At 67.2% G+C, this 56,167-nt stretch carries 51 protein-coding genes (1 of these 51 cut by a window edge); 27 read left to right on the top strand and 24 right to left on the bottom strand.

All coding sequences use genetic code 11. The features are described 5' to 3' along the window. The 6 genes from BLQ58_RS22025 to hemA all read right to left on the bottom strand — a co-directional run. Positions 1-131 carry the 5' end (the start) of a UbiX family flavin prenyltransferase gene (locus BLQ58_RS22025; RefSeq protein WP_029050704.1) on the bottom strand. The gene continues 484 nt to the left of window position 1, outside the view, so the window shows 131 of its 615 coding nt (coding positions 1-131); it begins with the start codon at positions 129-131; its stop codon lies beyond the left edge, outside the window. A 17-nt stretch (positions 132-148) separates the two neighbouring features. Beyond that, positions 149-460, bottom strand: coding sequence for a Grx4 family monothiol glutaredoxin (gene grxD / locus BLQ58_RS22020; protein ID WP_029050703.1), 312 nt, complete (start codon positions 458-460; stop codon positions 149-151). Between the two features lie 107 nt (positions 461-567). Further along, on the bottom strand, positions 568-1,440 hold the full coding sequence (gene prmC / locus BLQ58_RS22015) for a peptide chain release factor N(5)-glutamine methyltransferase (RefSeq protein ID WP_029050702.1): 873 nt from the start codon (positions 1,438-1,440) through the stop codon (positions 568-570). A 145-nt stretch (positions 1,441-1,585) separates the two neighbouring features. After that, the gene (locus BLQ58_RS22010) at positions 1,586-1,915 is read right to left on the bottom strand and encodes a hypothetical protein (protein WP_029050701.1); all 330 of its coding nucleotides are present in this window, start codon (positions 1,913-1,915) and stop codon (positions 1,586-1,588) included. A gap of 193 nt (positions 1,916-2,108) precedes the next feature. Next, positions 2,109-3,191 (bottom strand): peptide chain release factor 1, encoded by a 1,083-nt coding sequence (gene prfA / locus BLQ58_RS22005; protein ID WP_029050700.1) that lies wholly within the window; start codon positions 3,189-3,191, stop codon positions 2,109-2,111. 109 nt (positions 3,192-3,300) lie between these two features. Next, entirely contained in the window at positions 3,301-4,605 is a 1,305-nt protein-coding gene (gene hemA, locus BLQ58_RS22000; protein ID WP_029050699.1) for a glutamyl-tRNA reductase, read from the bottom strand. A 157-nt stretch (positions 4,606-4,762) separates the two neighbouring features. Between hemA and BLQ58_RS21995 the strand changes: the two genes are divergently transcribed. Then, positions 4,763-5,005: a hypothetical protein gene (locus tag BLQ58_RS21995; RefSeq protein WP_029050698.1), complete on the top strand. Its 243-nt coding sequence runs from the start codon at positions 4,763-4,765 to the stop codon at positions 5,003-5,005. A gap of 52 nt (positions 5,006-5,057) precedes the next feature. Here the strand turns inward: BLQ58_RS21995 and BLQ58_RS21990 are convergent, their stop codons facing one another. After that, positions 5,058-5,825, bottom strand: coding sequence for a 5'-methylthioadenosine/adenosylhomocysteine nucleosidase (locus BLQ58_RS21990; RefSeq protein ID WP_029050697.1), 768 nt, complete (start codon positions 5,823-5,825; stop codon positions 5,058-5,060). Positions 5,826-6,081: 256 nt separating this feature from the next. Between BLQ58_RS21990 and BLQ58_RS21985 the strand changes: the two genes are divergently transcribed. The 4 genes from BLQ58_RS21985 to BLQ58_RS21970 all read left to right on the top strand — a co-directional run bounded on the left by BLQ58_RS21985 (position 6,082) and on the right by BLQ58_RS21970 (position 10,962). After that, a complete protein-coding gene (locus BLQ58_RS21985) occupies positions 6,082-8,208 on the top strand; it encodes a TonB-dependent siderophore receptor (protein WP_029050696.1) in 2,127 nt (708 codons plus the stop codon). Between the two features lie 92 nt (positions 8,209-8,300). Then, entirely contained in the window at positions 8,301-9,314 is a 1,014-nt protein-coding gene (locus BLQ58_RS21980; RefSeq protein WP_029050695.1) for a DUF2157 domain-containing protein, read from the top strand. After that, positions 9,311-10,465, top strand: a complete 1,155-nt coding sequence (locus BLQ58_RS21975) for a DUF4401 domain-containing protein (RefSeq protein WP_254776060.1) — start codon at positions 9,311-9,313, stop codon at positions 10,463-10,465. The genes BLQ58_RS21980 and BLQ58_RS21975 overlap by 4 nt, the downstream gene beginning before the upstream one ends. Then, complete coding sequence (locus tag BLQ58_RS21970) at positions 10,462-10,962, top strand: GDYXXLXY domain-containing protein (protein WP_029050693.1); 501 nt, start codon at positions 10,462-10,464, stop codon at positions 10,960-10,962. Before BLQ58_RS21975 ends, BLQ58_RS21970 begins: the two co-directional genes overlap by 4 nt. Positions 10,963-11,060: 98 nt before the next feature. Here BLQ58_RS21970 and ychF read toward each other — a convergent pair whose 3' ends face one another. Continuing rightward, positions 11,061-12,152 carry a redox-regulated ATPase YchF gene (gene ychF / locus BLQ58_RS21965; RefSeq protein WP_029050692.1) on the bottom strand — a complete coding sequence of 364 codons (1,092 nt, stop codon included), beginning with the start codon at positions 12,150-12,152 and terminating at the stop codon, positions 11,061-11,063. 474 nt (positions 12,153-12,626) lie between these two features. Here ychF and BLQ58_RS21960 point away from each other — a divergent pair, with 474 nt between their 5' ends. From BLQ58_RS21960 to BLQ58_RS21935, 6 genes are all read left to right on the top strand, one after another. Continuing rightward, on the top strand, positions 12,627-14,624 hold the full coding sequence (locus BLQ58_RS21960) for an acyltransferase family protein (RefSeq protein WP_029050691.1): 1,998 nt from the start codon (positions 12,627-12,629) through the stop codon (positions 14,622-14,624). Positions 14,625-14,718: 94 nt separating this feature from the next. Next, complete coding sequence (locus tag BLQ58_RS21955) at positions 14,719-16,026, top strand: UbiH/UbiF family hydroxylase (RefSeq protein WP_049815788.1); 1,308 nt, start codon at positions 14,719-14,721, stop codon at positions 16,024-16,026. A gap of 154 nt (positions 16,027-16,180) precedes the next feature. Next, positions 16,181-16,939, top strand: coding sequence for a DsbC family protein (locus tag BLQ58_RS21950; protein WP_029050689.1), 759 nt, complete (start codon positions 16,181-16,183; stop codon positions 16,937-16,939). 123 nt (positions 16,940-17,062) lie between these two features. Then, entirely contained in the window at positions 17,063-18,067 is a 1,005-nt protein-coding gene (locus BLQ58_RS21945) for an acrylyl-CoA reductase (NADPH) (RefSeq protein WP_029050688.1), read from the top strand. 64 nt (positions 18,068-18,131) lie between these two features. Further along, positions 18,132-19,946 (top strand): M61 family metallopeptidase, encoded by a 1,815-nt coding sequence (locus BLQ58_RS21940; RefSeq protein WP_029050687.1) that lies wholly within the window; start codon positions 18,132-18,134, stop codon positions 19,944-19,946. Between the two features lie 97 nt (positions 19,947-20,043). Further along, entirely contained in the window at positions 20,044-22,446 is a 2,403-nt protein-coding gene (locus BLQ58_RS21935; RefSeq protein ID WP_029050686.1) for an FUSC family protein, read from the top strand. A gap of 196 nt (positions 22,447-22,642) precedes the next feature. Here the strand turns inward: BLQ58_RS21935 and BLQ58_RS21930 are convergent, their stop codons facing one another. Further along, complete coding sequence (locus BLQ58_RS21930; RefSeq protein ID WP_029050685.1) at positions 22,643-23,974, bottom strand: ABC transporter ATP-binding protein; 1,332 nt, start codon at positions 23,972-23,974, stop codon at positions 22,643-22,645. Positions 23,975-24,010: 36 nt separating this feature from the next. Then, complete coding sequence (locus BLQ58_RS21925; protein WP_029050684.1) at positions 24,011-25,756, bottom strand: ABC transporter permease; 1,746 nt, start codon at positions 25,754-25,756, stop codon at positions 24,011-24,013. Positions 25,757-25,912: 156 nt separating this feature from the next. Between BLQ58_RS21925 and BLQ58_RS21920 the strand changes: the two genes are divergently transcribed. Further along, entirely contained in the window at positions 25,913-26,200 is a 288-nt protein-coding gene (locus BLQ58_RS21920) for an acylphosphatase (RefSeq protein ID WP_029050683.1), read from the top strand. Here BLQ58_RS21920 and BLQ58_RS21915 read toward each other — a convergent pair. The 8 genes from BLQ58_RS21915 to rpe all read right to left on the bottom strand — a co-directional run bounded on the left by BLQ58_RS21915 (position 26,197) and on the right by rpe (position 33,586). Continuing rightward, complete coding sequence (locus BLQ58_RS21915; RefSeq protein ID WP_029050682.1) at positions 26,197-26,958, bottom strand: uracil-DNA glycosylase; 762 nt, start codon at positions 26,956-26,958, stop codon at positions 26,197-26,199. The two genes, BLQ58_RS21920 and BLQ58_RS21915, sit on opposite strands and share 4 nt — an antisense overlap. Next, positions 26,948-27,592, bottom strand: a complete 645-nt coding sequence (locus BLQ58_RS21910) for a CYTH domain-containing protein (RefSeq protein ID WP_029050681.1) — start codon at positions 27,590-27,592, stop codon at positions 26,948-26,950. Before BLQ58_RS21910 ends, BLQ58_RS21915 begins: the two co-directional genes overlap by 11 nt. 57 nt (positions 27,593-27,649) lie before the next feature. Continuing rightward, positions 27,650-28,453, bottom strand: coding sequence for an indole-3-glycerol phosphate synthase TrpC (gene trpC / locus BLQ58_RS21905; RefSeq protein ID WP_029050680.1), 804 nt, complete (start codon positions 28,451-28,453; stop codon positions 27,650-27,652). A 6-nt stretch (positions 28,454-28,459) separates the two neighbouring features. Further along, positions 28,460-29,488 (bottom strand): anthranilate phosphoribosyltransferase, encoded by a 1,029-nt coding sequence (gene trpD, locus BLQ58_RS21900; protein WP_049815791.1) that lies wholly within the window; start codon positions 29,486-29,488, stop codon positions 28,460-28,462. A gap of 65 nt (positions 29,489-29,553) precedes the next feature. Further along, positions 29,554-30,123 carry an aminodeoxychorismate/anthranilate synthase component II gene (locus BLQ58_RS21895; RefSeq protein ID WP_029050678.1) on the bottom strand — a complete coding sequence of 190 codons (570 nt, stop codon included), beginning with the start codon at positions 30,121-30,123 and terminating at the stop codon, positions 29,554-29,556. A gap of 18 nt (positions 30,124-30,141) precedes the next feature. Continuing rightward, positions 30,142-31,665 (bottom strand): anthranilate synthase component I, encoded by a 1,524-nt coding sequence (gene trpE, locus BLQ58_RS21890; protein WP_029050677.1) that lies wholly within the window; start codon positions 31,663-31,665, stop codon positions 30,142-30,144. A gap of 461 nt (positions 31,666-32,126) precedes the next feature. After that, the gene (gene gph, locus BLQ58_RS21885) at positions 32,127-32,870 is read right to left on the bottom strand and encodes a phosphoglycolate phosphatase (RefSeq protein ID WP_029050676.1); all 744 of its coding nucleotides are present in this window, start codon (positions 32,868-32,870) and stop codon (positions 32,127-32,129) included. 14 nt (positions 32,871-32,884) lie between these two features. Beyond that, on the bottom strand, positions 32,885-33,586 hold the full coding sequence (gene rpe, locus BLQ58_RS21880; protein ID WP_029050706.1) for a ribulose-phosphate 3-epimerase: 702 nt from the start codon (positions 33,584-33,586) through the stop codon (positions 32,885-32,887). 204 nt (positions 33,587-33,790) lie between these two features. Here rpe and apaG point away from each other — a divergent pair, with 204 nt between their 5' ends. Next, positions 33,791-34,165, top strand: coding sequence for a Co2+/Mg2+ efflux protein ApaG (apaG, locus tag BLQ58_RS21875; protein ID WP_049815787.1), 375 nt, complete (start codon positions 33,791-33,793; stop codon positions 34,163-34,165). 46 nt (positions 34,166-34,211) lie between these two features. Here apaG and BLQ58_RS21870 read toward each other — a convergent pair whose 3' ends face one another. Further along, a complete protein-coding gene (locus tag BLQ58_RS21870) occupies positions 34,212-34,409 on the bottom strand; it encodes a hypothetical protein (protein ID WP_029050675.1) in 198 nt (65 codons plus the stop codon). Positions 34,410-34,472: 63 nt separating this feature from the next. Here BLQ58_RS21870 and BLQ58_RS21865 point away from each other — a divergent pair, with 63 nt between their 5' ends. The 12 genes from BLQ58_RS21865 (at position 34,473) to BLQ58_RS21810 (ending at position 47,002) form a co-directional block, all read left to right on the top strand. Then, a complete protein-coding gene (locus BLQ58_RS21865; protein WP_029050674.1) occupies positions 34,473-35,600 on the top strand; it encodes a murein transglycosylase A in 1,128 nt (375 codons plus the stop codon). A gap of 416 nt (positions 35,601-36,016) precedes the next feature. Next, positions 36,017-37,666 (top strand): nitrite reductase, encoded by a 1,650-nt coding sequence (locus tag BLQ58_RS21860; protein ID WP_029050673.1) that lies wholly within the window; start codon positions 36,017-36,019, stop codon positions 37,664-37,666. Positions 37,667-37,730: 64 nt separating this feature from the next. Beyond that, a complete protein-coding gene (locus BLQ58_RS21855) occupies positions 37,731-38,036 on the top strand; it encodes a c-type cytochrome (RefSeq protein ID WP_029050672.1) in 306 nt (101 codons plus the stop codon). Positions 38,037-38,143: 107 nt separating this feature from the next. Beyond that, positions 38,144-38,473, top strand: a complete 330-nt coding sequence (locus BLQ58_RS21850) for a c-type cytochrome (protein WP_029050671.1) — start codon at positions 38,144-38,146, stop codon at positions 38,471-38,473. Further along, positions 38,395-39,660, top strand: coding sequence for a cytochrome D1 domain-containing protein (locus BLQ58_RS21845; protein WP_092602044.1), 1,266 nt, complete (start codon positions 38,395-38,397; stop codon positions 39,658-39,660). The genes BLQ58_RS21850 and BLQ58_RS21845 overlap by 79 nt, the downstream gene beginning before the upstream one ends. A gap of 15 nt (positions 39,661-39,675) precedes the next feature. Then, positions 39,676-40,659, top strand: a complete 984-nt coding sequence (locus BLQ58_RS21840) for a siroheme decarboxylase subunit beta (RefSeq protein WP_029050669.1) — start codon at positions 39,676-39,678, stop codon at positions 40,657-40,659. After that, entirely contained in the window at positions 40,656-41,156 is a 501-nt protein-coding gene (locus BLQ58_RS21835) for an Lrp/AsnC family transcriptional regulator (RefSeq protein ID WP_092602042.1), read from the top strand. The genes BLQ58_RS21840 and BLQ58_RS21835 overlap by 4 nt, the downstream gene beginning before the upstream one ends. 5 nt (positions 41,157-41,161) lie before the next feature. Continuing rightward, the gene (locus BLQ58_RS21830) at positions 41,162-41,695 is read left to right on the top strand and encodes a siroheme decarboxylase subunit beta (RefSeq protein ID WP_049815786.1); all 534 of its coding nucleotides are present in this window, start codon (positions 41,162-41,164) and stop codon (positions 41,693-41,695) included. 2 nt (positions 41,696-41,697) lie between these two features. After that, complete coding sequence (nirJ, locus tag BLQ58_RS21825) at positions 41,698-42,861, top strand: heme d1 biosynthesis radical SAM protein NirJ (RefSeq protein ID WP_029050666.1); 1,164 nt, start codon at positions 41,698-41,700, stop codon at positions 42,859-42,861. Beyond that, positions 42,858-44,357 (top strand): nitrite reductase, encoded by a 1,500-nt coding sequence (locus tag BLQ58_RS21820; protein ID WP_029050665.1) that lies wholly within the window; start codon positions 42,858-42,860, stop codon positions 44,355-44,357. Before nirJ ends, BLQ58_RS21820 begins: the two co-directional genes overlap by 4 nt. Positions 44,358-44,370: 13 nt before the next feature. Then, complete coding sequence (gene cobA / locus BLQ58_RS21815; RefSeq protein WP_092602040.1) at positions 44,371-45,255, top strand: uroporphyrinogen-III C-methyltransferase; 885 nt, start codon at positions 44,371-44,373, stop codon at positions 45,253-45,255. A 124-nt stretch (positions 45,256-45,379) separates the two neighbouring features. Further along, positions 45,380-47,002, top strand: coding sequence for an ABC-F family ATP-binding cassette domain-containing protein (locus BLQ58_RS21810; protein WP_029050664.1), 1,623 nt, complete (start codon positions 45,380-45,382; stop codon positions 47,000-47,002). An 85-nt stretch (positions 47,003-47,087) separates the two neighbouring features. On the opposite strand, the gene BLQ58_RS21805 is transcribed toward BLQ58_RS21810, so the two are convergent. Continuing rightward, the gene (locus tag BLQ58_RS21805; RefSeq protein WP_029050663.1) at positions 47,088-49,367 is read right to left on the bottom strand and encodes a nitric-oxide reductase large subunit; all 2,280 of its coding nucleotides are present in this window, start codon (positions 49,365-49,367) and stop codon (positions 47,088-47,090) included. Between the two features lie 70 nt (positions 49,368-49,437). Continuing rightward, the gene (gene ytfE, locus BLQ58_RS21800) at positions 49,438-50,127 is read right to left on the bottom strand and encodes an iron-sulfur cluster repair protein YtfE (protein ID WP_029050662.1); all 690 of its coding nucleotides are present in this window, start codon (positions 50,125-50,127) and stop codon (positions 49,438-49,440) included. 151 nt (positions 50,128-50,278) lie between these two features. Here ytfE and norR point away from each other — a divergent pair, with 151 nt between their 5' ends. Then, entirely contained in the window at positions 50,279-51,856 is a 1,578-nt protein-coding gene (gene norR, locus BLQ58_RS21795) for a nitric oxide reductase transcriptional regulator NorR (protein ID WP_029050661.1), read from the top strand. 34 nt (positions 51,857-51,890) lie between these two features. Here norR and paaK read toward each other — a convergent pair whose 3' ends face one another. The 3 genes from paaK to paaG all read right to left on the bottom strand — a co-directional run bounded on the left by paaK (position 51,891) and on the right by paaG (position 54,599). Next, positions 51,891-53,195, bottom strand: a complete 1,305-nt coding sequence (gene paaK / locus BLQ58_RS21790) for a phenylacetate--CoA ligase PaaK (protein ID WP_029050660.1) — start codon at positions 53,193-53,195, stop codon at positions 51,891-51,893. Positions 53,196-53,258: 63 nt separating this feature from the next. Further along, the gene (paaI, locus tag BLQ58_RS21785) at positions 53,259-53,699 is read right to left on the bottom strand and encodes a hydroxyphenylacetyl-CoA thioesterase PaaI (protein WP_029050659.1); all 441 of its coding nucleotides are present in this window, start codon (positions 53,697-53,699) and stop codon (positions 53,259-53,261) included. A 30-nt stretch (positions 53,700-53,729) separates the two neighbouring features. Next, entirely contained in the window at positions 53,730-54,599 is an 870-nt protein-coding gene (gene paaG / locus BLQ58_RS21780; RefSeq protein WP_092602038.1) for a 2-(1,2-epoxy-1,2-dihydrophenyl)acetyl-CoA isomerase PaaG, read from the bottom strand. Positions 54,600-54,832: 233 nt separating this feature from the next. On the opposite strand from paaG, the gene BLQ58_RS21775 reads away from it, so the two are divergent. Further along, positions 54,833-55,609: an enoyl-CoA hydratase gene (locus tag BLQ58_RS21775; RefSeq protein WP_029050657.1), complete on the top strand. Its 777-nt coding sequence runs from the start codon at positions 54,833-54,835 to the stop codon at positions 55,607-55,609. Positions 55,610-56,167: the final 558 nt, after the last annotated feature.

The following is a 56,167-nucleotide window of genomic DNA, read 5'->3' as shown; positions in this document are numbered from 1 at the left end:
ATCAGCAGGTGGGTTTCCACGCCGCTCACATCGCGCAGCACCTGTAGCAGCCGGACACCGTAGACGGCGCCCGTGGCACCCGTGATGGCGACGATCAGCCGTTGCGGCACGCCGCCCTGATTCACAGGCATGGCAGTTCCAGACAGGCTCAGGCCTTCAGCAGCGATTGCAGTTCGCCGTTCTGGTACATCTCCATCATGATGTCCGAGCCGCCGACGAACTCGCCGTTCACGTACAGCTGCGGAATGGTCGGCCAGCTGGCGTATTCCTTGATGCCCTGACGGATGGCCTCGTCTTCGAGCACGTTGACCGTGGTCGGCGCGTCAACGCCGCAGGCCTTCAGGATCTGGATCGCGCGGCCCGAGAAACCGCACATCGGAAACTGGGCGGTGCCCTTCATGAACAGCACGACGGGGCTGCCCTTCACGATCTGGTCGATCTTCTGTTGTACGTCACTCATGATGAAAACGGTCCGGTTGCATGGGGGATCAGCGGATTTTACCGGAATCGGGCTTCGGCATCAGGTAGGGGTATCAGCCAGTCGCACGCCTGGGCCGGACCCAGGCGTCAGCCCGGCAGCCGGCCGCCGCTACAGCGTTCGTTGCCGCCCAGGTCGCGTGCCGTGAACACCTCGGCAAAACCCGCGCTGGTCAGCAGGTGGCGGGTGGCGTAGCCCTGGTCGTAGCCGTGCTCCATCAGTAGCCAGCCCTGCGGCACCAGCCGCTGCGGGGCGCCGGCGACGATGGCCCGCAGGTCGGCCAGGCCGTCCTCGTGATCGGTCAGCGCGTCGATCGGCTCGAAGCGCAGGTCGCCTTCGGCCAGGTGCGGATCGCCCGCCGCGATATAGGGCGGATTGCTGACGATGAGGTGAAACCGCAGCCCGGGCGGCAGCGCGTGATACCAGTCAGACACCAGGAACCGGATATTGTCCGCCTGCAGCGCACGGGCGTTGTCCTGCGCCACCATCAGCGCGCCGGGCGAAATGTCGGTGGCCCAGACCTCGGCGTCGGGCCGCTCGCGGGCGATGGTGATGGCCAGGATGCCGGAGCCGGTGCCCATGTCCAGCACGCGCGGCGTGTGGACGCCGGCCAGACGGGCCAGCGATGCCTCTGCCGCCACTTCGGTGTCGGGGCGTGGAATCAGCACATCGGGCGTGACGCGGAACGTGCGGCCGAAGAATTCGCGTTCGCCCAGCAGGTACGCCATCGGTTCCCCGGTCAGCCGCCGCGCCAGCAACGTGGAAAATGCATCACGTTGTGCATCATTGAGATGGTCCTGGTCGCGGGTGATCAGCTGGGTGCGCGTGAGCCCGGTGACGTGGGACAGCAGCATGCGCGCCTCCAGCGCCGGCAGGCCGGCCATGGCGGCAAGCGTCTGCGCTTCGCGCAGGGTGGGCGTGGATGGCAGGGGCGGAAAATCGCCCGGAGGGTTCGAGGACATCGGCGGTGCGTCTGGACAATCGGCGGCCGGTTCGCAAAAAACCCCGTCGGACGTGGGCCTGACGGGGTTTTCGCGTGGCTCTGCTTTCAGGCGTCTAGTGTAAGCCCATTCGGGGCCGGCTTCCGTGCGCGCCTGCGTAGGGCTATTACTTGTTGACGGCGTCCTTGGCCTTGTCGGCGGTGGTGTTGACGGCGTCCTTGGTGGCTTCCTTGGCGTGGGCCATGGCATTGCCGGCGTCTTCGCGGGCCTTGTCGGCAGCGGCCGAGACATCCGAGGCCACGCCGCTGGCGGCGGCCTTGGCGGCGTCGGCGGCATTCGCAGCGGCCGCGGCGGCATCGCTGGCAGCGGCCTTGGCCGATTCCGCGGCGCTTTGCATGGCGCTGTCAGCGTTGGTTTGCGGAGCCTCTTCCTTCTTGCCGCAGGCGGCAACGGAAATGGCGGCGGTAAGCATCAGCACGGCGAGCAGTTTGTTCATGATTTCGTCCTTGTGTGTCTGTTGGAGGAGTGACATCCAGCCAGACTTCGATGCCCCCAAATGCGCCGGTGTCTCACAAAGTGACGTATTGGGGTGGTCTGGTCGAAATCGATTATAGACAGCGCCTTTTTACAAGCCAGTGCTGTTTCAAGCATTTACCTAGGTTACAAACTTCGGTGGCGCCTGGTCCCCGTCAGGCATCCTCGCCCAGCGCCGCCAGCTGGTCGGCCTGATGCTCGGCGGCCAGCGATCCGAGCAGTTCGTCGAGGTCGCCGTCCATGATCATGTCGATCTTGTACAGCGTCAGGTTGATGCGATGATCCGTCACCCGGCCCTGCGGGAAGTTGTACGTGCGGATGCGGTCGCTGCGGTCGCCGGAGCCGATCAGGTTGCGCCGCGTGCTGGCTTCCTTGGCCTGGGCCGCGCGCAACTGGCCGTCCTTGATCCGCGCGGCCAGCACCTTCATGGCTTTTTCCTTGTTGCGGTGCTGGCTGCGGTCGTCCTGGCACTCCACCACGATGCCGGTGGGCAGGTGGGTCAGGCGCACGGCGGAGTCGGTCTTGTTCACGTGCTGGCCGCCCGCGCCCGACGCGCGGAACGTATCGACACGCAGGTCTGACGGATTGATCTCGACCTCGCCCACCTCGTCGGCCTCGGGCATCACGGCCACGGTGCAGGCCGACGTATGGATGCGGCCCTGCGCCTCGGTGGCCGGCACGCGCTGCACGCGATGGCCGCCCGACTCGAACTTGAGCTTCGAGAACGCGGCGTCGCCGGCAATGCGCACGATCACTTCCTTGTAGCCGCCGAGGTCCGATGCGGATTCGCTCATGATTTCCACCTGCCAGCGCCGGCGTTCCGCATAGCGCGTGTACATGCGCAGCAGGTCGGCCGCGAACAGCGCGCTTTCCTCGCCGCCGGTGCCGGCGCGGATTTCGAGCAGCAGGTTGCGGTCGTCGTTGGGGTCCCTGGGCAGCAGCAGCGTCTGCAGCGATTTCTCCAGGCCGTCGAGCCGTTCGCGCGCGGCGGCGATCTCGTCGGCGGCAAAGTCCTTCATCTCGGGATCGTCCAGCAGCGCCTGCGCGGTGGCCAGGTCGTCCTGCGCCTGGCGATACTGCGCGTACTGCTCGGCCACCGGCGACAGTTCGGCATGTTCGCGCGACAGCTTGCGGTACTGGTCCATGTCCGCCGTGGCCGTTTCGCTGGCGAGCAGGGCGTTGACTTCGTCGAGTCGCTCGGCCAGCTGGTCGAGCTTGTGGAGCATGCTGGGTTTCATCGGTAGCGGAATCGGGAGGCTGGGGGACGCGGTGGCGTGGCCACGGCGCGGATCGGCGGGCGGATACCCGGTGGCGCCGGCGGACGCCGGCGCGGCATGGACAACGCGGCTAGCGTTCCGAGTGACTGCTGTGGCGGAACAGGCCCGGCACCAGGCGCAGCAGCGCCTCGCGGTCTTCGCCCTGGGTGTGGTTCAGCGCGTGCGTGGGGCCGTGCAGGAACTTGCGGGTCAGCGCGCCGGACAGGGCTTCGAGCACGGCGGCCGGATCGTCGCCACGCGCCAGCATGCGGCGGGCACGCTCCATTTCGGCCTGGCGGATGGCTTCGCCGCTGGCCTGCAGGTCGCGGATCACGGGCACCACGCTGCGCGTTTCGAGCCAGTGCATGAAGTTCTGCACGCGCGATTCGATGATGGCCTCGGCCTGGGCCACGGCGGCCTGGCGCATCGCGTTGCCCTCGCGCACGACGGCGCCAAGGTCGTCGACGGTATAGAGGAACACGTCGTTCAGGCGCGCCACTTCGGGTTCGACGTCGCGCGGTACGGCCAGGTCGACCATCATGATCGGGCGGTGCTTGCGCCGCTTGACCGCGCGCTCCACCGCACCCAGGCCGATGATCGGCAGCGAGCTTGCGGTGCACGACACGACGATGTCGAACTCGTGCAGGCGCTCGCCCAGGTCCTGCAGGCGGATGGCCTGCGTGGTCAGGCCCTGCTCGGCCAACTGCTCGGCCAGCTTCTCGCCGCGTTCCACGGTGCGGTTGGCCACCACCACCTGGCGCGGCTTCTGCGCGGCGAAGTGCGTGGCGCACAGTTCGATCATCTCGCCGGCGCCGATGAACAGCACGCGCTGCGTCGACACACTTTCGAAAATCCGCTGGGCCAGACGCACGGCGGCCGCGGCCATCGATACGGAGTGCGCGCCGATCTCGGTCTGGCCGCGCACTTCCTTGGCCACCGCGAACGTGCGCTGGAACAGCTGGTTCAGGTAGGTGCCCAGCGCGCCGGCTTCGCCAGCGGTACGCACCGCGTCCTTGAGCTGCCCCAGAATCTGGGTTTCGCCCAGCACCATCGAGTCGAGCCCGCTGGCCACGCGGAAGGCGTGGCGCACGGCTTCGGACTGGGGCAGGGCGTACAAATGCGGCGCCAGATCCCCTGCGGGCACGTTGTGATGCTGGGCCAGCCAGCGCAGCGTGTGCTCGAAACCTTCCTGACCCGGCTGCAGCACATCGGTGGCGCAGTAGATCTCGGTACGGTTGCAGGTGGAAAGAATGGCGGCCTCGGTGCCGTTGCGCCCAGCCAGGTGGGTGCGCAGCGCGCCGAGTGCGGGTTTGATCTGCTCAAGCGGAAACGCCACACGCTCGCGGAGCGAGACGGGTGCCGTGGTGTGATTGATACCGATCGCGAGCAGTTGCATTTGTGGGGTTGGGTTGCCGTCCGGAACGGTGCCGGAAGCGGTGGTCATTATACCGCCCCGTTACAAAGTTGCAGGGAACCCCGAGCGGCGCCGCCGACCTGCAGTATCGTTACGACACATCCACTTTTGCTGTGGATCAAAAGACACGGGAGTTGTTATGTTCGGACTGGCAGTGGTGGGCGCAGTGGTGGGTTTCGGCGGACGGCTTTTGCACCCGGCCGGCCGCGTCGTCACCGTGCCGACCGCGCTATTGCTGGGCGTGCTGGGCGCGCTCGCCGCGTTCTATGGCGGGCGCGCAGCGCATCTGTTTACCGACGGGCAGATATTCGGATGGGCCGCCGCCATCGCCGGCGCGGCGCTGCTCGTGGCTGTGTGGGGCGTGGCGCGGCCCCGCCGGTAATTTCAGAACGAACAAAATGGTCGGGAACCGGCGCCCAGGCCGATATGCCTGATCAGCCTCTTGCGTCCAGAAAGCGACGCAGGATGGCGCTGGAGTAATGGCGGGCCACGTCGCGCAAAAACGACGAAAAATCTACATGTGCCGTATCGTCCGCTCGGTCGGACACGGTGCGCATCAAGGCGTAGGGCACGCCATATTCGTGGCAGATCTGCGCCAGCGCGGCGCCCTCCATTTCCACCGCCTGCAGTCCGGGCAGGGCCTGTCGCAAATCGGCAACGGCCGCCGGCGCGTTGATGAACTGGTCGCCGCTGGCAATCATGCCGACGTGCAGGCGCGGCTGATCGACGCCGAAGCGGGCCAGCACGCCATCAGGCACCTCGGTGGCCAGATCGTCGCGCAGGAAGTCTTCCGCCGCGCCGCGCAACGCAGCGGTGAGTACGGGGTCGGCCGGGAATTCGGCCCGGTCCAGCAGGGGCACCTCGTGGCGCGGAAACAGCGGGCGCGCATCCATGTCGTGCTGGACGGTGCGGTCGGCCACCACGATGTCGCCCACCCGTACGTCAGTGCCCACTCCGCCTGCGAGGCCCGTAAAAACGATCTCGTCGACGCCAAATTCCCGGATAAGTGTCACCGTGGTAGCCGCTGCCGCCACCTTGCCGACACGCGCCAGCACCAGGACCACGGGCTGGCTATGCAGCGTGCCGCGGTAGTAATCGCGCATGCCGATGGTTTGCATGGTGGCGCGGGCGTCTTCATGGCGCATGGCGGCGATCAGGCCGTCTACTTCGTGATGCAGGGCGGCGAGGATGCCGAGAGTCATGGTGGGGTGTCGGACTGGATCGAAAACGGCGCCAGCTTACCGGCGACGGGATCGATGCGGAAGCCGGGCCAAGTGTGGACAGCGTGCGACATTCGAACATGACAATAGTGTTCGATTGTGTGCTTTGCAATACATGGCGTTACAATCCGTTGCGATTAATGCGATTCATTCGCATTCGTATTTTCGATAAGCAACGAGAGAGAAATCCATGTCAGTCCGCGCCCGGGGCCGCGTTTGCCGCTCGCACGTCCTTCAGATGACCACCCTTGCCCTGAGCATGCAGGCCGCCAGCCTCGCCATCGCCCAGGAACAGGTGCCCGCCGCCGAACCGGCCCATCACAGCCTGCCCGTGGTGACGGTCAGCGGCAGCAGCGGCGTGGAGTCGCCCACGGGCCCGGTGCAGGGCTTCGTGGCCAAGCGCGCCGTGACGGCCACCAAGACCGATACGCCGATCGTCGAGACGCCGCAGTCGATCACGGTCATCACGCGGGATCGCATGGAGTTGCAGGGTGCGCAGTCGGTGGCGCAGGCGGTGGGCTATACGGCCGGCGTCACCACGGCCGGCTTCGCCAACGACAACCGTACCGATACGATCAAGATTCGCGGCACCGATTCCACCCAATACCTGGACGGCCTGCTGAACGCGGTCGGCTTCTATAACAACACCCGCCCCGATCCCTACGCGCTGGAGCGCATTGAAGTGCTGAAGGGGCCGTCGGGCATGCTGTACGGCCAGGGCGCCGTGGGCGGCGTCGTGAACCTGGTGTCGAAGCGGCCGCAGGCGGAGGCGGCGCGCGAGATCGGCGTGAGCTTCGGCAACTACAACCGCAAGCAGATCCAGGCCGACTTTACCGGCCCGATCGATGCCGATGGCAAGTGGCTGTACCGCTTCGTGGCGATGGCGCGCGACAGCGATGCGTCGGTGGACTACGTGAAGGACAACAGGTATTTCATCGCGCCGTCGCTGACGTACCGGCCGAACGCCGACACCGAATTCACGCTGCTGGCCAACTTCCAGAAGGACGACAGCGGCACGATGATCGGCTTCTTCCCGTGGCGCGGCACCCTGATTGAGAACCCGGCCGGCCAGATTCCGCAGAACTTCTTCGTCAGCGAACCGGGATTCGACAAGTACACGGCCGAGCAGCACGCCGTGGGCTACCAGTTCTCGCACCGTTTCAACGACACCTTCACGGTGCGCCAGAACCTGCGTTACTCGCACAGCACGGTGGACTACCGCAGCATCTACACCACCGGCTTCACCGGCGCCACGCACGGCTGGGTGCCGGGCAGCGACACCATGCTGCGCCGCGTGCTCTACCTGAACCAGCCCACGCTGAACCAGTTCGCCGTGGATACCCAGGGCCAGGCGAAGTTCCGCACCGGCCCGGTTGGCCACACGTTCCTGGCCGGAATGGACTACCAGAACAGCGAGAGCACGGGCCGCACCAATGCCAACGGATCGGCCGCGCCGATCAACGTGTTCAACCCGGTCTACGGCAACTACGTGGCGCCGACGGCGTTCCGTGACCTGCCGCCGGCCAAGCAGATCCAGACCGGCGTGTACCTGCAGGACCAGATCGAATGGGACAAGTGGCTGCTGATGGTGGGGCTGCGCTACGACTGGTCGCGCGCGGCGCAGGACAACACGCCGTCGGCCTCGCGTGACGACAACGAACTGACCAAGCGATTCGGCCTGATGTACCGGTCCGACTTCGGGCTGAACCCGTATGTCAGCTATGCCGAGTCGTTCCAGGGGCAGGCCGGTTTCAATGTCGACGGCACGGCATTCAAGCCGCTGCGCGGCAAGCAGTGGGAGGCCGGTATCAAGTACCAGCCGCCGGGCAGGAACATGACGCTGACGGCGGCCGTGTTCGACATGCGCGAGGAAAACCGCAAGGTGGCCGGCGTGGTCAACGGCATGGCGGGCACGGTGCAGATCGGCGAGGCCCGCACGCGCGGCGCCGAACTGGAGGCGCTGGTGTCGCTCGGCCGGCTGGACCTGATCGCCGCCTACACGTTCCTGAACGCCAGGACGCTCGAAGGCACGGCGGCCGAGCAGGGGCAGCGGCTTGCCAGCGTGCCGGCCAACACGGCGTCGCTGTGGGCCAACTATCGCTTCAGCCTGTTCGATATCCCGGGCTTCCTGGCCGGCGCCGGCGCGCGGTACAACGGTCCGAGCACGGACGGCACGGGCAACAACCGGGTGGGCGGCTTCACGGTGTTCGACGCCGTGGTGGCCTACGATCGCGGCCCGGTGCGCGTATCGCTGAACATGAACAACGTGTTCGGCAAGCAGTACGTCTATAGCTGTATCGCGCGCGGCGACTGCTTCTTCGGCACGCAACGTTCGATCATCGGCAACGTGACCTACCGCTTCTGACGCGTCCGGTTCCGGGCCGGCGCGCCCCGGGAGACTTCGGCGTGCCGGTTTGCTAGCATGCAGCCCATGCCGACTCTTCGGGGGATCGCCGGTTGGAAACTTTCACGTCTCGCCGCACCATCCAGCAGGCGCTGGCCGACTGGCGCGCCCAGGGCCGCCTTGGCGCCGCCGACCTGCTGGCTGCCTGGGCGCCCACGCTGCCCCGCCGTGCCCACTGGCATGACTGGCTGGACCGCGCGCTGCTGATCCTCGGCACGGCGCTGCTGTGCGCCGGTGTCATCGTCTTCTTCGCCTTCAACTGGGCGTCACTTCATAAATTCTCCAAATTCGGACTGCTAGCCGGGCTGCTGACGCTGCTGGCCGGGTATGCCGCGTGGCGTCCCGGTGGCGACATGGCGGGCCGGGCCGCGCTGGGCGGTGCGCAGATGGTGTCCGGTGTGCTGATGGCCGTGATCGGGCAGACCTACCAGACCGGCGCCGATGCCTGGCAGCTGTTCGCGCTGTGGACGCTGCTGGCCGTGCCCTGGGCGCTGGCGGCCCGTGCGGCGCCGCACTGGTGGATCGTGCTGGTCATCGGCAACGTGGCGCTGCTGCGGTTCTGCAGCGTGAGGCTGGGCATCGGCGGCATGTTCGAACTGCTGTTCTCGGCCCGGTTCGCACGCGAGACGATGATGTTCCTGCTTGGGACGTCGATCCTCCAACTGGCGGTCTGGTACGTGCTGGCGCGCCGGGCGGGGCGCTGGGGCTTCGTGGGCGCTACCGGCCCCAGGCTGCTGGGCCTGCTGGCCTGCGGCTATGCGGGATGGGTGGGATTGATGAGCGTGCTGACCGGCCAAGTGAATGCCACGGGCCTTCTGGTCAGCGCGGTGGCGCTGGCGGGCCTGATGGCCTGGTTCCGCTGGCGCGCATTCGACATCGTCGTGCTGAGCCTGGCGTGCCTGACCGGCATCGGCGTGATCGTCTCCGCGGTGGGCCGCTGGCTCGCCGATTTCCACGGCGATTTCGGCGCCTTCCTGCTACTGGCGCTGCTGACCATCGGCCTGGCCGTGGCAGCCGCCACGTGGCTGCTGCGCGCCTGGCGCGAGACATCGGGGAGCCAGGCATGAGCCAGCATCCGATCGACCGGATGGATCCGACCGAACAGACCGAACGCGGGCTCTGGAACCAGCTGGCCGCGCGCGGCACGGTGCGGGGCGACTATTCGCCGACCTTGCGCACGCCATGGCCGATCCGCCTGCTGATGGGCGGCGCGGGCTGGCTGGGGGCGCTGTTCTTCCAGATGTTCCTGATCGGCACCGTGTTTGCCACCACGCGCGGCAATGGCCCGGCCATGGCCGTCACTGGCCTGGTGATGATCGGCATCGCCGTCGCGCTGTACCGCGTGACCGGCCGCGAAAGCGGCCGCATTGCGCTCGGGCAGTTTGCGCTGGCCCTGAGCCTGGGCGGCCAGGGCATGGTCATCGCCGGCGTGGGCGAGGCGCTGGGCTTCCGGCGATTCCTGGAAACCGCGCCGTTCTGGCTGGGCGTAGCCCTGTTTGAAGCGGTGCTGTTCGTGCTGGTGCCCGATCGCCTGCACCGCCTTCTGGCGATGCTCGCCCTGTGGCTGGCGCTGGGCATTGCCGCATGCGTGGCGCTGGGCGACCTGATCGCGCCGCGCTGGACCGCCATTCCAATGGCGCTCGGGCCGATGACGGCGCTGGCATTTGCCGCGCTGCTGGCCTTCGTCATGCACGAGGACCGGCTCGCGGCGGCGGGGCGCCTGCAGATGGCCGAGCCTGCCGCCGATGCCACGTTGCTGATGGCGCTGCTGGGCGCGCTGGTGGTGACCGGCTTCGCGCATCCGGCCGACCTGATCTTCGGCGTCGACACGCCCTGGCGCGCGCAGGGCGGATGGCTGGCCGGCGCGCTGCTTGGGGCGGCGCTGGTGGCCATGACGCTGCTGGAGAGCCGGCGGCTGGCGTGCAGCACGCCGGTTGGCGTGGCGATGGTGGCGGTGGCCGTCGCGTTCAGCGTCTTGATGGTGTACGCCCCGGCCGTGACGGCCGGCGCGCTGGCACTGGCCATGGCGCTGCGGCGCGGTTCGCTGCCGTGGCTCGGGCTGGCCATCGCCACGGTGCTGATCGGCTTTGTCTGGTACTACAGCACGCTGCAGTGGACGCTGCTGGCCAAGTCCGCCACGCTGGTCGCCGCCGGCGCGCTGCTGCTGGCCGCCCGCGCCGCGCTGGCGCGTATCGCCCACACGGAGGCCGTGGCATGAAACGCTGGATCATCGTGGGATGGCTGCTGACGGTTGGCGTCGCCCTGGCGGGCATCGCCGGCAAGGAGCGGCTGCTGGCACGCGGCGATGTGGTGTACCTGCGGCTGGCGCCGGTGGACCCCCGCTCGCTGATGCAAGGCGACTACATGGCGCTGAATTTTTCGATCGCCAACGCGGTGCGCGTGGCGCATGGCACGACGCCGACCCGGCTGGCACGCGAGGAAGTCATCGTGATCCGTCGCGACGCGCGCAACGAAGGCCATTTCGTCCGCCTGCACAAGGGCGAGCCGCTGGCCGCCGACGAGCGCCTGCTGCGTGTGCAGAACGTGCCGGCGCGGTGGGGCGGCACCGGCGTGCAGGTGTCGACGGACGCGTGGTTCTTCCAGGAAGGCCAGGCGGAGCGCTATGCCCAGGCGAAGTTCGGAGAATTCCGAGTCGATGCCGATGGGCAGGCCTTGCTCGTGGGGATGCGGGACGAGGCGCTGCGCGGCATGTAGCCGCGCACCGGCCGCTGCAATGAAAAATCGCCCGCAACCATTACGGCTGCGGGCGATTTTCGTGGGTTCGGGCAGGGGAGACGGCTCCCCGGCGCGGCTTAGACGTTGAACAGGAAGTTCATCACGTCGCCGTCCTGCACCACGTATTCCTTGCCTTCGGCGCGCATCTTGCCGGCTTCCTTGGCGCCCGTTTCGCCCTTGTACTGGATGTAGTCGGCGTAGGCGATGGTCTGGGCGCGAATGAAGCCGCGTTCGAAGTCGGTGTGGATCACGCCGGCGGCCTTCGGGGCGGTGTCACCCACGTGGATCGTCCAGGCGCGCACTTCCTTCACGCCAGCCGTGAAGTACGTCTGCAGGCCCAGCAGCGTGAAGCCGGCGCGGATCACGCGGTCCAGGCCCGGTTCTTCCATGCCCAGGTCGGTCAGGAATTCGGCCTTGTCGGCGTCGTCCAGGTCGGCGATCTCGGCCTCGATGGCGGCGCAGACGGCCACCACCGGCGAGCCGGTGGCCTTGGCGTATTCGCGCACGGCGTCCAGGTGCGGGTTGTTCTCGAAGCCGTCTTCACGCACGTTGGCCACGTACATGGTGGGCTTGGCGGTGATCAGGCAGAACGGGCGCAGGGCATCCCACTCCTCCGGCGACAGGTCCAGCGTGCGCACGGCCTTGGCCTGGTCCAGCACGGCCTGCGATTTTTCCAGCACGGCCACCAGGCGCTGCGCTTCCTTGTCGCCAGCGCGGGCCGGCTTGATATAGCGCGCCAGGGCCTTCTCGACGGTGGCCAGGTCGGCCAGCGCCAGTTCAGTGTTGATGACTTCGATGTCCGACAGCGGATCGACCTTGCCAGCCACGTGGATCACGTTGTCGTCCTCGAAGCAGCGCACCACGTGCGTGATGGCGTCGGTTTCGCGGATGTTGGCCAGGAACTGGTTGCCCAGGCCTTCACCCTTGGACGCGCCGGCCACCAGGCCAGCGATATCGACGAACTCGACGGTCGCCGGCAGGATGCGCTCGGGCTTGACGATTTCCGCCAGCTTGGCCAGCCGCGGATCCGGCACTTCCACCACGCCCACGTTGGGTTCGATGGTGCAGAACGGATAGTTCTCGGCGGCGATGCCGGCCTTGGTCAGGGCATTGAACAGCGTGGACTTGCCGACGTTGGGCAGGCCGACGATGCCGCATTTGAGGCTCATGGGAAACCTTTAACAATCAATGGGTTGCAGTGCGTCTGACGCGCGGCGGGCGGGCGGTCGGACAAGCGACCTGCGATGCCGGGGCAGAGTGGGTCAGGCGGGACAGGACCAGTGGATCGGGGCGTTGCTCAACGATCCGTGCCGGATACGGCCGCCGGAAAAACCGCCATTGTAACCCTGCGGGACGCCGCGCTGGCACGGCGCGAAGCCGCGCGCCGGGGGCGTCCGTCGGGCGCGGTTGCGTTCCCTTCACTTGCCGGGGTGCCCGGGCCGAGCGCGCCACGGCCGCCGCCGGCCGATTCCGCGATTTTGTTCGCTATCCCTCATAACTCGCGCCATTTCGCGCGATTCCGAAAGATGGCTCCGCATAAAATTCGTCCCTTGTCGTGCGCGATACCGCACGCGGCCGCTGTGGAGGTTTCTGTGGGTTCGTCAGCGATGTCTTGATGCAGTGGATCCAGAAGGGTACGAACTATGTCGAGAGATTATCGAAGGGAACTGGATGGACTGAGGGCCCTGGCGGTATTGGCCGTCATCGTGAATCATCTGGAACGGCAGTGGATGCCGGGCGGTTATCTCGGCGTAGACATTTTCTTCGTCATATCCGGGTATGTGATCACGGCATCGCTGTTTTTCCGCAGCGATCGCGGATTAGGCGACCTGCTGCTGAATTTCTACGCGCGGCGCATCAAGAGACTGGCTCCGGCGCTGATTGTTTTTGTCGGCGTCACGGCGATTGCGATCGCGTTATTCGACCCCCGCCCATGGGGGCACCTGAAAACCGGCGCGGCGGCGCTGTTTGGCCTGTCCAATATCTACCTGATCGTGCAGGCGGCTGATTATTTCAGCGATTCGACGCAACTGAATGTCTTTGTCCATACCTGGTCGCTCGGCGTCGAGGAACAGTTTTACGCGGTGTTCCCGTTCATGGTGTGGCTGCTCGGTTTCCGGCGGCTCAATGCAGGCAGGCAGGGCCGGTTTTACTGGGTGCTTGGCCTGTCTGCCGTGGCATCGCTGGCGGCATTTGTCTGGCTGGGCACAAGCAAGCCGATCGTCTCCTACTATTCGATGCCGACGCGCTTCTGGGAACTTGCGGCAGGCGCCCTGGCTTTCGGCTGGCTGAATCGACGCGACACTGACGGATCGGCCGGGACCAGTGCCTGGATTGCCGCCCTGGCGCTCGCATCCATGCTGGCAGTCCTGTTTGTGCCGGAGACGTATCACACGCTGTCGACGATCGCGGTGGTGGCAGCCACCGTCGCCTTTATCGTGGCGGTTCGGCGTGATACGGCGGTGTATCGCCTGTTGACGCTCAAGCCGGTGATCTATATCGGGCTGATTTCGTACTCGCTGTATTTGTGGCATTGGGGCGTGATTGCGGTGAGCCGGTGGACGGTCGGCGTGCATTGGTGGACCGTGCCGTTTCTGCTGGTGGCCATGTTCGGCCTGGCGGCGCTCTCGTATCACTGCATCGAGCGCCCGCTCCGGGCTGCGAACTGGTCCGCCAGGCCGTCGATCACCATCGGCTATGGGCTGGCCACGTCGGCCTGCTTGTGCCTCGCGCTGGTGCTGGTCCTGAATCCGATGAGCGGGCGACTGTATGCCGGCCGCCTGCCGGCGATGGCCGCGGTTGGCACGTCAACGCTCACCGACGCCTATTCGCTGCAGGGCACCGATTCGGTGTGGATGGGCGATCCCTGCGTGCTGTCGGATAACGATCAGGTGGGCAAGGTCATTCCGCGCAGGGCCTGTACCCTGGGTAATTTTGAAAATGCCCGGAAGCATGTCCTGGTGATCGGAAACTCGATGTCGACCGCATTTGTCCAGTCTTTCGACGATCTGGTGCTGCGGGACGGCTACTCGGTCACCCTGGTGTCGTCATGGGGTGCCTCGCCAGTCCGCGAAATCGCCAATCGTGGTGCGTGGAACCGGGCGAACGACGATTATTGGGCGCGCGTCGTCCCGGAATCGATTCAGGGGCTTCGGCCGGGCGACTGGGTATTCATGATCAATGACGTGGCCGAATTGTCCCCGAAGGTGGCAACCCCGGAGAGTATCGAGAGGCTGCAGACATTGGCGAACGGCCTGGAAGCCTTTTCGGATAATCTGGCCAGCAGGAATATCCGTCTGGCCGTCCTTCACGGCAATCCATTTGCCAGGGATGCAAACTGCGAGCCGGTATCGGCCGTCAAGCAATGGTTTTCGCCCTTCGACAGCGTTTGCAAGTTCTATACGAAGGACGACACATTGCGACGGCGCGAGAATCTGGACAAGGTGTTGCGCGGACTGGAATCGCGGAAAAAAATCAAGGTCGTGGACCTGATCGATATCTTTTGCCCGGGCACCGTCTGCAATTACAGCGCGGCAAATGGGCAGATCCTGTATCGGGATGTCTGGTCGCATCCGTCAGTCGAAGGCGCAAGGCTTTCCAGCGCGGCCATACGCAAGGTATTCGTGGCCGACATGCACTAGGCGGCGGACGGTGACGGCGGGCGGGAGCCGGCCGGCGGTGCGGCCCGTCGTCGCGCGGCCAATGCCGCACCCGTCACGTCGCTATAATCCAGCCATGTCCGGACCTGCCGTGCCGGCGCCTAGCGCCGCCGCCCAATCGATGTCATCGAATCCTTCTTCCCGCTTCCAGATCGCCGTGGTCGGCGGTGGCATTGTCGGCAAGGCCTGTGCGCTGCTGCTGGCGCAACAGGGCATGCAAGTGGTGCTGGTGGCGCCGCGCCCCGCTGGCGATACCGCGCGCACCGGCGACGATGACTGGGATAGCCGCATCTACGCGTTCTCGGCCAGTTCGCAGGCGCTGCTGGAGCGGCTGCGGGTCTGGGAGGCGCTGGACCCGGCGCGCGTGCAGCCGGTGCGCGACATGCGCATCTATGGCGACGAAAGCGCCTGCGAGACCAATCCCTCGCCGCATGGCGACCTCCATTTCTCGGCCTACGCTGCCGCCGTGCCGCAACTGGCCTGGATCGTCGAATCGGGCCACGTCGAGCGGGTGCTCGATACCGCGCTGCGCTTCCAGCATCAGGTGAAATGGTTCGACGACACGGCCGAGCAGCTGGAGCGCGACATCGACGGTGTGACGCTCACGCTGGCCAGCGGCGAGCGCGTGCGCGCCAACTGCCTGGTGGGCGCCGACGGCGCGCGGTCGTGGGTGCGCCAGCAATGCCATATCGGCACCACGCAGCGGCGCTACCGCCAGCTGGGCGTGGTCGCCAACTTCCGCTGCGAACTGCCGCATCAGGAAACCGCCTGGCAGTGGTTCCTGGGCTGCCCCGAAAAACTGATGGCCGACGAGGAATCGGCCAATGGCGAGATCCTGGCCATGCTGCCGCTGCCGGGCAACCGGGTGTCGATGGTGTGGTCGGCCGACGAGGCCCATGCGCGCGACCTGCTGGCCCTGTCGCCCGAAGCCCTGGCCGCCACCGTGGCCCAGGTGGCCAGCGGCGCCGTGGGCGCCCGCTTCGGCACGCTGCGCTGCATTACGCCGGCGCAGGGTTTTCCGCTGGTGCTGCAGCGGGCAGATCACTTCGTCCAGCCGCACGTGGCGCTGGTGGGCGATGCGGCCCACGTGGTGCATCCGCTGGCGGGGCAGGGCATGAACCTGGGCCTGCGCGACGTGGTGGAACTTGGGCGGGTGATGGCCGACAAAGAGTCGTTCCGTCATGAAGGCGACCTGCGCCTGCTGCGCCGCTACGAGCGGGCCCGCGCCACTGACCTGCTGTCGCTGACAGCGGCCACTGACGGTCTGCACCGGCTGTTTTCGCTGCCCGGCACGCCAGCCCGGGTGGTGCGGAACCTGGGCATCCGTGCGGTGGGCAGCCAGGGGCTGCTCAAGCGGTTCCTGATCGGCCGCGCACTCGGGTAGTCCGGCCGGCGCCGATCACGCGGATACCCCGAGCTTCCCGGAAAGCGCGACAATCTCGCCATCGGCGCCGAATGCGGCCAATCCCGCTTTCGGCGATTTACCGATGACATGCAAAGCCGGCACACTGACCGGCATATCGTTACCTGGAGTCAATATGTTGCAACTGTTCCGCCGCCGATCCGCACGCGTTGCCGCGATCGCCGCCCTTGCCAGCGGCGTGGCCGCAGCGGGCTATGCCCTTCACGCGCTGGCCGCGGACGAACCGGGCACGGACAAGATCAAGCAGTCGATCCAGAAGATGCTGGGCGGCCGTGCCGAGGTGAAGAGCGTGACCCGCGCGCCCGTGCCGGGCCTGTACGAGGTCAACGTCGGCGGCCAGCTGGTCTACACGGACTCCACCGGCCGCTACATCCTCAACGGCGAGCTGATCGACACCAAGACCAATACCAACCTGACCGAAGAGCGCCTGGCCGAGATCAACAAGATCAAGTGGTCGGACCTGCCGCTGACCCGCGCCATCAAGTGGACCAAGGGCGACGGCAGCCGCGCCGTGGCGGTGTTCTCCGACCCCAACTGCGGGTACTGCAAGAAGATCGAGCAGACCTTCCAGCAGATGGACAACATTACCGTCTACACCTTCCTGTACCCGGTGCTGTCGCCGGATTCGTCGGTCAAGGCCAAGCAGGTCTGGTGCGCGGCGGACCGCACCAAGGTATGGCGCGACTGGATGCTGAACCACGTGGCGCTGGTGGGTAACGGCAGCTGCAAGACGCCGATCGACGACAACCTGGCGCTGGGCCAGAGCCTGAATATCTCGGGCACGCCGGCGGTGTTCTTTACCGACGGCACGCGTATCCCGGGCGCGGCGGATGCCGCCACGCTCGAACGCAAGCTCGCAAGCCTCAAGAAATAACGACGACGCCGGACCCCAGCCGGCTGTCAGGAACGGCCGGCACTGTCCGGCCGTTTTTCATTTCCGGACACCCCTTTCCGGACGCCCCTATTGTCCATCCACAAGAAAACGGGAGACGCCATCATGACGTTCCAGGCTTTGCTGCTGACCCAGGCCGACGACAAATCCACGCAGGCGCAGATCGCCCAGCTTGACGAAAGCCAGTTGCCCGAGGACGGCAACGTGCTCGTGGCCGTCGATTATTCGACGATCAACTTCAAGGACGGCCTGGCGATCACGGGCCGCTCGCCCGTGGTGCGTAAATGGCCGATGGTGGCCGGCATCGACGGCGCGGGCACGGTGCTGGATTCCACCGATCCGCGCTGGAAGACCGGCGACCGCGTGGTGCTGAACGGCTACGGCGTGGGCGAGACGCACTGGGGCTGCCTGGCGCAGCGCGCGCGGCTCAAGGGCGAATGGCTCGTGAAGCTGCCGGACGCCTTCACCACGCGCCAGGCCATGGCCATCGGCACGGCTGGCTATACGGCCATGCTGTCGGTGCTGGCGCTGGAGCGCGGCGGCGTGAACGGCCCGGTGCGGCCCGGCGATGGCGACGTGCTGGTGACCGGCGCCTCGGGCGGCGTGGGGTCGGTGGCGATCGCCATCCTGTCCAGGCTCGGGTATCGCGTGACGGCCTCGACCGGCAAGTCGTCGGAAGCCGACTTCCTGCGCGCGCTGGGTGCCGCCGACGTGATCGACCGCGCCGAACTGGGCGTGCCCGGCAAGCCGCTGCAGAAGGAACGCTGGGCAGCGGTGGTGGATTCGGTGGGCTCCCACACGCTGGTCAACGCCTGCGCACAGGTGCGCTACGGCGGCGTGGTCACGGCGTGCGGGCTGGCGCAGGGCATGGATTTTCCGGCGTCGGTGGCGCCGTTCATCCTGCGCGGCGTGACGCTGGCCGGCATCGACAGCGTGATGGCGCCGATGCCGCTGCGCGAGACGGCGTGGAAGCGGCTGGCGCAAGACCTGGCGCCCGACCGGCTGCAGGCCATCACACGCGAGATCCGGCTGGGCGAGGCCATCGAGGCGGGCCGCAAGATCATGGAAGGCGGCATGCGCGGGCGCGTGGTCGTCGATGTGAACGGCTGACGCGCGGGGCTCGTAGATATCGCACGTCCCGGATGGTCCGGGGCGTGACGCTACAATCGTGACCATGACGCCGATCCGCTACGCCATCGCCCCGCTTCAACCGGAAGCCCACCTGTTCGCCGTGACCGTGACGGTGGACGTTCCCGACCCGGCCGGCCAGGTCTTCACGCTGCCCGCGTGGATTCCGGGCAGCTACATGATCAGGGATTTCGCACGCAACATCGTCCGCATCCGCGCCGACGCGGGCCGCGTGCGCGTGCCGCTGACCAAGCTCGACAAGCAGACCTGGCAGGCCGCGCCGGTGTCGGCCCAGGCCGGTCCGCTGACGCTGAGCTACGAGGTCTACGCGTGGGACCTGTCGGTGCGCAGTGCGCACCTGGACACGACCCACGGCTTCTACAACGGCAGCTCGGTATTCCTGCGCGTGGTGGGGCAGGACGCGCATCCGTGCACGGTCGACATCCATCCGCCCGCCGGCGAGGCCTATGCCGACTGGCGCGTGGCCACGTCGCTGCCCGAGGCCCGCGGCCCGGGCGGTGCCCGCCGCTACGGGTTTGGCCGCTACCAGGCGGCCGACTACGACGATCTGATCGACCATCCCGTGGAGATGGGAACGTTTGCGCTGGGCACCTTCCGCGCCTGCGGCGCGCAGCACGACGTGGTGTTCACGGGCCGCGTGCCGCAGCTGGACATGACGCGCATCTGCCGCGACCTGAAGCAGATCTGCGAGGCGCAGATCAGGCTGTTCGAGCCGCGTTCGGCCCGCGCGCCGTTCCTGGACAGCAATCGCCGCTACGTCTTCATGACGATGGTCACCACCGACGGCTACGGCGGCCTGGAGCACCGTGCCAGCACGGCGCTGATGTGCGCGCGCAACGACCTTCCCGTGCGCGGCAACAGCGAGACCAGCGAGGGGTATCGCACCTTCCTGGGCCTGTGCAGCCACGAGTACTTCCACACCTGGAACGTCAAGCGCATCAAGCCGGCGGCATATGTGCCGTACGATCTGACGCAGGAAACGTACACGCCGCTGCTGTGGCTGTTCGAGGGCTTCACCAGCTACTACGACGACCTGATCCTGGTGCGCACCGGGCTGGTCTCCGAGCAGCAGTACGTGGACATGCTGGCCAAGACCTGGAACGGCGTGCTGCGCGGCAACGGCCGCACCAAGCAGAGCGTGGCCGAAAGCGCCTTCGATGCCTGGACGAAATACTATCGCCAGGACGAGAACGCACCGAATGCCATCGTCAGCTACTACACCAAGGGGTCGCTGGTGGCGCTGGCGCTGGACCTGACCATCCGCGAAAAGACGCGTGGCCGCCGGTCGCTGGACGACATCATGCGCGCGCTGTGGCAACGCTATGGCCGCGACTTCTACGCGCCGGGCGCCACCCGGCGCGGCGTGACCGAAGCCGAGGTGCATGCGCTGTTCGACGACGTGACCGGCCTGCGCCTGGGCAAGCTGCTGCGTGCGCTGACCGAAGGTACCGACGAGATCGGCCTGCCGGCGCTGTTCCGCGACTTCGGCATCGTGGCCGAGCCCCAGAAGCCGAACGGCAGTGCTGCGCTGGGCATCAAGACCCGTACCGATGACGGCTGGGTGCGCGTGAGCCAGGTGCTCGATGGCGGCGCGGGCCAGCGGGCCGGCGTGTCGGCGGGCGACCTGATCGCGGCCGTGGACGGCCTGCGCGTGGCGCCGGGCCAGCTCGACAAGCTGCTGTCGCGCTACCGCCCGGGCGACCGGGCCGAGCTGCACGTGTTCCGGCGCGACGAACTGCAGGTGCTGCCGGTGACGCTGGCGCGCGAACCGGCCGCGCAGTACAAGGTCAAGCTGGAACCGGGCAAGCATGCGGGGCGAGCGCGCTGGCTGGGCCAGTAACCTGCCTGTCACGGCGCCGTGGCCATCATGGTGACGGCGCCCGCTCCCCGCCTGCCCCCGATTGATCCGTTTCTGCCCGGCTTCTAGCCTCCGCCCCATGGAATACGCGCACGACCCCCGCACGTTCCTGTTTTCGCATTACATCTACCGTGGCCTGCGGTCGGCCACGGGCGTGATCGGCCTGACACTGATCGCGATGCAGTTCATGGACCTGCCCAGCGCCATGGTGGTGTCGGTGGGTGCGCTCTGTACGAGCCTGATGGACTTGCCCAGCCCGCTGTCGCACAAGTTCAACGAGATGCTGGCCAGCGTGCTGCTGTGCACCGCCGTGACCGCGCTGGTGGCGCTGGCCACGCCGTTTCCGCGCGTGATGCCGTTCGTGCTGGTGCTGGTGACGTTCCTGGCCGGCATGATGACGGTCTACGGCAACAAGACCATGCCGCTGCAGTTCTCGATGCTGTTCGTCATGACGCTGACGGTCAACGAGGAATTCGTGGTGCGCAAGGCGCTGGAACACTCTGCGCTGTTCGGCGCCGGCGCGCTGGGCTACCTGCTGTATGCGATGACCGTCAGCTGGATCATGGAGCGCCGCACGCGCCAGCAGATTCTGGCCGAATCGCTATACGAGATGGCCGGGTACCTTGAGATCAAGGCAGCCTTCTACGACGCCGGCACCGACTACGACGAGCAGTTCAACCAGCTGGTGCGTCAGCAGATCGTGGTGGCCGAGCGCCAGCAGGCAGCCCGCGACATGGTGCTGCGCGGCAACAAGACGCCGCATGACGGGCTGCTGGTGCAGGTGCACCTGCGCATGCTCGACCTCTACGAGTACCTGCTGTCGACCAATACCGATTACGCGCTGCTGCGCCAGACCTTCGGCGGCACGCCGGTGCTGGACGGGCTGCGCCGGCTGGTGCTGGGGCTGTGCAAGGATCTGGAGGAAATCGCCTACGACGTCACGCGCGGCCGGCCGTCGTACAGCGCGTTCGACTATCGTCCCGACCTGCGCAAGGTGGAAGAGGAGATCGACCAGCTGCGCCATCACCATGTATCCCCGGCCGCGATGAACGCGCTGCGCGACACACTGGAAATGATTCGCGGCGCCATCACGCTCCTTGGCCAGCTGCACGAGGCATCGCGCACACCGGTCGAGCCGGCCCAGGTGCTGCCGGGCTCGGACATGACGCCGTTCCTGACACGGCAGAAATACGAATTCGGCGTGGTGCGCGACAACCTGCACTGGCGCTCGCCCGCCTTCCGCTTTGCGCTGCGCATCACGATGGCGGTGGCGGTGGGGCTGTGGCTGGGCGACCGGCTGCCGTATGCGTCGCACAGCTACTGGATCCTGCTGACCATCGTCGTGATCCTGAAGCCGAACTTCAGCATGACCAAGCAGCGATACAACGACCGCCTGATCGGCACGCTGATCGGCTGCATCGTCAGCGTGGGCATCCTGCGCTGGGTGCACGAGCCGCTGCTGCTGATCGGCATCCTGTACCTGGCGCTGGTGGCCAGCGCCGCGTTCGTGCAGATCAAATATCGCTATACGGCCATTGCCGCGTGCATCCAGGTGCTTATCCAGATCAACCTGCTGATCCCCGGCAGCCAGACCGTGGTGGGCGAGCGGCTGGTGGATACGGTGATCGGGGGCATCATCGCGTCGATTTTCAGCTTTGTACTTCCTAGCTGGGAATACCGGGCGATTCCGAAACTGGTCGAGAACGTGCTGCAGGCCAACCGCCGCTATATCGCGGCCACGCGCGACCTGCTGACGCGCAAGGCCAAGGATGACTTTGCCTATCGCGTGCAGCGCAAGCAGTTCATGGACAACCTGTCGGCGCTGATCGGATCGTTCCAGCGCATGCTTGACGAGCCGCGCAGCCGGCATCGCGCCGTGGACAACCTGAGCCGCTTCATCGTGCAGAACTACCTGGTGGCGGCGCACGTGGCGGCGGCGCGCATTCAGGTGCGGCAGCACTATGGCGAGCTGGATGTCCCGGCGGCGGAAGCCGCGATCGAGCAGGCTACCGATGCCGCGCTGCGGTCCCTGACGCTGGCCAGCGAACGGCTGGCAGGCGAGGAACGGCACGGCCCGCGCGGTGCCGGCTTTATCCGTACGCCGGCCGAAACGGCAGTGGCGGGGGTGGGGCTGGTGCATGAAACCGCGCCGTCACCGGCCAGGGCCGGGGCGGGGTCGCCCGCGCTGGCGCAAGAGGCTTCGGACGACGAAGCCAGCGAGCGGCGCGCCCGCATCGCCGATTCGGCCGACCGACGCAAGGCCGATGTCCTCACCCAGGCGGCCGCGGCCGGAGAGATCGGCGCCAACGAGCCGCTGCAGAAGACGCAGGACCAGCATGCCGCCACATCGGCCAGCGCATCGGGCCGCGCCGCGAATGCGCTGCTGGAACGTCGCCTGCGCGCGCTGCGGGAGGATGCGGCCAAGATCGCGCTGCGGACCGGCGCGATTGGCCGGGCGATCCGCGTGCCGCTGAAGACTTGAGGCGTTCGGCTGCCGCGACGGTTTTCTCCCCGAAGATTCACGCCGCGGCGGTTTTCTGCCCTCTCCCGCGCGCGGGAGAGGGGCGGGGAGAGGGCAGGCGCATGGAGTACAAACCCGGCTCGGCAAGTGCGACACGCTTGCCCTTTCCCCCCAACTCCTCTCCCGCAGGCGGGAGGGCGAGCGCAACCCACATCCCTCACCCCTGCGCTGCAGCGCCGCCGTTCTCCTCTTCCGGCAGCGTCAGCATCCCGCTGTTGAACGAATAGCCATACACCTCGCCGTAGCGGCCCCAGTCGATGGCGATCCTGAGCACGCGCTCGGCTTCCTCGGGCTTCAGGTAGGCCTCCATCGCGCGCAGGATCGCTTCTTCGCCAACTTCGCCGTTCTCGCTCTGCTCCAGTTCGCGCCGGATGTGCGCGGCCAGCGCCACATGGGCCAGCAGCTGCTTGCCGAACAGCACCTTGCGCTCGGGCGGCTCGGTCTCGTAGTAGCTGCGGCCCAGCGCCGTGGCCGTGATGTCGCCGCGCTCGATCGTGACCAGGCCCAGCAGCTGCATGGCTTCGCAGGCGGGCAGCAGGTCATCGTCGGTCAGGCCGGCTTCCTCGGCCAGGTGCGGCAGGTCGGCGCGGCCGAAGAACGGCGACTCGTGCAGCAGGTCGAGCACGGCTTCCATCTGGCTGATATCGGCGTCGGGCAGGCGATAGCCGATCGGCGCGGCGGCCTGGGCCGGCACGCGCGGCCCAAGTGCGGCGGGCGACGTCATCAGCGTGTAGACCTCGTCGACCAGCGCGCGCACCTGGGCGTCGTCGCGGTTGCGGGGGCGCGGGAACGGCACCGGCACCTCGGCGCGCACCCGGCCCGGATCGCTGGACAGGATCACGATGCGGTCGGCCATCATCACCGCTTCCTCGATGTTGTGCGACACGATCAGGATGCTCCTGATATTGGCGCGGCCCGATTCCCAGAGGGCGAGCATCTCGTCGCGCAGCGTCTCGCCGGTCAGTACATCCAGTGCGGAGAACGCCTCGTCCATCAGCAGCAGGTCGGGCTCGGTCACCAGCGCACGGGCGATACCCACGCGCTGGCGCATGCCGCCCGACAGCTCGCGCGGCAGCGCGCTGTTGAAGCCCGACAGCCCGATCATGTCGATGGCCGCCTCGGCGCGGCGCGTGCGCTCGGCGCGGGCCACGCCCTGCGCTTCGAGCCCCAGTTCCACGTTCTGCTGCACCGTCAGCCACGGGAACAGCGCGAATGACTGGAACACCATCGCGATGCCTTCGGCCGTGCCGGCCAGCCGCCGGCCACGAAAATGCACCTCGCCGCGATCGGCCCCGACCAGGCCGGCCATGATGCGCAGCAACGTTGACTTGCCCGAGCCCGACTTGCCAAGCATGGCCACGATCTCGCCTTCGCGCAGGGTCAGGTTCACGCCTTCGAGCACGGCGCGGTCGGTGTGGTCTGCGGTGCGAAACATCTTGCCCACGCCGCGCAGGTCGATCACCGGATGGGCGTTGTCTTGCAGTGCCATCGTAAATTCCTTAGTTCCGGGCTTGCATGCCGGGTGTCAGAGCCGGGTGCGGGCCTGCGCGAGGTCGTAGAGCCGGTTCCACAGGAGCCGGTTGAAGCCCACCACGAACAGCGCCATCACGCCGATGCCCAGCGCAATGCGCGGAAAGTCGCCGCGCGCGGTCATTTCGGCGATGTAGCTGCCCAGGCCCGTGGCCACCAGCGTGCGGTCGCCCCACGTCACGTATTCGGACACGATGCTCGCATTCCACGACCCGCCCGCCGCCGTCACCAGCCCGGTCAGCAGGCTCGGGAACACGGCCGGCACCAGAAAGCGCCGCCACATCAGCCAGCCCTTGAGTCCGAAGTTGCGCGCCGCCAGCCGCAGTTCGGTGGGAATGCCCGACGCGCCGGCCACCACATTGAAGAGGATGTACCACTGTGTGCCGAAGATCATCAGCGGGCTGAGCCAGATCTCGGGGTTCAGGCCGAACCTGGCGATGGCCATCACGGCCAGCGGGAACATCAGGTTGGCCGGAAAGGCCGCCAGAAACTGGGCGATCGGCTGGGCGATCCGCGCCAGCGACGGATTCAGGCCGATGCGGATGCCCACCGGCACCCAGACCAGTGCGGCCAGCGCAATCAGCACGATCACGCGCGCCATCGTCAGCGTGCCCAGCCACAGCACATGCGCGGCCTCGGCCCAGCCCACCTCGCTGTGCACGAAGTGAAACACGCGATACAGCGCGGCCAGGGCGATGGCGATGATGATGGCGTCGCGCAGGCGGTCCAGCCATGGCGCCCAGCGCACCGGCGCGGCGGGCAGCGCCACCACGTTGCGATGGCGAGCGCTCCAGGCCAGCGTGCGGCCAGCCAGCGCGGCGGTGCGCTTCAGCACCGCATGCACCCAGGCCGACCGGCGCAGCAGATTGAGCAGCCACGACTGCGGCACGGTGTCCTGCGCCAGCGTCTCGAAGCGGAAGCGGTCAGCCCAGGCCACCAGCGGGCGGAACAGGAACTGGTCGTAGAGCACGATGCCCACCAGCATCGCCACGATCGCCCAGCCGATGGCGGCCAGGTCCTGCTGCTGGATGGCCAGCGCGATATACGAGCCGATGCCCGGCAGGCGGATGTCGTGGCCGGACACGGCAATGGCCTCGGACGCCACCACGAAGAACCAGCCGCCCGACATCGACATCATCATGTTCCACAGCAGGCCCGGCATGGCGTAGGGCACTTCAAGCCGCCAGAACCGCTGCCATGGCGACAGCCGGAACATGGCCGCCGCTTCGAGCAGGTCGCCGGGAATCGTGCGGAACGACTGGTACAGGCTGAACGCCATGTTCCAGGCCTGCGAGGTAAAGATCGCGAAGATGGCCGCGCATTCCACGCCGGCCAGGTTGCCGGGGAACAGCGCGATAAATCCGGTGACGGTGATCGACAGGAAGCCGAGGACGGGGATCGACTGGAGGATGTCCAGGGCGGGCACCATCACCTTTTCGGCGGTGCGACTGCGCGAGGCCAGCGCGGCAAACGCGAACGAGAACACCAGCGACGCGCCCAGCGCGGCCAGCATGCGGATGCTGGTGCGCATCAGGTAGTAGGGCAGCCATGCCACGTCCAGATGGATGGCCAGCGACTCGCCCGGCTGGTAGGGCACGTCCATCTGGCGCGCGGCATACGCCACGATGACGATGGCGGCCAGGATGATCGGCAGCAGCGCGAAGTCGAAGCGGTTCGGCGGGGCGGTCAGCAGCGGCCCGACGTAGCCGGGCGCTTGGTTGTTGTTGGGCGTTGGTGGCATGGCGCGGCCTCGGTCGTGTGTCGTGCGCCATGCCCGCTCCCCCAGCTCCTCTCCGGCGAGGCGGGAGAGAGGCTGGGGGAGAGGGCGAAGGCATCGTATGCTGACGTCCTAACGCCCAACCGGGCTAGGTAGTTTACCTAGGGGATGAAACGAATCATGACAGCATCGACGGAAACCTGGCAGCTCGTCGCCCACGGCCGCGTCCAGGGCGTGGGCTACCGCGGCAACTGCGCGGACCGGGCAAGGGCGCTCGGGCTGGGCGGATGGGTGCGCAATCGCATGGATGGCACGGTGGAAGTCATCGCCACAGGCCCGCGGGAGCACCTGGAAGCACTGCGGTCATGGATGGAGCAGGGCCCGCCGGCCGCACAGGTGTCCCGCGTGGACGTGAAGGCGGCGCCGCACGAAACCTTCGATGGTTTCGAATGGCGCCCGACCGCCTAGGTTTTCTGCCAGTCGATCCCGGGCCGGCCGTGGCGTTCGAGCCAGTCGTTGGCCTGTTTGAAGTGCCCGCAGCCCAGGAACCCGCGATGCGCCGATAGCGGCGACGGGTGTGGCGCTTCCAGCACGCAGTGGGTCTGGCCTTCCAGCAGCGCGCGTTTGGCCTGGGCATGGCTGCCCCACAGCATGAACACGAGGTTGGGCCGCGACATGGCCAGCGCGTGGATCAGGCAGTCGGTCACGGCTTCCCAGCCGCGCCTGGCGTGGCTGGCCGCGTTGGCCTGCTCCACGGTCAGCACCGTATTCAGCAGCAGCACGCCCTGGCGCGCCCAGCCTTCGAGATTGCCAGAGGCGCGCACCGGCTCGCCACCATATTCGGCGGCGATTTCCTTGAAGATATTGCGCAGGCTCGGCGGCACCTTGATGCCATCGGGCACCGAGAACGCCAGGCCGTGCGCCTGCGGCATCTCCACGCCGCCGACCGTGCCGGTGCCGTGATACGGGTCCTGGCCCAGGATGACGACCTGCACCGCGTCGGGCGGCGTCAGGTGCAGCGCGTGGAATACGGCGTGCGGAAAGACCGGCTTGCCGGCGGCGCGCTCGCCATCGACGAATTCGCACAGCGATGCCCATTCGGCATTGCCCAGGCACGGCGCCAGCAGCTTGCGCCACGCGGCGGGCAGGGCATCGACCTGATCTTGCAGGCAGTCGACGGTCGGGGCGGGTTTTGAAGTTTCGGTGACGAAGAGGTCAGCTTGCATCGGGCGCGTCGGTAAGTCGGTAGCCGCGAGCGGCCTTGCTGAGATCCATGGGGACAAGCGGTGCCACGTGGCCCAGTCGCTGGCTGAAGGCGTGCAGCACGGCTTCGGCGCGGGCTTCGTCCTTGTCGGACTGCGCGCCTTTTTTCGGCAGCCATTCGAGTTCCAGTTCCTGGATGGGCTCGGTCCGGGCGATGCCGGGCGCGCTGATGGTGCCGGTATCGATGGCGGCCTCGATGCGCTCGCCATCCTGCTCGACGATCCACGTGCGGCGCACGAAATCGGTCCGGAAGACCGGCGCCAGCCGGTCGGCCAGCGGCGCCACCACGGCGCGGGCGGGGGCCTCGAAGCGGTCCGGTTCGATGGCTTCGCCGCCGATCTCGGTTTCCCACTCGTGGCGCGCGGCCAGGCCGCCACCGCTTTTGCCGGCGGTCTTCAGCGTCTGCAGCCACTGGCTGTCCTTCCGGCGCAGCCGCAGCGCGGCGCGCGCACGGGCAAGCTCGCGCGTGGGCGTGTCCAGATAGACGTTCAGCATCGTCACTTCGCCACGCGCCTCGCCATGGGCGTCGAGCCACGCCGCCACGGCCGCCAGCGCGGCATCGGGCAGGGCCAGCTTCAGTTCGATCTCCTTTGCCATCGCCGTGCTCCGTCGTGGGTCGGTCAGTCGTGGATCGGTTGCCGGACGAATCGTCGTTCAGCCAAACAGCCGCGCCAGTTCCACACCCGGTTCGGGCGCGCGCATGAATGCTTCGCCCACCAGGAAGGCGTGGACGTTGGCGTCGCGCATGCGCTGGACGTCGGCGGGGCCCAGGATGCCCGATTCGGTCACCACCAGACGGTTGTCCGGCATGTGCGGCAGCAGGGCCAGCGTGTTGTCCAGCGACACCTCGAACGTGCGCAGGTTGCGGTTGTTCACGCCCATCAGCGGCGTCCGGAGCTTCAGCGCAGCGTCCAGTTCGTCTTCGCCATGCACTTCCACCAGCACGTCCATGCCCAGTTCCAGCGCGCAGGCTTCCAGCTCGGCCATCAGGCCGTGGTCGAGCGCGGCCACGATCAGCAGGATGCAGTCGGCGCCCCAGGTGCGCGCTTCGTAGACCTGATACAGGTCCATCATGAAGTCCTTGCGCAGGGCCGGCAGGTCGCAGGCGGCGCGGGCGCGCTTCAGGTAATCGGCGTGGCCCTGGAAGAAGTTCACGTCGGTCAGCACGGACAGGCAGGCTGCGCCGTGCGTGGCGTAGCTCTCCGCGATGGCTTCGGGCACGAAGTTCTCGCGCAGCACGCCCTTGGACGGCGACGCCTTCTTGACCTCGGCGATCACCGCGGCGTGGCCGGCGGCAATCTTCTCGCGCAGCGCGCGCTCGAAACCGCGCGGCGCCAGGCCGGGCTCGCCGCGCAGGCTCTCGGCCTCGGCGCGCAGGCTCGGCAGGTCGCGCTTCTTGCGCGCCGCGTTGACTTCGTCGGCCTTCACGGCCAGGATCTTTTCGAGAATGTCGGACATGGCGATTTACTTAAATTGCTGTGTGGCGCGCACGAACTGGTCGAGCTTCTCGCGGGCGGCGCCGCTGGCGATGGCTTCGCGCGCACGCTGGATGCCGTCTTCGATCGAACTGGCCACATTGGCTGCGTAGAGCGCGGTGCCGGCGTTGAGCGAGACGATCTCGCGCGGCGTGCCCGGTACGTTGCCCAGTGCTTCGAGTAGCATTTCCTTTGATTCGGTGGCATCGGCCACCTTGAGGCCCCGATTGGAGATCATCGACAGGCCGAAGTCTTCCGGATGGATCTCGTACTCGCGCACTTCGCCATCCTTCAGTTCGCCCACCAGCGTGGCGGCGCCCAGCGACACCTCGTCCATGCCGTCCTTGCCGTAGACCACGATGGCGTGTTGGGCGCCCAGGCGCTGCATCACGCGCACCTGGATACCGACCAGGTCAGGGTGGAACACGCCCATCAGGATGTTCGGCGCGTCGGCCGGATTGGTCAGCGGGCCCAGAATGTTGAAGATCGTGCGCACGCCCATTTCCTTGCGGATCGGCGCCACGTTCTTCATGGCCGGGTGGTGGGTGGGTGCGAACATGAAGCCGATGCCGGTCTGCTCGATGCACTGCCCCACCTGCCCGGGCGTGAGCATGATGTTCACGCCGAGCGCCTCCAGCACGTCGGCGCTGCCCGATTTGGACGAAACGCCACGGTTGCCGTGCTTGGCGATCTTCGCGCCAGCGGCGGCGGCCACGAACATCGACGCCGTGGAGATATTGAACGTATGCGACCCATCGCCGCCGGTGCCGACGATGTCGACGAAGTTCTGGCGGTCCTTCACATCCACGTGGTTGGCAAACTCGCGCATCACCTGCGCGGCGGCCGAGATTTCGCCGATGGTTTCCTTCTTCACGCGCAGGCCGGTCAGGATGGCGGCGGCCATCACGGGGCTGATCTGGCCCTGCATGATCTGCCGCATCAGGTGCAGCATTTCGTCATGAAAGATCTCGCGGTGCTCGATGCAGCGCGTCAGCGCTTCCTGTGGCGTGATGGACATGGCGGGCTGTTCAATATTGTGGGCGGCTGGATGGTCGGAGGAGTAGGCGGTGTAGTCAGTGCGCCTCATCGTGGCGCCTTGATGAAGTTGGCCAGCAGCGCATGGCCGTGCTCGGACAGGATCGACTCGGGGTGGAACTGCACGCCTTCCACGTTCAGCGTCTTGTGGCGCACGCCCATGATCTCGCCGTCCGGCGTCCAGGCCGTGACTTCCAGGCAATCGGGCAGCGTCTCGCGCTCGATGGCCAGCGAATGATAGCGCGTCACGTCGAAGTGCTTCGGCAGACCCGCGAACACGCCTTCCTGCGTGGTTTCGATCGTGCTGACCTTGCCGTGCATCACCTGCTTGGCGCGGATCACCTTGCCGCCGAATGCCTCGCCGATGGCCTGGTGGCCCAGGCACACGCCAAGCAGCGGAACCTTGCCGGCAAAGTGCCTGAGCACCTCGACCGAGATGCCGGCCTCGTGCGGGCTGCAGGGGCCCGGCGACACGCAGATGTGGTCCGGCTTCAGAGCCTCGATCTCCTCGATCGAGATTTCGTCGTTGCGATAGGTCCGCACGTCGGCGCCCAGTTCGCCAAAGTACTGCACGAGGTTGTAGGTGAACGAATCGTAGTTGTCGATCATCAGCAGCATGTCATCTCTCCCGGGGGCTCAGAGGTCGGCGTCCAGGCCGTCCTGGACCTGTTCGGCGGCACGGATCACGGCGCGCGCCTTCGCCTCGGTTTCCCTCCATTCGGCCTCGGGGTCCGAGTCCGCCACGATGCCGGCCGCGGCCTGCACGTAGAGATTGCCGTCCTTGATCACGCCGGTGCGGATGGCGATGGCCAGGTCCATCTCGCCGCCGAACGACAGGTAGCCCACGGCGCCGCCGTAGATGCCGCGCTTGCGCGGTTCCAGTTCGTCGATGATTTCCATCGCGCGCACCTTGGGCGCGCCCGACAGCGTGCCGGCCGGGAAGGTGGCACGCAGTACGTCCAGGTTGCTCATGCCCTCGCGCAGCGTGCCTTCCACCGAGCTGACGATGTGCTGCACGTGCGAGTACTTCTCGATCACCATCTTGTCGGTGACCTTGACCGAGCCGGTCTCGGCGATGCGGCCGATGTCGTTGCGCGCCAGGTCGATCAGCATCACGTGCTCGGCGATCTCCTTGGGATCGTTGAGCAGTTCCGTGGCCAGCTGGGCGTCGCGGTCGGGGGTGCTGCCGCGCGGACGCGTGCCGGCCAGCGGGCGGATCGTGACGATGCGCGCGGTCTCGGTGTCGCCGTTCTGGGGCGTGCCGACCTTGCGGGTTTCCTGGCGCACCAGGATTTCGGGCGACGCGCCCACCACCTGGAAATCGCCAAAGTTGTAGAAATACATGTACGGCGACGGATTCAGCGAGCGCAGCGCGCGGTACAGCGACAGCGGCGAGTCGCGGTACGGCTTCACCAGGCGCTGGCCCACCTGCACCTGCATCATGTCGCCGGCCATGATGTATTCCTTGGCCTTGTGCACGGCCGTCAGGTAGTCGGCCTTGGCGAATTCACGATAGACCTCGGTCTGCACCGACGGGCTGGTCACCGGCACATCCACCGGCTGGCGCAGCTTCATGCGCAGTTCGCGCAGACGCTGGCGGGCGCGGGAATAGGCTTCCGGCGTGGTCGGGTCGGCGTAGACGATCAGGTAGAGCTTGCCGGACAGGTTGTCGATCACGGCCAGTTCTTCGCACAGCAGCAGCTGGATATCGGGCAGGCCCAGGTCGTCGGGCATCTGCTTGTCGGCCAGCTTCTTTTCGATATAGCGCACGGCGTCGTAGCCGAAGTAGCCGGCCAGGCCGCCGCAGAAGCGGGGCAGGCCCGGGCGCAGCGCCACCTTGAAGCGGCTTTCGAACGCGGCGATGAAGTCCAGCGGGTTGCCCTCGTGCGTTTCCACGACCTTGCCGTCGGTCACCACCTCGGCGCGCTGGCCATAGGCGCGGATCAGCGTGCGCGCGTGCAGGCCGATGAACGAGTAGCGGCCGAAACGCTCGCCGCCCACTACCGATTCCAGCAGGAAGGTATTCACGCCGCGCGTCTGGGACTGCGCCAGCTTCAGGTACAGCGAGAGCGGGGTTTCCAGGTCGGCCAGCGCCTCGGCAATGATCGGGATGCGGTTGTAGCCCTGGTCGGCCAGCGATTTGAATTCCAGTTCGGTCATGTCGATCCTCTACTTGCGGCGCCGGCCAGTATGGTCGGGTCGGGCGGCACCGTGATGTCGTCTGCGGGATGGGAGGGCAACAAGCTGCATCAACCCGCCTCCCCGGGGGGCGGACCGTGGCGCACACGCGAATCGATGCGCTGCACACGGCCAGGGGCGGCGCGTGGCGCGTTCTCGAGGCTAACCGTAGCACAGGCGCAAGCAGGAGCAACCGGAACTACGGCGCTGGCGGAAGGATCTGCCGGGGAGGCCGGTCGTCAGGACATCTGGACCGGTCCGGCGGAGCCTGGGTGGGAGGAATCCGCAGACCGCGGAAGTCCGGGCGACCCAGGCCCGTCAGGAAACTCGCGAACGCACTTTACGCCTGTTCAGAGGCGCGCCAGCGACGCCAGGGCCAGGCCTGCCGATCACTGCCAGAAAAGATGCGTTTGCGGTTGAGGAACATTGATGGTGTTCGGGGATTAACCGTGATGGTTTGACCGGTGTGCAGCAAGGATCGCTGCCACGCGGGCAATGTCGGCGACTATACCATCGGCGTCAACGCCTTGTACAGGGTTCCCATGGTTGTAGCCATAGGGCATCAAGAGCACGCCCATGCCCGCCGCCCGGGCCGCGCGGGCGTCGTTTTCGGAGTCGCCGATGGCCAGCACGGCGGCCGGTTCCAGGCGGAATGCCTCGGCCACCTTGAGCAGCGGGTAGGGGTCCGGCTTGCGCAGCGCAAAGGCATCGCCGCCGTAGACCAGCTCGAAATACTGGGCCAGGCCGGTCTTGGCCAGCAGCGGTTCCGTGAAATTCCACGGCTTGTTGGTCACGCAGGCCATGCGCAGGCCAAGCGCCTTCAACGCCGCCAGGCCCTCGCGGACATTGGGGTAGACATTGGAGAACTGGCCGTTGATGCGCACGTACTCGCGGTCATAGAGCGCGTAGGCGTCGGCAAACAGGCCGTTGGCGTGCAGCGGGCTGAAGCGGGCGTCCAGCACGCGGCGGATCAGGTTCTCCGACCCCTTGCCGACGAAGCTGACGATTTCCTGTGCGGACATCGGCTCCACCGGACCGAGGTGCGGATGCTGGTGCACCAGCGCCAGCAGCATCGCGTTGACCGACGCATGGAAGTCGCCGGCGGTATCGACCATGGTGCCGTCCAGGTCGACGATCACCGCCTGGATGCCGCGCCAGTCGGTGCGGCGCAGGATTTCGCTCGTCATCGTCCGGGCCCGCCTTACTTGCCGACGCCGGCCAGCACGTCGCGGAACTTGCCGATGATGCCCTTGTAGCCGCCGTCGGCGTCAGGCTTGCCGAACACGGCCGAGCCGGCCACGAAGGTGTCGGCGCCCGCCGCCGCGATCTCGGCGATGTTGTCCGGCTTTACGCCGCCGTCCACTTCCAGCAGGATCTGGCGGCCGGTGCGGGCCGTGTAGGCGTCGATCCGGGCACGCACGGCGCGCAGCTTGTTCAGGGTCTCGGGGATGAACGACTGGCCGCCGAAGCCCGGGTTCACGCTCATCAGCAGGATCACGTCCAGGCGATCCATCACGTGGTCCAGGTGGTGCAGCGGCGTGGCCGGGTTGAACACCAGGCCGGCCTGGCAGCCGTTGTCGCGGATCAGTGCCAGCGAGCGGTCGATGTGATCGCTGGCTTCCGGGTGGAACGTGATGATATTGGCGCCCGCCTTGGCAAAGTCGGGAATGATGCGGTCCACGGGGCGCACCATCAGGTGGACGTCGATCGGGGCGGTCACGTGCGGGCGGATGGCCTCGCAGACCAGCGGGCCCACGGTCAGGTTGGGCACGTAGTGGTTGTCCATCACGTCGAAGTGGATCCAGTCGGCACCGGCCTCGGTGACGCGGCGCACTTCCTCGCCCAGGCGGGCAAAGTCGGCGGAAAGGATGGACGGGGCGATGCGGTAGGTGGGCTGGCTCATGGCTGGTCGGACGCTGGATTGAGGCGCTGAAGGCGGCGGATACGGGGGGATCCGCGAGAATGGCGCGTATTTTACGCCGGTCCGGCCCGATCCTGCCCGGCAAGGCGCGCTTGCCCCTGCCCAGCCCTTGCCGCACAATGCGACACACCCGGCCGCGCCCCCTGGCGGGACGCCGGCCAGCCGACCATCCTCATCCGTCGAACAATGAGCGAGTACGCTTTCTCCGTGGCCGTACGCACCCAGTACATGGCCGACCAATCGGACCCGGACCGCGGACGCTATGCGTTCGCCTACACCATCACCATCCACAACATCGGCGAAGTGGCCGCGCAGCTGATCTCGCGCCACTGGATCATCACGGATAGCGACAACGCCACGCAGGAAGTGGCGGGGCTGGGCGTGGTGGGCCACCAGCCGCTGCTCAAGCCGGGCGAGCACTTCGAGTATTCGAGCTGGGCCACGATCTCGACCCCGGTAGGGTCGATGAAGGGCGAGTATTTCTGCGTGGCCGAGGACGGCCACCGCTTCGAGGTGCCGATTCCCGAATTCGCGCTGGTGCTGCCGCGCATGCTCCACTGAGCGGATCGCGGCACGGCGGCGTGCGGGCGGGGCCGCCTGGGGGAACCTAGGCGTCCGGCGCCTTGTCGGTCTCCTGCGGCGCCTGGGCGGCGCGCGACGGGTGGTCCTGCGGCGCGCGGGTGGGGCGCGGATGCTTCTTCGCGGTGCCCATCGTCCAGACCACGATGAAAATCAGCAGCAGCAACGCCAGGCCGGCTTCGGCTGCCAGCAGCAGGGTGGGGTGGTTTTCGAAGAACTGGCTCATCGCGTGGGGCAGTCGGTGACAGTCGGCGGATCGGCTTGAGATTGTAGGCAAAGAACGAACAAGATGGCATATCAGTATTCCCCGCGCGCCCCGCGTGCGTCTTCCCGAGGCTGGCTGGCGCTGGCCGCTTCCGCCCTGGGCGCCGCATTGCTGGCCGGCTGCATGAGCGGCGGCCCCATCCGCGTGCAACCGGGCGGCACGGCCGGCACCCCGGCACCATCGGCCTCGCCGAACGCCGGCAAGCTGCAGCCGGCCTCCTGGGCCGAGATCGGCGGCTGGAGCCAGGACGACGTGCGCGCCGCCTGGCCGGCCCTGCAGGCCAGCTGCCAGGCGCTGAAGAAGAAGCCCGAATGGAGCCGCGTGTGCGCCACCGGCCTGATGGTGGACGCCAGCGACCTGCCGGCCATGCGCGCCTACTTCGAAACCAATTTCCAGCCGTTCCGCGTGGTCAACGTCGATGGCACCGATAGTGGCCTGATCACCGGTTACTACGAACCCATCCTGCATGGGTCGCGCACCCGGCAGGGCCAGTACCAGGTGCCGCTGTACCGCCGCCCGGCACAACTGCGCGGCGCCCTGCCTGCGCGTGCCGAGCTGCTGCAGATGCCGGCGATGCGCGGCAACGAACTGGTTTATGTCGACGATGCCGTCGAGGCGGCCTTCCTGCAGATTCAGGGCTCGGGCCGTATCCGCCTGCAAGACGGCACGATGATGCGCGTCGGGTTCGGCGGCACCAACGACCAGCCGTTCCGCTCCTTCGGCAAATGGCTGCTTGACCGTGGTGAGATCACGCCCGCGCAAGCGACGATGCAGGGCATCAAGGCCTGGGCGCGCAACAACCCGGCGCGCGTCGAGGAAATGCTGAACGTCAATCCGCGTTTCGTATTTTTCCGAGAACTGCCGCCGAACAACGATGGCCCGGTCGGCGCGCTCGGCGTGCCGCTCACCGCGGAACGCTCCATCGCCGTCGATCCGGCCACGATCCCGCTGGGCGTGCCGGTGTTCCTGTCGACCACGCGCCCGCTGTCCACCGAGCCGATCCAGCGCCTGATGTTCGCCCAGGACACGGGCTCCGCCATCAAGGGCGGCGTGCGCGCCGACTTCTTCTGGGGCGCCGGCGACGCCGCCGGCGAAACCGCCGGCCGCATGAAGCAGGGCGGCCGCATGTGGGTGCTGATGCCGCGCAGTTGATGGCTGCCGCTGGCCCACGGTTACCTCCCCCCTCCCGCCATGCGGGAGAGGGGCTCGGGGAAAGGGTCCGGCGCTTCAATTCGTGTCGTCGGCAGGCAGAACCTCAACGCCCTTTCCCCTGACCCCTCGCGCGCGGCGGAGGGGAACCGAAAACCTTCGGCGATCCGCCGTCTTCCCCTCTCCCATATCCCTCTCCGCGCCAAGGGGCTTTCCCGTTCCCGGCGCGCGCCCTTCGCATTTCTCCAACACCGCTCTCGCATTCCGTCACGCTGTGACGCATCCCAAGGGCCGAGTTCCGTGTGAACTGTCGCCGGCTTGACTGCCATCAATCCCTGGTTATCGCATTTTCACGATGATGGGCGCATCCGACGTGCACCAGCACGCCACGGCATTCCCCACTCTCGCTGAGCAGAGACATGAAGGCGAAAAACAGGATGTTCCCCGCGATGGCCGCGCTGCCGCTGTTCCTCTGGATGGCCCATGGCCAGGCCGAGACGGCGCCGCCGCCGAACCCGGTTCCCACCTTGACCGCGGATGAGTTCAACCACGCCAGACAGATCTACTTCGAGCGGTGCGCGGGCTGCCACGGCGTGCTGCGCAAGGGCGCCACGGGCAAGGCGCTGACCCCCGACCTCACCCGTGCGCGCGGCACCGAATACCTGAAGACCTTCATCAAGTACGGCAGCCCGGCCGGCATGCCGAACTGGGGCACGTCGGGCGATCTGTCCGACAACGAGGTGGACCTGATGGCGCGCTACGTGCAACTGGAGCCGCCGACCCCGCCGGAATTCTCGCTGGCCGATATCGAGAAATCGCGCAAGGACATCGTGCCCGTGGCACGGCGGCCCACGCGCAAGATGAACAATTACAACCTCGACAACCTGTTCTCGGTGACGCTGCGCGATTCGGGCGAGGTGGCGCTGATCGACGGCGATTCCAAGAAGATCATCAATATCGTCAAGACCGGCTACGCGGTGCATATCTCGCGCATGTCGGCATCGGGGCGCTACCTGTACGTGATTGGCCGCGATGCGCGCCTGAACCTGATCGATCTGTGGATGCCGGTGCCCGACAACGTGGCCGAGGTCAAGATCGGCCTGGAGGCGCGTTCGGTGGAAACCTCGAAGTACAAGGGCTACGAGGACAAGTACGCCGTGGCCGGTTCCTACTGGCCCCCGCAGTACGTGATCATGGAAGGCGACACGCTCAAGCCGCTGAAGGTGGTGTCCACGCGTGGCATGACGGTCGATAACGAATACCACCCCGAGCCGCGCGTGGCATCGATCGTCGCCAGCCACTACCGGCCCGAGTTCGTCATCAATGCCAAGGAAACCGGCAAGATCCTGATGGTGGACTATTCGGACCTGAAGAACCTGAAGACCACCACGATCGACTCGGCCAGGTTCCTGCATGACGGCGGCTTCGATTCCACGGGCCGCTACTTCCTGGTGGCCGCCAACGCGTCGGACAAGATCGCCGTCGTTGACACCAAGGAAGACCGCCTGGCCGCGCTGGTGGACGTGGGCAAGACCCCGCACCCCGGCCGGGGCGCCAATTTCGTCCATCCGAAATACGGTCCGGTCTGGGCCACGAGCCACCTGGGCGATGAAACCGTGAGCCTGATCGGCACCGACCCGGTGAAGAACAAGGCCAGTGCCTGGAAGGTGGTGCAGACGCTCAAGGGGCAGGGGGGCGGATCGCTGTTCATCAAGACGCATCCGAAGTCCCGCAACCTGTGGGTGGACACGCCGCTGAACCCCGACACCAGGCTGAACCAGTCGGTGGCCGTGTTCGATACCCGGAAGCTCGAAGGCGGCTACGACGTTCTGCCGATTGCCGAATGGGCCAACCTGAAGGGCGAGGGCGCCAAGCGCGTGGTGCAGGCCGAGTACAACAAGGCCGGCGACGAGGTGTGGTTTTCGGTCTGGGGCACCAAGGACCAGGAATCGGCGCTCGTCGTGGTCGATGACAGGACGCGCAAGCTCAAGACCGTCATCAAGGACCCGCGCCTGATCACCCCGACCGGCAAGTTCAACACCCATAACACCCAGCACGACGTTTATTGAGGTCCGGCAGCCGGCGCCTGGCGGCGCCGGCTGCTCGTCCAGTTTTCGAAATCAGGAGAACGATATGCATCCCGCAAAAGTGATTGGCGCCGCCTTGCTGGCAGCCGCGCTGCCGATGGCCGCCCACGCCAATGCCGACCTGGCCAAGAGCAAGAACTGCATGGCCTGCCACAGCGTAGACAAGAAGTTGGTGGGCCCGGCGTTCAAGGAAGTGGCCGCCAAGTACAAGACCGACAAGGACGCCGCGGCGAAGCTGTCGCAAAGCATCCAGAAAGGCAGCACCGGCAAGTGGGGTCCGATCCCGATGCCGCCCAACGCGCTCAGCGATGCCGATGCCAGCGCGCTGGCCAAGTGGGTACTGACGCTCTGATCCTTCGCGCCCTCGAAACCGCGAAACCTCCAAACCTCCAACCCACTGATCCCTTGATCCACCGACCCATGGCCCGATCCATCGCCTGGCATCTGGTGCTGCTCGGCATGCTCGCCGTGCCGGCCGCGCTGGTGCATGCGGAGCCGTCCGTGGCACGCCAGGCGCAACTGGCGCGCTGGCTGCGCGACGACTGCGGTGCCTGCCACGGCATGACGCTGCAGGGCGGGCTGGGATCACCGCTGACAGCCGAGGCGCTGGCCGGCAAGCCGCGTGACGGCCTGGTGGCCACCGTGCTGCAGGGCCGGCCCGGCACCGCCATGCCGCCGTGGCAACCGTTCATGACGCAGGAAGAAGCCCAATGGCTGATCGACAGACTCCAGGCGGGCAAACCGCCGCCCGTGCTCCCCACGCCGTCCGCCGGTGCATTGCACGACTGATCCGTTCCGCGGCCGTTGCGCTGGGGGTATCGTCGGTCGTGGCTGCGTGTGCCAGCTCGCCCGCGACGCCGGCAACCGCCTTGCGCGGCACCGGCGACCTTGGCGTGGTCATCGAGCGAGCCACCGGCCGGCTGCAGATCGTGGAAACCTCCGGCATGACGCGCCTGGGCACCATCGAGGGCCTGGGCGATCTGTCCCACGCGAGCGTGGTGTTCTCGCGCGATGGGCGGTACGCCTATGTCTTTGGCCGTGACGGCGGCCTGTCCCGCGTGGATCTGCTGGCGCAGCGCATCACCCATCGCGTGAAGCAGGCCGGCAACAGTATCGGCGGCGCCATGCTGCAGAACGGCAAGGTGGTGGCCGCGCAGAACTACGCGCCGGGCGGCATCAAGCTGTCCGATGCCGAAACGCTCGAACTGCTATCCGAAATTCCAGCCATCGGCCCCGACGGCCGCCGCTCCAAGGTGGTGGGCCTGGCCGACCTGCCCGGCCAGCGGCTGGCGGCGAGCCTGTTCGAGGCCGGCGAAATCTGGATCATCGATGCATCGAACCCGCGCCAGCCGCAGGTCACGCGCCTGCCCGCCGGCCGCGAGCCGTACGACGGCCTGGTGACGCCCGACGGGCGCTGGTACCTGGCCGGCCTGTTCGGCGAGGACGGCCTGTCGCTGGTGGACCTGTGGCAGACGCCGCCCGCTGCGCGCAAGGTGCTGTCCGGCTACGGCCGGGGCGAGGCGCCGCTGCCGGTCTACAAGATGCCGCACCTGCGCGGCTGGGCCATGGCGCAGGGGCAGGCGTGGCTGCCCGCCATCGGCCGACACGAACTGCTGGTGGCGGACCCCGCACACAACTGGCAGGAACGGGCACGCGTGACCGTGGCCGGGCAGCCCGTGTTTGCGATGGCCCGCCCCGACGGCCGCCAGGTGTGGGTCAACTTTGCCTTTCCGAAGAACGACACGGTGCAGGTGGTGGATACCGCCACGCGTCAGGTGGTGAAGACGCTGACGCCCTGCCACGGCGTATTGCACATGGAGTTCACGCCGAAGGGTGAAGCCTTGTGGCTGTCCTGCCGCGACGACAACCGCGTGGAGGTCTACGACACGGCGACGTTCCAGCGCATCGCCACGCTCCAGGCCGACCAGCCCAGCGGCATCTTCTTCACGGTGCGCGCGCAGCGCATCGGCATGTAATTGCCTGTGACAGCCATGTTCGACGAGCAACGCTTCTACGACTGCATCCAGCGCGACTTCCCCATCGTACCGCGTCCGTTCCAGAGCGCCGGCGCCGCGCTGGACCTGAACGAACACACGGTACTGAGCCTGCTGGCGCGCGACCTGGGCGCCGGCCGCGTAAGCCGGATCGGCGCCGTGTTCGCGCCCAACGTGATCGGCGCCAGCACGCTGGCGGCGCTGGCGGTGCCGCCCGATGCGCTGCCCCGTGTGGCGGCACGCGTCAATGCCTATGGCGCGGTCAGCCATAACTACGCGCGCCATGGTCACCGATACAACCTCTGGTTCGTGGCGGGCGCGCGCAATCGTGCCGCGCTGGACGTGTTGCTGGGCAGCATCGCCGATGACGTGGACCAGATGCCGCTGGACCTGCCGATGGAGCGCGAGTACCACATCGACCTTGGCTTCTCGATGTCCGGCGCGTCGGACACGCCCCGCGGCAGGCGCACGCCATCGGCCGCGCCGGTACATCTGGACGACGATGACTGGCGCCTGGTGGCGGCGCTGGAAACGGGGCTGCCGCTGACGCCGCAGCCATTCCACGCGCTGGCCCGGTGCAGTGGCATGCCGCTGCACCGGGTGCTGTCGCGCATCACGCAGTGGCACGCCAGCGGCGTGATCCGCCGCTTCGGCGTGATCCTGCATCACCGCCCCTTTGGCTATCGTCATAACGCCATGTGCGTGTGGAATGTGCCGGATGCCCGTGTGGACGCCATCGGTACGCGGCTGGCGCGGGTGGCGCCGGTGTCGCTGTGCTACCGCCGCACGCGCCGGCTGCCTGGCTGGCCATACAACCTGTTCGCGATGGTGCATGCGCGCAGCGAAGCCGAGCTGCAATCCGCGCTGGAACACTTCGACCACGAGGCCGGCATGGGTGCGCTGCCCGGCAGGGTGCTGCGCAGCGGCACGTGCTTCAAGCAGTGCGGTACGCGCTATAGCTGGGAGGTGCCATCGACATGATCGACCCCGCCACCGGTCTCGATGCGCCGGGCGCACTCGACAGGCTCGATACGCTCGATACGCTCGACCGGCAGATCATCAACACGCTGCAGCTTGGGCTGCCGCTGACATCCCGCCCCTATGCCGATGCCGCAGCCGCACTCGATATCGACGAAGCCACGCTGATCGGCCGGCTGCGCGGGCTGCTGGCGCGGGGGGTGCTGACGCGCTTTGGCCCGCTGTTCCAGATCGAGCGCGCCGGCGGCCAGTTCGTGCTGTGCGCCTGCCATGCACCGGCCGACCGGCTGGACGCGGTGATCGCGGCCATCAATGCCTTTCCGGAGGTGGCCCATCACTACGCGCGAACGCATCGCCTGAACCTGTGGTTCGTGCTGGCCGTATCCAGGGCGGGCGACGTGCCCGCGGTGCTGGCGCGCATGGAGGCCAGCGCGGGCGTCGAGATCCTGCATTTCCCGAAGGAACGCGAGTTCTTCGTCAACCTCTATCTGCCGGTATAGCGCCCATGCCGATCACCCCCAGCATCCCCCTTGCCGTTGCCGCCCGTGCCAGCGAACCGGACGCCATCGACCGCGCGCTGATCCAGGCCACGCAGGCCGGACTGCCGCTGGTGCCGGCGCCGTGGCAGGCGCTGGGCGACCTGATCGGCATTCCGGAAGCCGAGGTGCTGGCCCGCTTCGCGGCCATGCGCGACCGCGGCGTGCTGCGCCGGGTCGGCGCGGTGCCGAACCATTACGCGCTGGGCTGGCGTGCCAACGGCATGACGGTGTGGGATGTCGATGACGCGCGGATTGCCGAACTGGGCGCGCGCGTGGGCGCGTTGCCGTGCGTCAGCCATTGCTACCAGCGGCCACGCCGGCTGCCAGACTGGCCCTACAACCTGTTCGCGATGGTCCATGCCCGCACGCGGGAAGAAGCCGCTCCGCACATCGCAGAAATACGAAATTTGCTGGGCCACGCATGCCGGGCGCACGACGTGCTCTGGTCCACCCACATCCTCAAGAAAACCGGCCTGCGCCTGCGGGCTTCCGGAGATTGATCATGTTCAGAGTTTCCCGCTTCATGGAGGCATTGCGCGATGGCGGCCCCGTAGCACCGCCGCGCCGTGCCAGTGGCCCGGTGGTGATCTGGAATCTGGTGCGGCGCTGCAACCTCAACTGCAAGCACTGCTATTCCACGTCGGCCGATACCGACTTCAAGGGCGAGCTGTCTACCACGGAGGCCATCGGCGTGCTGGAACAGCTGAAGGCGGCCAGGGTGCCGGCGCTGATTTTGTCCGGTGGCGAGCCGTTGCTGCGGCCAGACCTGTACGAGATTGCCGCGCACGCCAAGCGGCTTGGCTTTCATCTCTCGCTGTCGTCGAACGGCACACTGCTGGACACCCGCCACGCCGCCCGGCTGCTGGTGGCCGGCTTCGACTACGTGGGCGTGAGCCTGGACGGCATGGAAGCCACGCACGATCGCTTCCGGCGCTGCCCCGGCGCGTTCCGGCAGGCGCTGGACGGGCTGCGCGTGGCCCGCCAATGCGGCCTGCGCGTGGGTGTGCGCATGACGCTGACCGACGCCAATGCCGACGAGTTGCCCGATGTGGTGGCGCTGACCGAAGCCGAAGGCATCGACAAGTTTTATCTCTCGCATTTCAACTATGCGGGCCGTGGCAGCAGCCACCGCGGCGACGATGCCCATCACGCCCATACGCGCGTGGCCGTGGATTGGCTGTTCGACCATGTCTGGGCGCGTGCGCAAGAAGGCCGGGCCGGCGATTTCGTCACGGGCAACAACGATGCCGATGGCGTCGGCCTGCTGCACTGGATCGCCCGGCGCCAGCCCGACCGGCTGGCGGACATGCGCCAACGCCTGGTCAACTGGGGCGGTAATGCCACGGGGGTGGGCGTGGCCAATATCGACAACCTTGGCAATGTGCATCCGGACACCATGTGGTGGCATGTGTCGATCGGCAACGTACGAGAGCGGGCGTTCGCCGATATCTGGGACGATCGCAGCCATCCGTTGATGCGCGGACTCAAGTCGAACCCCCGGCCGCTGGAAGGGCGCTGCGCCACCTGCGCCCATCGCGAGATCTGCAACGGCAACACGCGCGTGCGGGCCTATGCCGTCAGCGGCAATCCGTGGGCCGAAGATCCGGGCTGTTATCTGTCCGATGAGGAAATCGCCGATCCGCTCGGCCGGGAGGTCGCGGCATGAAACGACTGATTGCGGGGCTGGCGACGGCGGCGTGCGCGTGGACGGCTGCGCATGCCGGCACGGCGTCCACGGCGTCCGGTCCGTTGTCCGGCCCGGATGCAGCCTTCCAGCAGCATTGCGCGGCCTGCCACGGCGCCGACCGGCTCGGCGGCATGGGGCCGGCGCTGCTGCCGGAGAGCCTGGAGCGGCTCAAGCCCGATGCCTTGCGCGATGTACTGCGTCATGGCCGGGCCGCCACGCAGATGCCGGGCTTTGCCGGCCAGTTGCCGGAGGCCACGCTGGACCGGATCGCCACCTGGCTGCGGACGGCGCCGGCGCAGGCGCCGCACTGGGAGGCAGCAGACATCCGCGCGTCGCGCGTGGCCTATCACGCGCCGGGCAGCCTGCCGGACAAGCCGGTCTTCCGCGCCGATCCATCGAACCTGTTCCTGGTGGTGGAATCGGGCAGCCACCACCTGAGCGTGCTCGATGGCGACAAGCTGGAGCCGATCCACCGCTTCCAGACGCGCTTTGCGCTGCACGGCGGCCCCAAGTTCAGCCGTGACGGCCGCTATGTCTATGTGGCCAGCCGTGACGGCTGGATCAGCAAGTACGACCTGTGGAACCTGACGCTGGTGGCCGAGACACGCGCGGGGCTGAACACGCGCAATGTGGCGGTCAGCGACGACGGCAAATGGGTGCTGGCCGGCAACACGCTGCCGCAGACCATGGTGCTGCTGCGTGCCGATGACCTGTCGCTGGCGCGGGTGTATCCCGTGACGGGGGCAAACGGCAAGGCGTCGCGCGTTTCGGCGGTTTACGATGCCGCGCCGCGTGGCTCGTTTATCGCCGCGCTGCGCGATATCCCCGAGGTCTGGGAGATTCCCTACACCTCGCTGGAACCGCGCGTGATCGCGCTGGACGACGTGCTCGACGACTTCTTCTTCGACCAGCCGTATCGCCATATCCTGGGCGCCTCGCGCGGCGGCGCGGGCCAGGTGATCGATCTCGACGCCGGCCGCAAGGTAGCGGACCTGGCCTTGTCCGGCATGCCGCACCTGGGCAGCGGCATCACCTGGCAGCGTGACGGGCGCGACGTGATGGCGTCGCCCAACCTCAAGCAGGGCGCGCTGAGCGTGATCGACATGCAGACCTGGCAGACCGTGGCCACCATCGCCACGAATGGCCCGGGATTCTTTCTGCGCAGCCACGAGGCCACGCCCTATGCATGGACCGACGCCATGATGAGCCCGCGCCGCGACACGCTACAGATCATCGACAAGCAGACGCTGAAGGTGGTGGGCAGCGTCACGCCTTCGCCCGGCCGGACGGCGGCGCATGTGGAGTTCACGCGCGATGGGCGCTATGCGCTGGTCAGCCTGATGGAAGACAAGGGCGCCATCGTGGTCTACGACGCGGCCACGCTGCAGGAAATTAAGCGATTGCCGATGGACAAGCCGGTGGGCAAGTACAACGTCTTCAACAAGACCACGCGTTCTTCGGGCACCAGCCATTGAACCGGGAGATGACATGACGAAACGGTGGAACACGGACGGCCCGCGCCAGGCGCGAGAGGGGCAGGAAAGAGAAGCGCGGCAGGGCGCCGAGGGCCCGAAAACGGGCAAGGTCTGGCTGGTGGGTGTCGGCCCCGGCGATCCGGACCTGGTGACGGTCAAGGCCGCGCGGGCGCTGTCGGAAGCGCAGGTCTGGCTGATCGACGATCTGGTGCCCGACATGATGACGTGCTACGCAAGCCCGGGCACCGAGATCGTTTCCGTCGGCAAGCGCGGCGGACGTTGCTCGGTCAGTCAGGCCAGCATCCACGCCCAGACCTTGGCGCATGCATTGGCGGGACGCTGCGTGGCGCGCGTCAAGGGTGGCGATCCGCTGATGTTCGGCCGGGGCGGCGAGGAAGCGGCGTTCCTGCGCGGGCACGGGCTCGATGTCGAGGTGGTCAACGGCATCAGCAGCGGCCTGGCCGCCGCGCAGGCGCTCGGTATCGCGCTGACCCATCGTGCCCATTGCCATGGCGTGACGTTCGTCACCGCCCATACGCGCGGCGATGGCGAACCGGACTGGCGGGCGCTGGCGGCCAGCGGCACCACGCTGGTGATCTATATGGGCATGCATCGCATTGCGTCGATCCGCGCGGCGCTGCTGCGGGCCGGGATGCGGCCGGACATGCCGGCCGGGGTAGTGATGCACGCCAGCTGCGCCGATCAGCGCAGCTGGGCTGGCACGCTGGGGAAGCTGACCGATGCCGTGGGCGCGGGGCTGGCGAGCCCGTCGATCATCGTCGTTGGGGAAGTGGTGGCGGCGGCGCTGCATCGCCCTGCGATTGTCTCTCCGCTCCCGCCAGCGGGAGAGGGGGCGGGGAGCCAGCCACGCAAGATTCTTTCATCCCTATTACAATAGCCGCCTGATCACCCAACACAGAGGTATTGGTCCCATGCGCCATTGATGCCGCCGTCGACAAGACGGCCAGTCTCCACCCGCCCCCGCAAGCTGGGGGAGTTCCTGGCATCTCTGGAATCCATGCATGACCGATCCCTATCTCAGGCTCGAAGGCCTGTCCTATGTCCTGCCCGATGGCAGGCGCCTTTTCTCCGATCTCGACGAGACGTTCGACCAGCGCCCCACCGGCCTGGTCGGCCGCAATGGTGCGGGGAAATCCGTGCTGGCCCGGATTCTGGCGGGACAGTTGCCGGCCACGCGCGGGCGCTGCCTGCGCTCCGGCAGTGTGCGCTATCTGCCCCAGCAGGTGGCGCCGCCTGCCGATGCCACCGTGGCCGGCCTGGCCGGGGTACAGCACACGCTTGACGCGCTGGCGCGGATCGAGGCGGGCAGCAGCGCCCCCGACGATTTCGATACCGTGGGCAGCGGCTGGGATGTGCGGCAGCGGCTGCAACAGGCACTCGATCGCAGCGGCCTGGGTCATCTCGATGCGGCGACGACTGCCGACACCCTGAGCGGCGGCGAGGCCATGCGGGTGGCGCTGATCGGCGCCATGTTGTCCGAAGCGGATTTCCTGATCCTGGACGAGCCCAGCAACCACCTCGACCGTCCCGCGCGTCGGGCGCTGATCGATCAATTGCAGCAGTGGCCGCGCGGTCTGCTGGTGCTGAGCCACGACCGGGCGCTTCTGGATACCCTGCCGCGCATCGTGGAGCTGTCCTCGCTGGGGCTGCGCAGCTACGGCGGCAACTACACGTTCTACGCCCAATGCAAGGCCGACGAGCGGCAGCACGCGATCGATCAGCTTGACCAGCGCAAGCGCGAACGCAGGCGCGAGCAACGGTCGATGCAGGATCAGCGCGAGCGTCAGGCGCGGCGCCGGGCGCGCGGCAACCGGGAGGGGAAAGCCGCGAACCAGGCCAAAATCCTGCTCGGCGGCCAGAAGGCGCGCAGCGAAGTGTCCGCCGGCAAGCTGCGCCTGCAACAAGCCGCCAGCCAGGCCGATCTGGACCGGCGCGTGCGCGAAGCCGCGCAGCAGGTGGAAGACGCGGTACACATCACACTTCACGGCGTGCCGGTCGCTCAGGGTCCGCAGGCCGCGCACCGGCGGTTGGCCGAGCTTGACGCGGTGGCGCTACCGTTCGTGGTGGGCGCCACCCGCAGCATCAGCCTGACCGTGACGGCCAGGCAGCGCGTGGGCGTGGTCGGGCCGAACGGTTGCGGAAAATCCACGCTGCTGAAGACGCTGGCAGGCCAGTTTGCCCCGTTGGCCGGCACCTGCAGGCGTTCGGCCGGGACGGTCTACCTGGACCAGCAACTGGCCAATCTCGATCCGGAGCAGTCAGTCCTGGCGCAGATGCAGGCGGCGAACTGCACGGCCGCCGAGGCAAACCTGCGCATGCTGCTGGCGCAACTCGGGCTCGATGCGCAGAAGATCGCCGCCCCCAGCGGCGCGCTGAGCGGCGGCGAACGGCTGAAGGCATCGCTGGCCTGCACCCTCTACGCCAACCCGCCGCCGCAACTGCTGTTGCTCGACGAACCGAGCAACCATCTGGATCTTCAGTCGGCTCAGGCGCTGGAAACGATGCTGCGGGGCTACCAGGGCGCCCTCGTCGTGGTATCGCACGACGATTTCTTTATGGACGGCCTGGCATTGACCGACCGCCTGCTGGCCACCGACGAAGGCTGGCGGCTCGATGCCTGGTGAATGTCGTCTGCCGATCGATGCAAAAAAGCCGCCGGGCCCCGACAGCCGCACGGCGGCTTCCTGCCGGCGTTACGGCGTTACGGCGTTACTGACGAGCGAGACGGCCTTCCGGCACCTCGCGTGCCGGGCCGTGCGACAGCAGCCCCAGCACCACTTGCAGCGCGAAGGTCAGGGCGCCCACCAGGAAGACCACGTCGCCGAAGGTGCGTACCCAGCGCAGCGTCTGCAGGATCGGCTGCTGCACGAACGCTTCGCTGCGCGCGTACCAGAGCCCTTCGCGGATGCTGGCCAGCGCCTGGATGATGCCCACCGGCAGCAGGCTGGTGGCGATCATCAGCACCAGGCCGCCGTTCAGGCCCCAGAACGCGATCGACATCATGCGCGGGCTCAGCTTGTAGTCCGGGCGGACGTAACGCAGCACCAGCAGCGTGAAGCCGAGCGCCAGGAAGCCATAGACCCCGAACAGCGCGGCGTGCGCGTGGACCGGCGTGGTATTGAGGCCCTGCACGTAATACAGCGAGATCGGCGGGTTGATCATGAAGCCGAACACGCCGGCGCCGAGCATGTTCCAGAACGCCACGGCCGTGAAGCACATCACCGGCCAGCGCAGGTTGTTCATCCACGGGGCGCGTTCCTTGAGTCGCCAGTTTTCCCAGGCCTCATGGCCCAGCACGATCAGCGGCATGACTTCCAGCGCCGAGAACGTGGCGCCGATGGCCATCACGGGCGTGGTGGTGCCGGCAAAGTACAGATGGTGGAAGGTGCCCGGGATGCCGCCGAGCATGAACAGCGAGGCCGAGGCCAGGCTGGCCGCAGTGGCCATCGGGCGCGACACCAGGCCCAGCGTGGAGAAGACGAAGGCCAGCGCCGTGGTGGCAAAGACCTCGAAGAAACCTTCCACCCACAGGTGGACCACCCACCAGCGCCAGTACTCCATCACCGTGAGGCTGGTGCGTTCGCCGTAGAACAGGCCCGCGCCGTAGAACAGGCCGATGGCCACCACCGACGACGTCAGCAGCGCCAGCAGGTTCTTGTCGGCCCCGCTGCGTGCCTTGAGCGCCGGGGCGATGCCGCGCAGCATCAGCACCAGCCAGATCACGATCCCGGCCAGCTTGCCGATCTGCCACAGGCGGCCCAGGTCCACATACTCATAGCCCTGATGGCCCAGCCAGAAATTCAGGTGGGCCGGCATCTTCTGCGCGATGGCCAGGTAGTTGCCCGTGAACGAGCCCACCACGACCACCACCAGCGCCCAGAACAGGATGTCCACGCCCAGCCGCTGGTACTTCGGATCCTTCCCGCCGTTGATCAGCGGCGCCAGGAACAGGCCGGCCGCGAGGAAGCCCGTGGCGATCCAGAACAGCGCGCTCTGGATATGCCAGGTGCGAACCAGCGCGTACGGGAACCACTGCGACATGTCGATGCCGTAGAACTTCTGGCCCTCGACGGTGTAGTGCGCGGTGAAGCCGCCGATCAGCACCTGGAACGCGAACAGCGCCACCACCAGGAACACGTACTTGCCCAGCGCGCGTTGCGAGGGTGTCAGCGCAAAGGTCGACAGCGGATCGCGGGCCGGCGCGGGCGGCAGCGGCTCTTCCTTGCCGCGCAGGAACGCCCACGCCCAGATCAGCAGACCCACGCCGGCCAGCAGCACCACGACGCTGGCCACCGACCAGACCACGTTCTCGGCGGTCGGGCGATTGTCGATCAGCGGTTCATGCGGCCAGTTGTTGGTGTAGGTGGCGGTGTGGCCGGGACGGTCGGTGGCGGCGGCCCACGCTGTCCAGAAGAAGAAATGCGTGAGCTGCACGCGCCGCTCGGGCGAGGGCAGCGTGTTTTCCTTCATCGCGAAACTCTCCCGGCTCTTGTGCAGTTCGGGCGCGTCGGAGAACAGGCGCTGGTAATAGCCGGCCGTCATCTCGATGGCCTTGGCGCGGCGTGGCGACACGGTCAGCACGTTGCCGGCGTCGGTGTGGTTGCCACGGTATTCGGCCTTCAGGTGCGCGCGCAGCATGGCCTGGTCGCCGGCGTCGAGCACGGCAAAGTCCTTGCCGAATCGCTCGCGTGCGGCCAGGTCCAGCCACGCGGTGAGTTCGCGGTGCAGCCAGTCGGCCGTCCAGTCGGGCGCCTGGTAGGCACCGTGGCCCCAGATCGAGCCAAGCTGCATGCCGCCCACCGACTGCCAGGCGGTCTGGCCGTCGAGGATGTCCTCGGCGGTGAACAGCTTCGCGCCGTCAGTGGTGACGACCTGCGCCGGGATGGGCGGCTGCTGCCGGTAGACCTCGGCGCCGTAGTAGCCAAGGAGCGCGAACGTGATCGCCAGCACGGCGATCAGCGTGAACCATAGTTTCTTGTAGGGGCCCATGATGGATGCGTATCGGTACGCGTGTATGGGTTGGCAGGATGCGAGATGGCTCGCCGGTCAGAGGTCGGGATCAGTGCGCCGGATTCGCGGGGTGCGCCGGACGCGCGGCGTTCTCGAACAGCACGTTGTTTTCCAGATGGATGTGTTCCATCAGGTCTTCGCGGAACGTGCGCAGGCCCAGGTACAGCGCCCGCCACGTGTTGCACGCGGCGCGCGGCAGCGTGATGTCGTGTGTCAGGTCCGACAGCCGCTGCAGCGCGGCGCCGTGGTCGTCGTGCTCCATGCGCATGACCGTGATCGGCGCGCAGGCCATGGCGCCCATGCCGCGCGACAGCATCGGGAACAGCACCTGTTCTTCCTTCTGCATATGGCTCAGCAGTTCCTGCAGCATCACGCTGAGGTGATCGGCCAGGCCCACCGGGCATTCGGGCCGGTCGCCGTGCACTTCCTCGACGCGCCGCGCCAGGCGGATCAGTTCAGGCAACTGCTCCCGGTGGCGCTCGTGAAAGCGCGCCAGGATGTAGCCGATCAGTTCCCCGGCCGGCACTTCGCTCCAGTCGTGGCCTGCGGCGGGGGCCTCGGCCTGCAGTGCCTGCAGGCGGGCTTCGATCGCGGCGGCGTCCAGCCCCTTGGCCTGGGCAGCGTCGCGCAATGTGTGCGAACCGCCACAGCAGAAGTCGAGGTCGTAGTCGTGGAAGATCTTCGTCGCACCGGGGATCCGGCGAGCCAACTGGCCCAGAGACTGGTCTTGCATGCTCATGGTTTGCTCCTTCTCAATAAATGCCGACGTCTCTTGTGCGAATCTCGTGCCCATCAGAAATATTCAAAGATTCAATGATTTACCTTTCGGCAGGGTCTTTTGGACCGCGAGCCGGCGTGGTGAATCGAACCTGAAGAGGGTGTTTTCAACCATGATTGGCGAGCTACTACAGGCCGACCTGTGCGCGGATCTGCCGCAGGCAGTTCGGATGCAGAGACTGGTGGGCAGCCTGCGCGCGCATTTCCGTTGCGGCGCGGTGGCGCTGCTGCGCCTGGAGGAAGACCAGTTGCGGCCGTTGGCCGTCGATGGCCTGGTGCGCGACGCGTTGGGGCGCCGCTTCGCGGTGCGCCTGCATCCGCGGCTGGCGGCCATCCTGGCGCGCCGGGGCGTGACGTGCTTCCACCATGACAGCGCACTGCCCGACCCCTACGACGGCCTGATCGACGAACACGTTGGCGAGCCGCTGCCGGTGCACGACTGCATGGGCATCAGCCTGGAAGCCGAAGGCAAGACGTGGGGCGTGCTGACGCTCGATGCGCTGCAGGTGGGCACGTTCACCGATGCCGCCCAGATCGAGCTGCAACGGCTGACGCCGGTCATCGAGGCCGCCATCCGCATCACGCGGCTGGAGGCGGAGATCCGGGCGCTACGGCAGGGGCGGATCGACGCGCCCGCTGGCGACGTGGTGCGCGACGACGGCGAGATCATCGGCCAGAGCCAGGCCATCGGCCACCTGCTGCACGAACTGCGCGTGGTGGCGGATTCGGAGCTGCCGGTGCTGCTGCTGGGCGAAACCGGCGTGGGCAAGGAACTGTTCGCGCACCGCCTGCACCGGCTGTCGCGGCGCCGCAACCGGCCGCTGATCCACGTGAACTGCGCGGCGTTGCCGGAGTCGCTGGCCGAGAGCGAACTGTTCGGCCATGCGCGCGGCGCGTTCTCGGGCGCCACGGGCGAGCGGCCCGGCCGCTTCGAGGCCGCCGATGGCGGCACGCTGTTCCTGGACGAAGTGGGCGAACTGCCGCTGTCGATCCAGGCCAAGCTGCTGCGCACGCTGCAGAACGGCGAGATCCAGCGGCTCGGGTCCGACCGGCCGCGCCGCGTGGACGTGCGCGTGATCGCCGCCACCAATCGCCACCTGCGCGAGCATGTGCGCGATGGCTCGTTCCGTGCCGACCTGTATCACCGGCTGTCGGTGTATCCGATTCCGATTCCGCCGCTGCGCGAACGCGACAACGACGTGCTGCTGCTGGCCGGACATTTCCTGGAACTGAACCGCGCGCGGCTGGGCTTGCGCAGCCTGCGCCTGTCCGCCGCCGCGCAGGACGCGCTGCGGCGTTATCCGTGGCCGGGCAATGTGCGGGAGCTGGAACACGTGATCAGCCGCGCGGCGCTGAAGCTGGTGAGCCGGGGCGCCAATCGCGTGGACATCCTGACGCTCGACGCCGACCTGTTCCGCGATCTGTTCGATGCCGATGGGGTGGGCGGCGGGCTGACCCCGGCCGCCGTGACGCCGGTCGAGCTGGCGCCGCCGGTGGTGGTGCCGGCCGTGTCGCTGCGCGAGGCGGTGGATTCCTGCCAGCGGCGCTGCATCGAGCAGGCCTTGCTGGCGCAGGACGGCAACTGGTCGCAGGCCGCGCGCCAGCTTGGCGTGGATGCCAGCAACCTCCACAAGCTGGCGCGCCGGCTGGGCTTCAAGCGCGAGACGCATCGCTCGGCCCGCGCCCGGTAGCGGGGGGCGGGTGACGGCTGACGCCCGGTGACGGTCAGCGCGGCCGGTTGTCGACGATGCGCCGCGCCTTGCCCACCGACCGCTCGACGCCGCCTTCCGGCAGGATCTCGATGCCCGCCGTGACGCCGATATAGGCCTTGATGTCGTGTGTCAGCTGCTCGCGCGCCCGGGCCGCCACCGACGGCTCGGCGCCGTGGGCGCATTCCACGCGCACGGTCAGGGTGTCGAGCGGCCCCTCCTTGCCCAGCACGCACTGGTAGTGCGGCGCCAGTTCGGTGTGCTTGAGGATCAGTTCCTCGATCTGCGACGGGAACACGTTCACGCCGCGCACGATCATCATGTCGTCGGTGCGGCCCGTGATTTTCTCCATGCGGCGGAAGGCTGCCCGGGCGGTGCCCGGCAGCAGGCGGGTGAGGTCTCGCGTGCGATAGCGGACCACCGGCATCGCCTCCTTGCTGAGCGACGTGAAGACCAGTTCGCCGAATTCGCCATCGGGCAGCACGTCGCCGGTGTCGGGATCGATGATCTCGGGATAGAAGTGGTCTTCCCAGATGGTGGGACCGTCCTTGGTCTCGGCGCATTCGTTGGCCACGCCCGGACCCATCACTTCGGACAGCCCATAGATGTCGACGGCCGAGATGCCCATGCGCTTTTCGATCGCCTGCCGCATCTCGGGTGTCCACGGCTCGGCCCCGAAGATGCCGATGCGCAGCGACGTCGACGCGGGGTCGATGCCCTGGCGCTCCAGTTCGTCGGCAATCGCCAGCATGTAGCTGGGCGTCACCATGATGACCTCGGGCTTGAAGTCCTGGATCAGCTGCACCTGGCGCTCGGTCTGGCCGCCGCCGAACGGGATGGCCGTCAGGCCGGCCTTCTCGACGCCGTAGTGCGCGCCAAGCCCGCCCGTGAACAGCCCGTAGCCGTAGCTGATGTGCACCTTGTCGCCGCGCCGCGCACCCGACGCGCGGATCGAGCGTGCCATCACCGTGGCCCAGGTGTCGATATCCCGCAGCGTGTAGCCGACAACCGTGGGCTTGCCGGTGGTGCCCGACGAGGCATGGACGCGCGCCACGCGGTCCTGCGGCACCGCAAACATGCCGAACGGGTAGTTGTCGCGCAGGTCCTTCTTCGTGGTGAACGGAAAGCGCGCCAGGTCGGACAGCGACTGCACCTGGTCGGGATGCACGCCTGCCTGGTCGAACTTGCGCCGGTACACGGGCGAGTTCTCGTAGGCATGGCGCAGCGACCATTTCAGGCGTTCAAGCTGCAGGGCTTGCAGTTGCTGCCGGCTGGCAGTCTCGATCGGCTCCAGCGGCAGATCGGTGAGGCGCGTACTCATGATGTCTCCACGTTTCCGGGATGGGTGCGCTACGTTGGCGCAGGGTACCGCGTTTGTCTGGTGTCAGGCCTCGGCCGGTGGGATGACGTGCCCCTTGATCTGGGCCGACTTGCCCCGGAACATCGCCACCGGCTCGCCGGCGCGGTTGGTCACCTTGATGTCGTACACGCCATGCCGGCCGGACAGGATCTGCTCGACGGCTTCGGCCGTCAGCACGTCGCCGCCCTGCACGGGACGCAGGAATTCGATGCTGCAGCCCGACGCCACGGTGTTGATGTTATGGCTGTTGCAGGCGAACGCGAAGGCCGAATCGGCCAGCGTGAACATCAGGCCGCCATGGCAGATGGCATGGCCGTTCAGGAACTCGGGGCGCACCGGCATCGACAGGCGGGCGTAGCCGGGGCGGACTTCCTCGATCACCATGCCCAGCCAGCGGCTGCAGGCGTCGGACTCGTACATGGCATGCGCGGTGGCCTGGGCGAGGGCCTGGGGGTCTTGGTTCAAGCGGGTCTCCTTCACTCGCGGGGGAGGGGATCAGGCGCCCTTGAAGTGCGGGGCGCGCTTTTCAAGAAAGGCGTTCACGCCTTCGTTGTAGTCGTGGGACTGGCCAAGCTGGCGCTGCAGGTCTCGTTCGAGGTCGAGCTGGGCGTCGAAGGTGTTCGTGGCGCTGGCGTGCATCGACTGCTTGATCGCCGCCAGGGCGCGCGTGGGCTGCGCGGCCAGGTGGGTGGCCAGCGCCATGGCCTGTTCCATGAGCAGGGGGTCGTCCATCGTTTCCCAGATCAGGCCCCATTTCTCGGCTTCCTCGGCGCTGAGCTTGTCGCCGGTCATCGCCAGGCCCAGCGCGCGGGCCATGCCAAGGCGCTTGGGCAGCAGCCACGTGCCGCCGGAATCGGGCACCAGCCCGATCTTGATGAACGCCTGGATAAAGCTGGCCGAGCGGGCCGCCAGCACCATGTCGCACGCCAGCGCCAGATTGGCGCCCGCGCCCGCGGCCGTGCCGTTGACCGCGGCGATCACGGGCAGCGGCATCGCCTGCAGGCGGCGTACCAGCGGATTGAACCAGGTATCGATCAGTTCGCCCAGATCGGTGGCCTGGCCGGGCGTGAAATCGAGATCGGCCAGGTCCTGCCCAGCACAGAAGCCCCGGCCGGCGCCGGTCAGCAGCAGCGCGCGGGCACCGCCGGCTTCGGTCTGATCCAGCGCCTGCACCAGCGCGCGATGCATGTCGCGGGTGAAGCTGTTGAGCTTGTCGGGGCGGTTGAGCGTGATGACGGCCACATCGCCGTGCCAGCGCAGCAGGATGGGGCCGGATTCGAGACTCGCACGCGTTGGGGCGTGCGCGGGGCTAACCGGGCTGGCCGGGCTAACCTGGGACGGGGGCATGGTGGTCTCCTGCGCCATTTGATCTTCGGGTCGATATGCGGATCTGCTGCCGCAATGGGTCGCATGGCCATTGTAGATAGCGGCATACGTCCTTTAAATTAACCGACCAGTCGGTCGGCAAATAGTAGTAGGGATGCGGGCACGGCGCAAGAGGTGGCAGCCCGCCTTGACCGGCGCCACGGCGGCGGGCGAGTATCGATCCGCTTCTGTATCAGACAGATCACCGATTCCTCTCATCGCAAGGAGAAGACATGCCGTACGAGAACATCCTGGTGGAGACGCGTGGCCGCGTCGGGCTGGTCACGCTCAATCGCCCCAAGGCGCTGAACGCGCTCAATGACGCCCTGATGGACGAACTGGGCGCCGCGCTGACCGCATTCGACGCGGACGAGGCCATCGGCTGCATCGTCATCACAGGTAGCGAGCGCGCATTCGCGGCCGGCGCCGACATCGGCATGATGGCCCGGTATTCCTATATGGATGTCTACAAGGGCGACTACATCACGCGCAACTGGGAAACCATCCGCCGCATCCGCAAGCCGGTGATCGCGGCGGTGGGCGGCTACGCGCTCGGAGGCGGGTGCGAACTGGCGATGATGTGCGACATCGTGATTGCCGCGGACAGCGCGAAGTTCGGCCAGCCCGAGGTCAAGCTGGGCACCATGCCCGGTGCGGGCGGCACGCAGCGGCTGCCACGCGCTGTATCGAAGGCCAAGGCCATGGACCTGTGCCTGACGGCGCGCATGATGGACGCCGCGGAGGCCGAGCGGGCCGGGCTGGTGTCGCGCGTGGTGGCGGCCGACAAGCTGGTGGACGAGGCTGTGTCGGCGGCCGAGACGATTGCCGGCTACTCGCTGCCGGTGGTCATGATGATCAAGGAGTCGATCAACGCGGCCTATGAGACAACGCTCAACGAGGGCGTCCGTTTCGAGCGGCGCCTGTTCCATTCGACGTTCGCGACCGAGGATCAGAAGGAAGGGATGGCCGCGTTTGTGGAGAAACGGCCACCTGTTTTTAAGCATCGCTGAAACTTGAGTCAGGAGATACCCGAGGCAAGTTGAGGGGTATTGGTCGGCCCGATAATAATTTGCCGGGCCGATTTTCCTTTGCGATCAACGGCTTGTGTCGCGGATTCCGAATGTCTCGCCATGAATTCGTGACATGCGTGTTGCAAAGGTCGCGGAACGGGCCTAATATTCGCCCCCTCGCAACACAAAGCGCGCTGCAAACGCAGCAGCGACAAGGGTTGCGGGGTTGACAGGGGGTTGGAGTTGCGAGGTTTGCAGCGCTGGCCGGCAGAAAAAAGTTCTGCGAAAACTGTTGACGAAACGTTGAATGCTCTGCATAATCTCGTTTCTCCGCTGCAACGAAAGACGCAGCGACAGCGAACGGCAAAGCCGGTTGCTGGGGTTCTTTAACAAACAAACAACCGATAAGTGTGGGCGCTTGATGGCGAACGCCACGGGGCTTTGGCTTCGTGATGCTTCAAAAGTTATCAGTGCTCGCACAGTAAAACATGTTGGTTTGCGTCGCGAGACGCGAGCCAGTCAGTTTTCTGAGAGTGAGCGACCGCTCGAAAGAGCGAG

It is taken from the genome of Ralstonia sp. 25mfcol4.1, from assembly GCF_900104095.1.
Taxonomy (GTDB): Bacteria; Pseudomonadota; Gammaproteobacteria; order Burkholderiales; family Burkholderiaceae; genus Cupriavidus.
Note: the sequence above shows the minus strand (reverse complement) of the source record. Positions and strands in the feature narration are given on the sequence as shown.

What these genes read in the sequence shown, in the direction of transcription:
- trpC (WP_029050680.1), bottom strand. Translation starts at nt 28,453, where the DNA reads ATGTCCGACATTCTCGAAAAGATCCTGGCCGTGAAGGCCGACGAAGTC.
- BLQ58_RS21935 (WP_029050686.1), top strand. Translation starts at nt 20,044, where the DNA reads ATGGAATACGCGCACGACCCCCGCACGTTCCTGTTTTCGCATTACATC.
- ychF (WP_029050692.1), bottom strand. Translation starts at nt 12,152, where the DNA reads ATGAGCCTCAAATGCGGCATCGTCGGCCTGCCCAACGTCGGCAAGTCC.
- BLQ58_RS21925 (WP_029050684.1), bottom strand. Translation starts at nt 25,756, where the DNA reads ATGCCACCAACGCCCAACAACAACCAAGCGCCCGGCTACGTCGGGCCG.
- trpD (WP_049815791.1), bottom strand. Translation starts at nt 29,488, where the DNA reads ATGTCCATCACGCCACAGGAAGCGCTGACGCGCTGCATCGAGCACCGC.
- apaG (WP_049815787.1), top strand. Translation starts at nt 33,791, where the DNA reads ATGAGCGAGTACGCTTTCTCCGTGGCCGTACGCACCCAGTACATGGCC.
- paaG (WP_092602038.1), bottom strand. Translation starts at nt 54,599, where the DNA reads ATGGCGCAGGAGACCACCATGCCCCCGTCCCAGGTTAGCCCGGCCAGC.
- BLQ58_RS22010 (WP_029050701.1), bottom strand. Translation starts at nt 1,915, where the DNA reads ATGAACAAACTGCTCGCCGTGCTGATGCTTACCGCCGCCATTTCCGTT.
- trpE (WP_029050677.1), bottom strand. Translation starts at nt 31,665, where the DNA reads ATGACCGAACTGGAATTCAAATCGCTGGCCGACCAGGGCTACAACCGC.
- hemA (WP_029050699.1), bottom strand. Translation starts at nt 4,605, where the DNA reads ATGCAACTGCTCGCGATCGGTATCAATCACACCACGGCACCCGTCTCG.
- BLQ58_RS21915 (WP_029050682.1), bottom strand. Translation starts at nt 26,958, where the DNA reads ATGCAAGCTGACCTCTTCGTCACCGAAACTTCAAAACCCGCCCCGACC.
- BLQ58_RS21945 (WP_029050688.1), top strand. Translation starts at nt 17,063, where the DNA reads ATGACGTTCCAGGCTTTGCTGCTGACCCAGGCCGACGACAAATCCACG.
- grxD (WP_029050703.1), bottom strand. Translation starts at nt 460, where the DNA reads ATGAGTGACGTACAACAGAAGATCGACCAGATCGTGAAGGGCAGCCCC.
- BLQ58_RS21950 (WP_029050689.1), top strand. Translation starts at nt 16,181, where the DNA reads ATGTTGCAACTGTTCCGCCGCCGATCCGCACGCGTTGCCGCGATCGCC.
- ytfE (WP_029050662.1), bottom strand. Translation starts at nt 50,127, where the DNA reads ATGAGCATGCAAGACCAGTCTCTGGGCCAGTTGGCTCGCCGGATCCCC.
- BLQ58_RS21855 (WP_029050672.1), top strand. Translation starts at nt 37,731, where the DNA reads ATGCATCCCGCAAAAGTGATTGGCGCCGCCTTGCTGGCAGCCGCGCTG.
- BLQ58_RS21970 (WP_029050693.1), top strand. Translation starts at nt 10,462, where the DNA reads ATGAAACGCTGGATCATCGTGGGATGGCTGCTGACGGTTGGCGTCGCC.
- BLQ58_RS21860 (WP_029050673.1), top strand. Translation starts at nt 36,017, where the DNA reads ATGAAGGCGAAAAACAGGATGTTCCCCGCGATGGCCGCGCTGCCGCTG.
- BLQ58_RS21930 (WP_029050685.1), bottom strand. Translation starts at nt 23,974, where the DNA reads ATGGCACTGCAAGACAACGCCCATCCGGTGATCGACCTGCGCGGCGTG.
- BLQ58_RS21845 (WP_092602044.1), top strand. Translation starts at nt 38,395, where the DNA reads ATGGCTGATCGACAGACTCCAGGCGGGCAAACCGCCGCCCGTGCTCCC.
- BLQ58_RS21995 (WP_029050698.1), top strand. Translation starts at nt 4,763, where the DNA reads ATGTTCGGACTGGCAGTGGTGGGCGCAGTGGTGGGTTTCGGCGGACGG.
- BLQ58_RS21960 (WP_029050691.1), top strand. Translation starts at nt 12,627, where the DNA reads ATGTCGAGAGATTATCGAAGGGAACTGGATGGACTGAGGGCCCTGGCG.
- gph (WP_029050676.1), bottom strand. Translation starts at nt 32,870, where the DNA reads ATGACGAGCGAAATCCTGCGCCGCACCGACTGGCGCGGCATCCAGGCG.
- BLQ58_RS21865 (WP_029050674.1), top strand. Translation starts at nt 34,473, where the DNA reads ATGGCATATCAGTATTCCCCGCGCGCCCCGCGTGCGTCTTCCCGAGGC.
- BLQ58_RS21955 (WP_049815788.1), top strand. Translation starts at nt 14,719, where the DNA reads ATGTCCGGACCTGCCGTGCCGGCGCCTAGCGCCGCCGCCCAATCGATG.
- rpe (WP_029050706.1), bottom strand. Translation starts at nt 33,586, where the DNA reads ATGAGCCAGCCCACCTACCGCATCGCCCCGTCCATCCTTTCCGCCGAC.
- BLQ58_RS21920 (WP_029050683.1), top strand. Translation starts at nt 25,913, where the DNA reads ATGACAGCATCGACGGAAACCTGGCAGCTCGTCGCCCACGGCCGCGTC.
- BLQ58_RS21985 (WP_029050696.1), top strand. Translation starts at nt 6,082, where the DNA reads ATGACCACCCTTGCCCTGAGCATGCAGGCCGCCAGCCTCGCCATCGCC.
- BLQ58_RS21975 (WP_254776060.1), top strand. Translation starts at nt 9,311, where the DNA reads ATGAGCCAGCATCCGATCGACCGGATGGATCCGACCGAACAGACCGAA.
- BLQ58_RS21830 (WP_049815786.1), top strand. Translation starts at nt 41,162, where the DNA reads ATGCCGATCACCCCCAGCATCCCCCTTGCCGTTGCCGCCCGTGCCAGC.
- paaK (WP_029050660.1), bottom strand. Translation starts at nt 53,195, where the DNA reads ATGAGTACGCGCCTCACCGATCTGCCGCTGGAGCCGATCGAGACTGCC.
- prfA (WP_029050700.1), bottom strand. Translation starts at nt 3,191, where the DNA reads ATGAAACCCAGCATGCTCCACAAGCTCGACCAGCTGGCCGAGCGACTC.
- BLQ58_RS21940 (WP_029050687.1), top strand. Translation starts at nt 18,132, where the DNA reads ATGACGCCGATCCGCTACGCCATCGCCCCGCTTCAACCGGAAGCCCAC.
- BLQ58_RS21990 (WP_029050697.1), bottom strand. Translation starts at nt 5,825, where the DNA reads ATGACTCTCGGCATCCTCGCCGCCCTGCATCACGAAGTAGACGGCCTG.
- BLQ58_RS21840 (WP_029050669.1), top strand. Translation starts at nt 39,676, where the DNA reads ATGTTCGACGAGCAACGCTTCTACGACTGCATCCAGCGCGACTTCCCC.
- BLQ58_RS21805 (WP_029050663.1), bottom strand. Translation starts at nt 49,367, where the DNA reads ATGGGCCCCTACAAGAAACTATGGTTCACGCTGATCGCCGTGCTGGCG.
- BLQ58_RS21910 (WP_029050681.1), bottom strand. Translation starts at nt 27,592, where the DNA reads ATGGCAAAGGAGATCGAACTGAAGCTGGCCCTGCCCGATGCCGCGCTG.
- BLQ58_RS21870 (WP_029050675.1), bottom strand. Translation starts at nt 34,409, where the DNA reads ATGAGCCAGTTCTTCGAAAACCACCCCACCCTGCTGCTGGCAGCCGAA.
- BLQ58_RS21775 (WP_029050657.1), top strand. Translation starts at nt 54,833, where the DNA reads ATGCCGTACGAGAACATCCTGGTGGAGACGCGTGGCCGCGTCGGGCTG.
- BLQ58_RS21850 (WP_029050671.1), top strand. Translation starts at nt 38,144, where the DNA reads ATGCTCGCCGTGCCGGCCGCGCTGGTGCATGCGGAGCCGTCCGTGGCA.
- BLQ58_RS21810 (WP_029050664.1), top strand. Translation starts at nt 45,380, where the DNA reads ATGACCGATCCCTATCTCAGGCTCGAAGGCCTGTCCTATGTCCTGCCC.
- prmC (WP_029050702.1), bottom strand. Translation starts at nt 1,440, where the DNA reads ATGTCCTCGAACCCTCCGGGCGATTTTCCGCCCCTGCCATCCACGCCC.
- norR (WP_029050661.1), top strand. Translation starts at nt 50,279, where the DNA reads ATGATTGGCGAGCTACTACAGGCCGACCTGTGCGCGGATCTGCCGCAG.
- BLQ58_RS21895 (WP_029050678.1), bottom strand. Translation starts at nt 30,123, where the DNA reads ATGCTGCTGATGATCGACAACTACGATTCGTTCACCTACAACCTCGTG.
- cobA (WP_092602040.1), top strand. Translation starts at nt 44,371, where the DNA reads ATGACGAAACGGTGGAACACGGACGGCCCGCGCCAGGCGCGAGAGGGG.
- nirJ (WP_029050666.1), top strand. Translation starts at nt 41,698, where the DNA reads ATGTTCAGAGTTTCCCGCTTCATGGAGGCATTGCGCGATGGCGGCCCC.
- BLQ58_RS21835 (WP_092602042.1), top strand. Translation starts at nt 40,656, where the DNA reads ATGATCGACCCCGCCACCGGTCTCGATGCGCCGGGCGCACTCGACAGG.
- BLQ58_RS21820 (WP_029050665.1), top strand. Translation starts at nt 42,858, where the DNA reads ATGAAACGACTGATTGCGGGGCTGGCGACGGCGGCGTGCGCGTGGACG.